This window comes from Williamsia sp. 1138 (assembly GCF_002095435.2).
Lineage (GTDB): Bacteria > Actinomycetota > Actinomycetes > Mycobacteriales > Mycobacteriaceae > Williamsia.
This window is the reverse complement of record NZ_MJEJ02000030.1, coordinates 1-57,030: the sequence shown is the minus strand read 5'-3', so window position 1 is coordinate 57,030 and position 57,030 is coordinate 1. Positions and strand designations below refer to the sequence as shown.

The 57,030-nt window shown below is 65.0% G+C and carries 57 protein-coding genes (1 of these 57 only partly in view); 35 read left to right on the top strand and 22 right to left on the bottom strand.

Features of this window, described 5'->3' with window-relative positions:
* From BH683_RS05245 to BH683_RS05235, 3 genes are all read left to right on the top strand, one after another.
* Positions 1-32 carry the end of a GNAT family N-acetyltransferase gene (locus BH683_RS05245; protein WP_084835216.1) on the top strand. 472 nt of this gene lie to the left of the window's left edge, so only the last 32 of its 504 coding nucleotides appear in the window; its start codon lies off the left edge, out of view; its stop codon occupies positions 30-32.
* A 193-nt stretch (positions 33-225) separates the two neighbouring features.
* The gene (locus BH683_RS05240) at positions 226-513 is read left to right on the top strand and encodes a WhiB family transcriptional regulator (RefSeq protein WP_084835263.1); all 288 of its coding nucleotides are present in this window, start codon (positions 226-228) and stop codon (positions 511-513) included.
* A 45-nt stretch (positions 514-558) separates the two neighbouring features.
* Positions 559-1,440, top strand: coding sequence for an aldo/keto reductase (locus tag BH683_RS05235; RefSeq protein WP_084835215.1), 882 nt, complete (start codon positions 559-561; stop codon positions 1,438-1,440).
* 84 nt (positions 1,441-1,524) lie between these two features.
* Here BH683_RS05235 and BH683_RS05230 read toward each other — a convergent pair whose 3' ends face one another.
* Positions 1,525-1,866, bottom strand: coding sequence for a ferredoxin family protein (locus BH683_RS05230; RefSeq protein ID WP_084835214.1), 342 nt, complete (start codon positions 1,864-1,866; stop codon positions 1,525-1,527).
* Positions 1,863-3,458, bottom strand: coding sequence for an FAD-binding protein (locus tag BH683_RS05225; RefSeq protein WP_084835213.1), 1,596 nt, complete (start codon positions 3,456-3,458; stop codon positions 1,863-1,865). Before BH683_RS05225 ends, BH683_RS05230 begins: the two co-directional genes overlap by 4 nt.
* Positions 3,459-3,652: 194 nt before the next feature.
* Between BH683_RS05225 and BH683_RS05220 the strand changes: the two genes are divergently transcribed.
* Positions 3,653-4,093 (top strand): PPOX class F420-dependent oxidoreductase, encoded by a 441-nt coding sequence (locus BH683_RS05220; protein WP_210405161.1) that lies wholly within the window; start codon positions 3,653-3,655, stop codon positions 4,091-4,093.
* Positions 4,094-4,272: 179 nt separating this feature from the next.
* Positions 4,273-4,494 (top strand): DUF3263 domain-containing protein, encoded by a 222-nt coding sequence (locus tag BH683_RS05215; protein ID WP_084835211.1) that lies wholly within the window; start codon positions 4,273-4,275, stop codon positions 4,492-4,494.
* 15 nt (positions 4,495-4,509) lie between these two features.
* Here BH683_RS05215 and BH683_RS05210 read toward each other — a convergent pair whose 3' ends face one another.
* Positions 4,510-4,947, bottom strand: a complete 438-nt coding sequence (locus tag BH683_RS05210; RefSeq protein WP_084835210.1) for an SRPBCC family protein — start codon at positions 4,945-4,947, stop codon at positions 4,510-4,512.
* Positions 4,948-5,318: 371 nt separating this feature from the next.
* Here BH683_RS05210 and BH683_RS05205 point away from each other — a divergent pair, with 371 nt between their 5' ends.
* The 5 genes from BH683_RS05205 to BH683_RS05185 all read left to right on the top strand — a co-directional run bounded on the left by BH683_RS05205 (position 5,319) and on the right by BH683_RS05185 (position 10,825).
* Positions 5,319-5,861 (top strand): DUF6764 family protein, encoded by a 543-nt coding sequence (locus tag BH683_RS05205; protein WP_246833201.1) that lies wholly within the window; start codon positions 5,319-5,321, stop codon positions 5,859-5,861.
* A gap of 159 nt (positions 5,862-6,020) precedes the next feature.
* Positions 6,021-6,989, top strand: a complete 969-nt coding sequence (ppk2, locus tag BH683_RS05200; protein ID WP_084835208.1) for a polyphosphate kinase 2 — start codon at positions 6,021-6,023, stop codon at positions 6,987-6,989.
* Positions 6,990-7,032: 43 nt separating this feature from the next.
* Positions 7,033-7,854, top strand: a complete 822-nt coding sequence (locus tag BH683_RS05195) for a hypothetical protein (RefSeq protein WP_084835207.1) — start codon at positions 7,033-7,035, stop codon at positions 7,852-7,854.
* A 177-nt stretch (positions 7,855-8,031) separates the two neighbouring features.
* Positions 8,032-9,234: a DNA polymerase IV gene (gene dinB / locus BH683_RS05190; protein WP_246833200.1), complete on the top strand. Its 1,203-nt coding sequence runs from the start codon at positions 8,032-8,034 to the stop codon at positions 9,232-9,234.
* Between the two features lie 76 nt (positions 9,235-9,310).
* On the top strand, positions 9,311-10,825 hold the full coding sequence (locus tag BH683_RS05185; RefSeq protein ID WP_084835206.1) for a DUF2079 domain-containing protein: 1,515 nt from the start codon (positions 9,311-9,313) through the stop codon (positions 10,823-10,825).
* Positions 10,826-10,841: 16 nt separating this feature from the next.
* Here BH683_RS05185 and BH683_RS05180 read toward each other — a convergent pair whose 3' ends face one another.
* The 4 genes from BH683_RS05180 to BH683_RS05165 are packed head-to-tail and all read right to left on the bottom strand — an operon-like array spanning position 10,842 to position 15,023.
* The gene (locus BH683_RS05180) at positions 10,842-12,875 is read right to left on the bottom strand and encodes a prolyl oligopeptidase family serine peptidase (protein WP_084835261.1); all 2,034 of its coding nucleotides are present in this window, start codon (positions 12,873-12,875) and stop codon (positions 10,842-10,844) included.
* 37 nt (positions 12,876-12,912) lie between these two features.
* The gene (locus BH683_RS05175; protein WP_084835205.1) at positions 12,913-13,845 is read right to left on the bottom strand and encodes a M28 family metallopeptidase; all 933 of its coding nucleotides are present in this window, start codon (positions 13,843-13,845) and stop codon (positions 12,913-12,915) included.
* Complete coding sequence (locus BH683_RS28900; RefSeq protein ID WP_094647266.1) at positions 13,842-14,087, bottom strand: hypothetical protein; 246 nt, start codon at positions 14,085-14,087, stop codon at positions 13,842-13,844. Before BH683_RS28900 ends, BH683_RS05175 begins: the two co-directional genes overlap by 4 nt.
* A 6-nt stretch (positions 14,088-14,093) precedes the next feature.
* Positions 14,094-15,023, bottom strand: coding sequence for a M43 family zinc metalloprotease (locus BH683_RS05165; protein WP_094647268.1), 930 nt, complete (start codon positions 15,021-15,023; stop codon positions 14,094-14,096).
* Positions 15,024-15,207: 184 nt separating this feature from the next.
* Between BH683_RS05165 and BH683_RS05160 the strand changes: the two genes are divergently transcribed.
* Both BH683_RS05160 and BH683_RS05155 read left to right on the top strand, forming a co-directional pair.
* The gene (locus BH683_RS05160; RefSeq protein WP_084835260.1) at positions 15,208-15,603 is read left to right on the top strand and encodes a YciI family protein; all 396 of its coding nucleotides are present in this window, start codon (positions 15,208-15,210) and stop codon (positions 15,601-15,603) included.
* Between the two features lie 4 nt (positions 15,604-15,607).
* Positions 15,608-16,831: a DUF6596 domain-containing protein gene (locus BH683_RS05155; RefSeq protein WP_084835259.1), complete on the top strand. Its 1,224-nt coding sequence runs from the start codon at positions 15,608-15,610 to the stop codon at positions 16,829-16,831.
* On the opposite strand, the gene BH683_RS05150 is transcribed toward BH683_RS05155, so the two are convergent.
* Positions 16,828-18,048 (bottom strand): NADH:flavin oxidoreductase, encoded by a 1,221-nt coding sequence (locus BH683_RS05150; RefSeq protein ID WP_084835204.1) that lies wholly within the window; start codon positions 18,046-18,048, stop codon positions 16,828-16,830. The two genes, BH683_RS05155 and BH683_RS05150, sit on opposite strands and share 4 nt — an antisense overlap.
* A gap of 136 nt (positions 18,049-18,184) precedes the next feature.
* Between BH683_RS05150 and BH683_RS28585 the strand changes: the two genes are divergently transcribed.
* The 4 genes from BH683_RS28585 to BH683_RS05135 all read left to right on the top strand — a co-directional run bounded on the left by BH683_RS28585 (position 18,185) and on the right by BH683_RS05135 (position 22,996).
* Entirely contained in the window at positions 18,185-18,361 is a 177-nt protein-coding gene (locus tag BH683_RS28585) for a hypothetical protein (protein WP_168186971.1), read from the top strand.
* A 114-nt stretch (positions 18,362-18,475) separates the two neighbouring features.
* Positions 18,476-19,861, top strand: a complete 1,386-nt coding sequence (gene lpdA / locus BH683_RS05145) for a dihydrolipoyl dehydrogenase (RefSeq protein WP_084835258.1) — start codon at positions 18,476-18,478, stop codon at positions 19,859-19,861.
* A 7-nt stretch (positions 19,862-19,868) separates the two neighbouring features.
* Entirely contained in the window at positions 19,869-20,777 is a 909-nt protein-coding gene (locus BH683_RS05140) for a 3-methyladenine DNA glycosylase (RefSeq protein WP_084835203.1), read from the top strand.
* A gap of 122 nt (positions 20,778-20,899) precedes the next feature.
* The gene (locus BH683_RS05135; RefSeq protein WP_084835202.1) at positions 20,900-22,996 is read left to right on the top strand and encodes an ATP-dependent DNA helicase RecQ; all 2,097 of its coding nucleotides are present in this window, start codon (positions 20,900-20,902) and stop codon (positions 22,994-22,996) included.
* Between the two features lie 11 nt (positions 22,997-23,007).
* On the opposite strand, the gene BH683_RS05130 is transcribed toward BH683_RS05135, so the two are convergent.
* Positions 23,008-24,441: an amidase gene (locus BH683_RS05130; protein WP_084835201.1), complete on the bottom strand. Its 1,434-nt coding sequence runs from the start codon at positions 24,439-24,441 to the stop codon at positions 23,008-23,010.
* Positions 24,442-24,529: 88 nt separating this feature from the next.
* Here BH683_RS05130 and BH683_RS05125 point away from each other — a divergent pair, with 88 nt between their 5' ends.
* Together BH683_RS05125 and BH683_RS05120 are read left to right on the top strand one after the other, a co-directional pair.
* Positions 24,530-25,291 carry a GntR family transcriptional regulator gene (locus tag BH683_RS05125; RefSeq protein WP_084835200.1) on the top strand — a complete coding sequence of 254 codons (762 nt, stop codon included), beginning with the start codon at positions 24,530-24,532 and terminating at the stop codon, positions 25,289-25,291.
* Positions 25,281-25,979 carry a sterol desaturase family protein gene (locus BH683_RS05120; protein ID WP_084835199.1) on the top strand — a complete coding sequence of 233 codons (699 nt, stop codon included), beginning with the start codon at positions 25,281-25,283 and terminating at the stop codon, positions 25,977-25,979. The genes BH683_RS05125 and BH683_RS05120 overlap by 11 nt, the downstream gene beginning before the upstream one ends.
* Positions 25,980-26,008: 29 nt before the next feature.
* Here the strand turns inward: BH683_RS05120 and BH683_RS05115 are convergent, their stop codons facing one another.
* Both BH683_RS05115 and BH683_RS05110 read right to left on the bottom strand, forming a co-directional pair.
* Complete coding sequence (locus BH683_RS05115; RefSeq protein ID WP_094647264.1) at positions 26,009-26,755, bottom strand: class I SAM-dependent methyltransferase; 747 nt, start codon at positions 26,753-26,755, stop codon at positions 26,009-26,011.
* Positions 26,752-27,282, bottom strand: coding sequence for a carboxymuconolactone decarboxylase family protein (locus BH683_RS05110; protein WP_084835198.1), 531 nt, complete (start codon positions 27,280-27,282; stop codon positions 26,752-26,754). Before BH683_RS05110 ends, BH683_RS05115 begins: the two co-directional genes overlap by 4 nt.
* Before the next feature lie 138 nt (positions 27,283-27,420).
* Between BH683_RS05110 and BH683_RS05105 the strand changes: the two genes are divergently transcribed.
* Entirely contained in the window at positions 27,421-28,869 is a 1,449-nt protein-coding gene (locus tag BH683_RS05105; RefSeq protein ID WP_084835197.1) for an ABC transporter permease subunit, read from the top strand.
* Positions 28,866-29,669, top strand: a complete 804-nt coding sequence (locus BH683_RS05100) for an amino acid ABC transporter ATP-binding protein (protein WP_084835196.1) — start codon at positions 28,866-28,868, stop codon at positions 29,667-29,669. The genes BH683_RS05105 and BH683_RS05100 overlap by 4 nt, the downstream gene beginning before the upstream one ends.
* Positions 29,670-29,705: 36 nt before the next feature.
* On the opposite strand, the gene ramB is transcribed toward BH683_RS05100, so the two are convergent.
* Positions 29,706-31,115, bottom strand: a complete 1,410-nt coding sequence (gene ramB, locus BH683_RS05095; protein ID WP_084835195.1) for an acetate metabolism transcriptional regulator RamB — start codon at positions 31,113-31,115, stop codon at positions 29,706-29,708.
* A gap of 43 nt (positions 31,116-31,158) precedes the next feature.
* On the opposite strand from ramB, the gene BH683_RS05090 reads away from it, so the two are divergent.
* From BH683_RS05090 to metE, 4 genes are all read left to right on the top strand, one after another.
* Positions 31,159-31,875, top strand: coding sequence for a hypothetical protein (locus BH683_RS05090; protein WP_084835194.1), 717 nt, complete (start codon positions 31,159-31,161; stop codon positions 31,873-31,875).
* A gap of 432 nt (positions 31,876-32,307) precedes the next feature.
* Complete coding sequence (aceA, locus tag BH683_RS05085) at positions 32,308-33,603, top strand: isocitrate lyase (protein WP_084835193.1); 1,296 nt, start codon at positions 32,308-32,310, stop codon at positions 33,601-33,603.
* A gap of 212 nt (positions 33,604-33,815) precedes the next feature.
* Positions 33,816-34,709, top strand: a complete 894-nt coding sequence (locus BH683_RS05080) for a 3-hydroxybutyryl-CoA dehydrogenase (RefSeq protein ID WP_084835192.1) — start codon at positions 33,816-33,818, stop codon at positions 34,707-34,709.
* A gap of 13 nt (positions 34,710-34,722) precedes the next feature.
* Positions 34,723-37,026 (top strand): 5-methyltetrahydropteroyltriglutamate--homocysteine S-methyltransferase, encoded by a 2,304-nt coding sequence (metE, locus tag BH683_RS05075; RefSeq protein ID WP_084835191.1) that lies wholly within the window; start codon positions 34,723-34,725, stop codon positions 37,024-37,026.
* An 81-nt stretch (positions 37,027-37,107) separates the two neighbouring features.
* Here metE and BH683_RS05070 read toward each other — a convergent pair whose 3' ends face one another.
* The 4 genes from BH683_RS05070 to BH683_RS05055 all read right to left on the bottom strand — a co-directional run bounded on the left by BH683_RS05070 (position 37,108) and on the right by BH683_RS05055 (position 40,663).
* On the bottom strand, positions 37,108-37,431 hold the full coding sequence (locus BH683_RS05070) for a putative quinol monooxygenase (protein WP_084835190.1): 324 nt from the start codon (positions 37,429-37,431) through the stop codon (positions 37,108-37,110).
* Between the two features lie 190 nt (positions 37,432-37,621).
* Positions 37,622-38,332 (bottom strand): hypothetical protein, encoded by a 711-nt coding sequence (locus BH683_RS05065; RefSeq protein ID WP_084835189.1) that lies wholly within the window; start codon positions 38,330-38,332, stop codon positions 37,622-37,624.
* A gap of 565 nt (positions 38,333-38,897) precedes the next feature.
* Positions 38,898-39,737, bottom strand: coding sequence for an SDR family NAD(P)-dependent oxidoreductase (locus tag BH683_RS05060; RefSeq protein WP_084835188.1), 840 nt, complete (start codon positions 39,735-39,737; stop codon positions 38,898-38,900).
* A 74-nt stretch (positions 39,738-39,811) separates the two neighbouring features.
* A complete protein-coding gene (locus tag BH683_RS05055; protein ID WP_246833199.1) occupies positions 39,812-40,663 on the bottom strand; it encodes a TetR/AcrR family transcriptional regulator in 852 nt (283 codons plus the stop codon).
* Positions 40,664-40,755: 92 nt separating this feature from the next.
* Here BH683_RS05055 and BH683_RS05050 point away from each other — a divergent pair, with 92 nt between their 5' ends.
* The 7 genes from BH683_RS05050 (at position 40,756) to BH683_RS05020 (ending at position 46,730) form a co-directional block, all read left to right on the top strand.
* Positions 40,756-42,144 carry a DUF445 family protein gene (locus BH683_RS05050; protein WP_084835186.1) on the top strand — a complete coding sequence of 463 codons (1,389 nt, stop codon included), beginning with the start codon at positions 40,756-40,758 and terminating at the stop codon, positions 42,142-42,144.
* A 106-nt stretch (positions 42,145-42,250) separates the two neighbouring features.
* On the top strand, positions 42,251-42,754 hold the full coding sequence (locus BH683_RS05045; RefSeq protein WP_084835185.1) for a helix-turn-helix domain-containing protein: 504 nt from the start codon (positions 42,251-42,253) through the stop codon (positions 42,752-42,754).
* Complete coding sequence (locus BH683_RS05040; protein ID WP_084835184.1) at positions 42,741-43,475, top strand: heparin-binding hemagglutinin; 735 nt, start codon at positions 42,741-42,743, stop codon at positions 43,473-43,475. The genes BH683_RS05045 and BH683_RS05040 overlap by 14 nt, the downstream gene beginning before the upstream one ends.
* A gap of 85 nt (positions 43,476-43,560) precedes the next feature.
* Positions 43,561-43,872 (top strand): DUF2516 family protein, encoded by a 312-nt coding sequence (locus BH683_RS05035; RefSeq protein ID WP_084835183.1) that lies wholly within the window; start codon positions 43,561-43,563, stop codon positions 43,870-43,872.
* A gap of 94 nt (positions 43,873-43,966) precedes the next feature.
* Positions 43,967-44,731, top strand: coding sequence for a MerR family transcriptional regulator (locus BH683_RS05030; protein WP_084835182.1), 765 nt, complete (start codon positions 43,967-43,969; stop codon positions 44,729-44,731).
* Between the two features lie 23 nt (positions 44,732-44,754).
* Positions 44,755-45,804 carry an alpha/beta hydrolase gene (locus BH683_RS05025; protein ID WP_084835181.1) on the top strand — a complete coding sequence of 350 codons (1,050 nt, stop codon included), beginning with the start codon at positions 44,755-44,757 and terminating at the stop codon, positions 45,802-45,804.
* Positions 45,804-46,730, top strand: a complete 927-nt coding sequence (locus tag BH683_RS05020) for an alpha/beta hydrolase (RefSeq protein WP_084835180.1) — start codon at positions 45,804-45,806, stop codon at positions 46,728-46,730. Before BH683_RS05025 ends, BH683_RS05020 begins: the two co-directional genes overlap by 1 nt.
* A gap of 7 nt (positions 46,731-46,737) precedes the next feature.
* Here BH683_RS05020 and deoC read toward each other — a convergent pair whose 3' ends face one another.
* Positions 46,738-47,439: a deoxyribose-phosphate aldolase gene (deoC, locus tag BH683_RS05015; RefSeq protein ID WP_084835179.1), complete on the bottom strand. Its 702-nt coding sequence runs from the start codon at positions 47,437-47,439 to the stop codon at positions 46,738-46,740.
* Between the two features lie 27 nt (positions 47,440-47,466).
* Here deoC and purU point away from each other — a divergent pair, with 27 nt between their 5' ends.
* Positions 47,467-48,354, top strand: a complete 888-nt coding sequence (gene purU, locus BH683_RS05010) for a formyltetrahydrofolate deformylase (RefSeq protein WP_084835178.1) — start codon at positions 47,467-47,469, stop codon at positions 48,352-48,354.
* Positions 48,355-48,464: 110 nt separating this feature from the next.
* On the opposite strand, the gene BH683_RS05005 is transcribed toward purU, so the two are convergent.
* The 5 genes from BH683_RS05005 to BH683_RS04985 form a co-directional block, all read right to left on the bottom strand.
* Positions 48,465-49,649 (bottom strand): LmeA family phospholipid-binding protein, encoded by a 1,185-nt coding sequence (locus BH683_RS05005; RefSeq protein WP_084835177.1) that lies wholly within the window; start codon positions 49,647-49,649, stop codon positions 48,465-48,467.
* Between the two features lie 46 nt (positions 49,650-49,695).
* A complete protein-coding gene (locus tag BH683_RS05000) occupies positions 49,696-50,526 on the bottom strand; it encodes a carbon-nitrogen hydrolase family protein (protein ID WP_084835176.1) in 831 nt (276 codons plus the stop codon).
* A 250-nt stretch (positions 50,527-50,776) separates the two neighbouring features.
* On the bottom strand, positions 50,777-51,529 hold the full coding sequence (locus BH683_RS04995; protein ID WP_084835256.1) for a class I SAM-dependent methyltransferase: 753 nt from the start codon (positions 51,527-51,529) through the stop codon (positions 50,777-50,779).
* Positions 51,530-51,572: 43 nt separating this feature from the next.
* Positions 51,573-52,082 carry a DUF2505 domain-containing protein gene (locus tag BH683_RS04990; RefSeq protein WP_084835175.1) on the bottom strand — a complete coding sequence of 170 codons (510 nt, stop codon included), beginning with the start codon at positions 52,080-52,082 and terminating at the stop codon, positions 51,573-51,575.
* A gap of 54 nt (positions 52,083-52,136) precedes the next feature.
* On the bottom strand, positions 52,137-52,637 hold the full coding sequence (locus BH683_RS04985; protein WP_084835174.1) for a DUF2505 domain-containing protein: 501 nt from the start codon (positions 52,635-52,637) through the stop codon (positions 52,137-52,139).
* Here BH683_RS04985 and BH683_RS04980 point away from each other — a divergent pair.
* From BH683_RS04980 to BH683_RS04970, 3 genes are all read left to right on the top strand, one after another.
* On the top strand, positions 52,636-53,715 hold the full coding sequence (locus BH683_RS04980; RefSeq protein WP_094647262.1) for a UDP-N-acetylmuramate dehydrogenase: 1,080 nt from the start codon (positions 52,636-52,638) through the stop codon (positions 53,713-53,715). The two genes, BH683_RS04985 and BH683_RS04980, sit on opposite strands and share 2 nt — an antisense overlap.
* A 78-nt stretch (positions 53,716-53,793) precedes the next feature.
* Positions 53,794-55,107, top strand: a complete 1,314-nt coding sequence (locus BH683_RS04975; protein ID WP_084835173.1) for an Ig-like domain-containing protein — start codon at positions 53,794-53,796, stop codon at positions 55,105-55,107.
* 132 nt (positions 55,108-55,239) lie between these two features.
* Positions 55,240-56,955: a transposase gene (locus BH683_RS04970; RefSeq protein ID WP_210405139.1), complete on the top strand. Its 1,716-nt coding sequence runs from the start codon at positions 55,240-55,242 to the stop codon at positions 56,953-56,955.
* Positions 56,956-57,030 lie beyond the last annotated feature (75 nt).

The following is a 57,030-nucleotide window of genomic DNA, read 5'->3' as shown; positions in this document are numbered from 1 at the left end:
CCGCCGGATGCTCGCTGGCGGCCTCCGCCTGAAGTGGCTCGTGCGATCGGAGCGAAAACCTCTGTGACGCACAGTTGTTGAGGAGTGTTCAGGGCGGGTGTCCGGGATTGACGGTTCGTGTTTGTCAAGCATTCGATTCTGTCCGACACCAAAGCTACGCCCGGACGCTGCGATGAGAGAAGCTCTGGTGGCAGGCATGGTCGAATACAGGAGTGGGTGATCGCGATGGCGGCCTTCGGTCCGGAAACCGGTGCGGTGGGATGGGATTGGCGAGTGCACGGAACCTGTCGCGACGCCGGCATCGATTGGGATGTGTTCTTCACCCCGTCCGGACGTGAGTCCGCGACCGCGCGTCGACGTCGTGAAGCGGAGGCGAAATCGCTGTGCGCAACGTGCCCGGTCGTCAGGCAATGCCGAGAACACGCGGAGACCTTCGGCGAGAAACACGGGATCTGGGGAGGTTTGACGGTCGACGAACTCGCCGATCTGAGCTCGCGGATCCGCTCCGCCTGAGCTGTTCCGGCAACCCGCCGACATCGCGGCCCGTACGCTGAAGTCATGACCACAGACGTACCTGCAGTCGAACTGAACTCCGGCACCTCCATTCCGCAACTGGGACTCGGGGTTTGGCAAGCCACCAACGACGAGACCGAGCGTGCGGTGCTCTCGGCGATCGACGACGCGGGCTACCGGCACATCGATACCGCGGCAGCGTACGGCAACGAGGAGGGTGTCGGCCGAGCTCTGGCAGCCACCTCGGTCGCCAGGGAAGATCTCTACGTCACCACCAAGCTCTGGAACGCCGACCAGGGCTTCGAGCCCGCCCAGGCGGCGTTCGACAAGAGCCTGTCGCTCCTCGGCCTCGACTATGTCGACCTGTATCTGATCCATTGGCCGCTACAGAACGACGAACGATTGCTCCGGACGTGGGACGCCCTGGAGGCGATCGCCGAGTCGGGCCGGGCCAAGGCCATCGGTGTCTGCAATTTCGAGCCCCACCACCTGCAGCTTCTGGTCGACCGCGGTGGCACACTGCCCGCCGTCGACCAGGTCGAGCTGCATCCGCACCTGACCCAGCATGCGATCCGGGAAGTCGCGGGAAAGCACGGCATCGCGGTGGAATCATGGAGTCCACTGGGCGGCACCAGCAACTCGGGATGGGGCAAGGCGTCCAAGCCGAACACCCTGTTGTCCGATCCGGTGATTGCCGGTATCGCAGAGCGCCATGGCAAGTCACCCGCCCAGGTGCTCATCCGCTGGCACCTCTCGAACGGTCTGATCGTCATCCCGAAGTCGGTGAACCCGGAGCGGATCGCCCAGAATATCGACGTCTTCGGATTCGACCTGACCGACGCCGACCTGCAGGAGATCGCCACCCTCGACGACGGGGTCCGCGTCGGCATCCATCCCGACGAGATGAACCTCGGCGCACCCGAGTAATCCCCGGTTCATGCGCCGTTGACAGCTCGCTCGCCCACCCGATTTCGCGCCGCCCACCCGAAATTCCGGGTGGGCGGCGCGAATTCAGGTGGGTGGGAGTCGTGGGGGCTGGTCGCCGTGCGGGATCGGAGGTCCCACCGCGAGAAGGCTGCCCACGGTGCGGCCCTTACCCCAGCCGAGCTTTTCCCGGTAGGACCCCACGGCGGCGTCGGCGAGCACCGATCGATCACGCAGCGGCGCGGATTCCGGTGACACATAGAGCGCATCGGTGGGGCAGTAGGCCTCGCACATGAAGCACGTCTGGCAGTCGCTCTGCCGGGCGATCTCCGGAACGCCGTCCTGCCCGCGGTCGAAGACATCCGTGGGGCAGGCCTCGATGCATTTGTCGCATCCGATGCAGGCCTGCGCCAAGACCAGTTCGATCATGAGGCGTGTGCCAGCAGGACTGTCTCGGCGGGGCTGGTCGCGGTCCAGACGTGGTCGAGGCCGCCGGTGAGGATGTGATGATGCTGGCGCGGATCCAGGTCGGGATGATCGTCGCGCTTGCTCATGCCACGAGATTCGGTGCGCAACAATGCCGATCGGTACATCCAGCGACCGACTGCGGTCATGGCGGCGGCCTGCCGGGAACGGATCCGATCGATACCGCCCGTGGGAGCCAGCCCGGCGGACAGGTCGATCCACAGGTGGTCGAGTTCGTCGGCCGCCGCGGTCAACCGGTCTCCGCTGCGGAGGTAGTTCTTCTCGAAGGGGAGCAGTTGGGCCTGGGCAGCGGCGACCACGTCCTGGGCGGACACGGCCTGCCTGCCCTCGGGTCGCAGACCGGCGCGGCCGGCTCCGATGACATCGATCGCCGTCACTTTTTTCACCTGCCGGGCATGACGGGCCGCACCGGCACCGGCCCAGGTGCCCGACGACATCGCCCATGCCGAATTGTGGCTGCCCCCGCCGGTGAATCCGCCGCAGATGCGCTCCCGGGTGGCGACGTCGCCGGCCGCGAACAGGCCGGGCACCGTCGCCCGGCAGCTGTCGTCGACGATGTTGATGCCGCCGGTCCCGCGGACTGTGCCCTCGGCCAGCAGGTCGACCTCGAACCTGTCGGTGAACGGATTGATACCACGGCGGTCGAACTGCAAGAAGAAGTTGGGCTGTCCCATCCGCATCTGCCGCTGCACGTCCGGGGTCGCCCGGTCCAGCTGGGCAAAGACTTTCTCCTGCAACAGCGTCCTGGCGATCACCGACCGGCCCTTGGTGGAACCGGTACCCTCCACAATCCGGCCGTCACCGTGGAAGAACGTGGCGTAGCCGTAATAGGCGGTCTTGGTCACGGTGGATCCGGCCGGAACGATGCCGTAGGCGTTGGAGAACTCCATCCCGGAGAACTCCGCACCGACCTCGGCGGCCATCAGTGCACCGTCACCGGTGTTCACGTTGGTGCCAAGCGCCCGGGACAGGAATGCGCACCCGCCGCTGGCGAGCACCACCGCGCCGGCGAGGATCGTGTAGTCCCGATTCTCGTGCCGCTGGTATCCGGCAGCGCCGCGGACAGATCCGTCGGTCTCGACGAGCAGTTCGAGGGCGGGTGAATGGTCGAGGATCCGTACGCCGGCCCGCTGGATCCACGCCCGCATCCGGCGCATGTATTCGGGGCCCTGCACGCCCGTACGGTCCTGCGCACCGGTGGCCGGGTCGATCGGGAACGGGTAGCGCCCTTCGGTACCGAGGCGTTCCATGTTCGTGAACGTCTGCGCGAGAACCCGATCCATCCAATGGTGGTCCGCGAGATGGCCACCGAGTGTTTCCCTGCTCGCTTTGGCCGCGCTTCGCTTCTCCGGATCGGGCGCCACGTACCAAACCCCGGTGCCCGATGGCGCCGTTGCGCCGCTGGTCCCGCAGTAGCCTTTGTCGACCAGGACCACGTCCGCGCCACTCTCGCGGGCATGTAGGGCTGCCCAGGTGGCGGCAGGTCCACCGCCGATCACGAGTACATCGGTGGACAACTCCAGAGGTGCGGACACGGTGAACTCCTGACGGGGTGGCGGTCCACCGTTCGGCGCTCGAGACCTGGCGGGGCTCGGCCGGTCCGGTGGGACATCTGCCGGTCAGAGTAGGACGGGCGTACCGGGTCCGAGAATGGTTGCGGTCAGGTTGATTCTGGCCGCGGGGTCGTCGGCGACTTGCCAGGATGGGCCGGCACCGCGATAGTCGGATCATGTCCACCGAAGATGCTGCTCTCATCGAGTTCGTCACCGAACACACCCGCGGCACCCTGGCCACCATCCGGCACAGCGGGGTGCCGCAGCTGTCGACGATCAGTTATGCCTTCGACCCACGGGCGCGGTTGTTCCGAATCTCGGTCACCGCGAGCCGTGCGAAGGTGGCGAACCTCCGTCGCGACCCCCGGGCCAGCATCCACGTCAGTAGTGCCGACGGCTGGTCGTACGTGGTCGCCGAGGGACGCGTGGAGCTCAGCCCGGTCGCAGCGCAGACGCGGGACGACGACACGGTGTCGGAGCTCATCGACGTCTACCGAGACATCCTCGGTGAGCATCCGGATTGGGACGAATACGCCCGGGCCCTGGTCTCCGATCAACGGCTCGTGATCCGCCTCCACGCCGACCACGTCTACGGGCAGGTGTCGGACCCGGTCTGATCGTGCAGCGCGGCCTGTCCGCATGCGCTCGGTCGGTGTCGGCTGCCCGGTGGCACTTGACACTTGGCCAAATCGGACGAATCGACCCACTCTAGAATTGCCGTGATTCCTAGTGGCGGCAGCGTTGCCCCGGCGCGCTACGCTGGGTGACATCAGTCACTTGCCCGAAGGGGGTTGCCATGTCACCGGAAGCACAAGAACTACTGGATTTCGAGGTCCGCTGGTACCCGCTGGGTGGTGGGCCCTCGCAGCAGATCCACGAGCGGTTCGGCATGTCCGATCGTGATTACTTCATCAAGATCAACGATCTGCTCGACACCGAACCGCCCGAGACTCTGTCAGCTGTCGCGGTCGACAAGATGCGCGGCGTCGTCCGGCGGCGACTCTGGATGGCGAAGTAGTCGCCGGAGTCGGACCTAAGCGAGCCGGCGTTTTGCTTCTTCCTTCAGGCCTTTTTGCGCGGTGTTGAGCGCGGTCTTCTGGGCCTGCTTGACGATGAGGCCCGGGAGCTTGATCTTGAGGTCGACCTCGAGTTCGAAGGCGATGTGCGATCCCTCGCCTTTCGGGGTCACGGTGTACTGGCCGTGCTGGTGTGAGAGCTGATCGGCTTCGATGAGGTCCCAGGTGCAGGTGTTCTCGGTCCAGGTGTAGTTGAGCAACTGGTGGTCGGTCATGCCGACCGCCTGGAGTTCGAGCTTCACCGTCTTGGGTGAACCATCTTCGTGCTCGTCGACGATCTCGGCCTTCTTGTGGGGTCCGGACCAGTCGGGGAGTGCTTCAATATCCATGAGGATTTCCATGATGACCGCGGGGGGTGCATCGATATCGAACTCGGTCTTCGCATTGACAGGCATGGAACAAAAAGTACACCGAGAAGGACCGATTCTGAGACGGGTTCGAAAGGTGTGGACACCGGTGTCGCAGACGCTAGAAATTCGGACGAAGCGGTCGGGGGACCACGGCGCCGCAATTGACCCTTCCGGCAACGGCTTTGACCGATGAGGACGGAGCGTTCGGTCGGGGTTGATTTCGTGACCGGACCGATGCAATCGAACGACGGCGCGGAGGACATGCGCGGGAGTACGCTCAGCCCTGAGCGGCGTCCGGGCCAACCCGGGTGGCGTGGGTGCTCGAGGAAGTCGCGGCCGGATCCGGTCCGTTTCGCCGAGCGCGGGGGACAGTGCACATTTCTATCTCGATGGGACCAAGGTTGTTCATTCGCAAGGTGTTTCGTACGCGTCAGCGGACCGCGGTCCGGGTCGCGGTGGTGGGTCTCGTCGGAGCGGGAGCGCTTGCGCTGGCCGGTCTCGCCGGCGGTGGCGCAGCTTCGGCAGATCCGTTGACCTGCACGGCAGCGAACGGACACAACGTGATCCGGACAGACGGCCAAGGCGGCTGCGGGGCGAAGGCCGGTCCGGGTAGTACGGCCCGCGCCGAAGATCACAGCCGTGGTGGCACTGCGGTCGCGTCGTCGAACACCGGCGGCAACGCCACGGCCATCAACCTGCAACCGGGTACGACAGCGTTGTCGGGGGCGGTGTCCGGCGGCACGGGATACTCGGTGACCACCGGTCCGGGTGGCCTCGCGATCACGCAGGCCAGGCAGGGCGGCACCTCGCTCGCAGTTGCCGGCTGGGGTGGCACTGCCTACTCCGGCGAATACGGAGCCCAGTGCACGGGCAGCTTCGCCGCTGCGATCGATTCCAACACCGGCCAGGCCTGCATCGGCTCGGGCGGCATCTGGCTCTCGACACCGAGACCTCAATAAACCCAGGGCGGGGGCGCACACGAAAAACCCCCGCACTTCCATACGAAGGGCGGCGCCGCTGACGGTGTCGCCCTTCGTGGTGTCCTGAAGGTGGGCGCGCCAGTCGCGAGTTCACCTACAGTCCATGTGCGGTCTGCTCGTAGCGTTTAGGTTTGATCGGTGAACGAGATCCTGCGCCTTTCAGATTTTGGTCCCGACCATCCCGACATCGGTCCGGACTTCAGCGTTGTCGCCGGGCGCGAGGCCCTGCAGCACATCGTCGACCTCGCCGATACGACCCAATTCCTGGTCGACGATCGCGACGACGACGATCCGCGGCTGCTGACCCTCCCGGGCCGCAACGTCATCGACACCTGGCGTGAGGACTACCCATACGACGAACGGCTCAGCCGTGATGAGTACGAACTCGACAAGCGGTTGTTGCAGATCGAACTGCTGAAGTTGCAGCAATGGATCAAGGCAACGAAGCGGCGGCACATCATGGTGTTCGAAGGCCGCGACGCCGCCGGCAAGGGTGGCACGATCAAACGTTTCATGGAGCACCTCAATCCCCGCGGTGCGCGCGTGGTGGCGCTCGAGAAGCCCAGCGAACGTGAGTCCACCGAGTGGTACTTCCAGCGCTACGTGCAGCACTTTCCGGCTGCCGGCGAGATCGTCATGTTCGACCGCTCCTGGTACAACCGCACCGGCGTCGAGCGGGTCATGGGATTCGCCACCGAGGAGCAGCACGCGACATTCGTCCGTCAGGCCCCGTTGTTCGAGCAGATGCTGGTCGATGACGGCATCAGCCTGACCAAGTTCTGGTTCTCGGTCAGCCCCCTGGAACAGCGCACCCGGTTCGCGATCCGGCAGGTCGATCCGGTCCGGCAGTGGAAACTGTCGCCGATGGACCTCGCTTCCCTGGACAAATGGGATCGCTACACGGCGGCCAAGGAAGAGATGTTCACGTTCACCGATACCGACCACGCGCCCTGGACCGTGGTCAAGAGCAACGACAAGAAGCGCGCTCGGCTCAACGCGATGCGCCATGTCCTGAACCTCTTCGACTATGACAACAAGGACGAGAGCATCGTCGGTGAGCCGGATCCGCTCATCGTCGGGCGGGCACGTGACCTCGCCGGTGAATAGCCACCTGCGCCATCTGTGGGTCACGGATCGGTAGCCTGGGCCGGTGCGTTCATTCCTGACTGCTCTGTTGTGCCTCGTCGCCATCGTCGGGGCCGCCATCGCCGTGCCCGCGTTCTGGGTGAACGAGCGCGTGGTCGACCGAGAAGGTTTCTCTGAAACCGTTGCGCCCCTCGCAGACAACGCGAAGGTGCAGCAGCTGATCGCGGATGAGATCACCACACAAGTCAAGATGGCCGCGCCGTTGGTGCCCTCGGCGCTGGTGCAGCCGCTGGCCGACGCTTACACCAAGGGCAGCGAGTTCCCGAAGGACTTCGCCGAGGTGATGAACCAGCAGCATGACTGGTTGTTCTCCGAGGCCACCCCTGAAGACGAGGGGCGGGTCATGTCACTCGACCTGACCCCGATGGTGAACCGGGTGCTGTCTGAGCAGGGACTCGGCGCGATCCAGGTGGAGGGGCCCATCGAGGTGCCGCTGGCCGACTCTGCGCAGGCAGGGCTCGAGGCGGGCCGCTACCACCAGCTCGGCGACCAGATCGGATACATCGCCTTCGGTGCCGCAATAGCGGCGATCGTCGCCACCCTCGGCGCACTGATCTTCGCCCGCCGTCGTGGCCTGGTTCTGCTGGCAGTCGGTTTCGGCATCGTCATCGGCGGAATCCTGACCTGGTTGCTGGGTGAGTTCGCTCGTCGCCGGGCGCAAGACGAAATCGGTGGCGCCGAGGGATCGGCGCGCGAGGTCGCAGATCTGATGGTCGACAAGGTGGTCGACAACATGCAGAACGTCGGCCTGATCGCCGTCGGCGCAGGGGTCGCCCTGGCCGCGATCGGTCTGCTGATCTCGGCCCTGCTCGAGCGCCGCAGATAGCGGAGCGTCGCCGGCCTCCTGGCTGACTTCTGGCCCGACGTCGGCTCGTCCGTTCCAGTGCTGGGGATCTGCTCCAGTTCTGGGGATCTGCTCCGGTTCCAGGGTGCTGGAAGTGGAGCATGTCACTGAAAGTGGAGCAGATCGCCGGTTGTCGGACCTCCATGCGAACATGTGTTCGTGTCCGACGAGCCGAGAGTGCAGGCGAGCATCCTGCATGCCGATCTCGACTCCTTCTATGCCTCCGTCGAGCAGCGCGACCACCCGCAGTTGCGCGGGCGGCCCGTGATCGTCGGCGGTGGGGTGGTCCTCGCCGCAAGCTATGAGGCCAAGGCCTGCGGAATCCGGACTCCGATGAACGGTCGCGACGCTCGCAAGCTGTGCCCTGAGGCGGTGGTCATGCCGCCTCGTTTCGAGGCGTACACCGAGGCGAGCCGCGCGGTCTTCGAGATCTTCCACGACACCACGCCACTGGTCGAGGGCATCTCGATCGATGAGGCATTCCTCGACGTCGGCGGCTTGTATCGGGTCAGCGGTACGCCGCGCGGGATCGGCGCGAGGTTGCGTGAGCAGGTCCGCGTCGAGGTCGGGTTGCCGATCACCGTGGGAATTGCGCGCACGAAGTTCCTCGCCAAGGTGGCCAGCGCGGTAGGTAAACCAGACGGGTTGCTCGAGGTGCCACCCGATGAGGAGTTGTCCTTTCTGCACCCGCTGCCCGTGGAGCGATTGTGGGGCGTCGGCGTCGTCACCTCTCGCAAGTTGCGGGACGCCGGGCTGAACACCGTGGGGGATCTGGCCGCGGTCGGCGAGGTCTCGCTCGGTTCATTGCTGGGGCGTGGTGCCGGACGGCACCTGTACGCGCTGGCTCTGGCACGTGATCCCCGCCCGGTCGAAGGGGGCAAACGAAGACGTTCGATCGGGTCGCAGCGCGCCCTGGGACGCAAACCGAAGTCGCAGGAAGACCTGGAGGCGACGATGGTGGCGATCGTCGACCGACTCGGCAAGCGTCTGCGGAAAGCTGAGAGAGTCTGCCGCACCGTGGTATTGCGGCTCCGATTCGACGACTTCACCAGGGCCACCCGTTCACGGACCCTGTACGAACCGACCGATGGCACCCAGGTGCTGATGACCGCGGCCCGTGGACTCCTCGCGGAGGCGATGCCGATCATCCGCGACAAGGGCTGCACGTTGGTCGGGTTGTCGCTGACCAATCTCGACAACAACGGCTCCATCCAGATGGCGCTACCGTTCGAGGAGCATCACCAGGAGAAGCTCGACATCACCATCGACGGCCTACGTGATCGCTTCGGCACGGGATCGGTCACCCGGGCGGTATTGCTGGGCCGCGACGCGGGAATGTCGGTGCCGATGCTGCCTGACTGAGATTTCGACCGGCGCCCGCACAATTGTTCGAAAACTGCTGGTAGAGGGGCCGCGAACTCTTCGCTACGGTGTCTAGATGGCTTCACCCACCGTCTCGGACTCGGACGACCTGACTCCAGGCGTCGTCGACGACACGGCACCGGCGCCGGTTGACACTCGCGCCGGTGACAATCTCCGCGTGGATCGACGCATTGCGGCGCGCCTGCAGCTGTCGTCGTGGCAGGCACCCTGGGTGGTGGCGCTCGCGACCTTTGTGATCACCGCAGCCCTCTACATCGTCTATGCCGTGAGGCGGTATGAACGGCTCGGGTTCACCGGCTGGGACCTCGGGATCTTCACCCAGGCGGTCAAGGCGTACAGCCGCTTCGAGGCACCGATGGTGCCCCTCGAGGGCACCGACATCAATCTGATGGGCGACCACTTCCAGCCATGGATCGCGCTCATCGGCCCGCTGTACCGACTCTTCCCGTCCCCGATCACGTTGCTGGTCGTGCAAGCCCTTCTGTTCGCCGTTGCGGCGGTCCCGATCGTCCGGCTCGCCACCAAGCAACTGGGCGCCGTGATCGGGGTTCTGGTCGCGATCGCCTACGGCCTGGCCTGGGGTGTGGCGCACGCGTTGGCGTTCGACTTTCACGAAATCGCGCTCGCGGTCCCTCTCATGGCCTTCTCGCTGGTGGCCCTGGTCGAACAGCGCTGGCGAGCGGCGTTGCTCTACGCACTGCCGCTGGTCTTCTGCAAAGAGGACCTCGGGCTGACGGTCGTCGTGCTGGCGGGCGTCGTCGCGCTGCGCTGCGGGCCGCGGACGTACCGGTGGGCGGCAGGGACCGCGGTCTGGGGTCTGGTCTGGACCGCGCTGGCCGCCAAGGTGATCGTGCCTGCCTTCAGCAGCGCCGACTACTCATACGGATCGAAGTTCGCGGAGTCGCCCGCCGAGGGTGTTCGCGAGTTGGTGCTCGGCTTCGCCGCCGGAGACGCCCGCGCCTCCACCGCGTTCATGCTTCTCGTCATCACGGTGTTCCTCGCGGTTCGCTCGCCGATCGCACTCGTCGCGATCCCGACCATCGCGTGGCGGTTCTGGAGCACCAATCACCTCTACTGGTCGGACGACTACCACTACGACGCCATCCTGATGCCGGTCATGTTCGTCGCGATGATCGACGCGCTGATGACCCTGCGCAGGCGTGGCAGCTCGCGCCGGGTGCTGACCGGGTTCGCGGCGGGCGCCGCGGTGATCGCAGTGGTGCTGACCGCAGGTGGCCCGTTGCACCGGTTGGCCGAACGCGACTTCTACACGCCGGCCACGGCCGCACAAGCAGTGGCGGCGCTCGAAGAGCAGATACCGGCCGGAGAGTCGGTGGCCGCCACCAACAACATCGCACCGCAGTTGGTGGCCGACCACGAGGTGACACTCTTCCCGCGGCTCGACCGGGATCGGTCCATACCGCAGTGGATCATGGTCGACACCAACACCTACGGCATGTTCCCGACGAGCCAGCAAGGAGTGCGGGACGCCCTCTCGAAGATCGAAAACGGCCGCGAGTATCGCGAAGTCGGCGAACGGGACGGGGTTGTGTTGCTCGAGCGACGTTGATTGTGAACGCCCGGCCTCAGCGGCTCAATTTCTCCCACAGGAACTCGTAGGCCAGAGCAGACTTGAACGCCGCCTGCTTGTTGTCCGCAGCACCGCCGTGCCCACCTTCGATGTTCTCGTAGTAGCTCACCGTGTGGCCGTACTCCTCGAGCCGGGCGACGAACTTTCGTGCGTGTCCCGGGTGAACCCGGTCGTCGCGCGTCGAGGTCGTCATCAGGAGCTCGGGGTAGGTCGCGTCTTCACGAAGCAGTTGGTAAGGAGAATATTCGGAGATGAACGCCCACTGCTCCGGGTCGTCCGGATCGCCGTATTCCGCCACCCACGAGGCCCCGGCGAGCAGCAGGTGATAACGCTTCATGTCCAGCAGCGGGACCTGGCACACCAGTGCTCCGAAGAGTTCGGGATAACTCGTGAGCATCACTCCCATGAGCAGGCCGCCGTTCGATCCGCCCTGTGCAGCGAGCTGCTTCGGAGTCGTCAATCCGCGATCGACGAGATTCTTTGCGACACTGGCGAAATCCTCGTAGACGAGATGCCTCCCGGCGAGCTGCGCCTGGGTGTGCCAGGTCGGTCCGTACTCTCCGCCGCCCCGGATGTTGGCGATCACGTAGATTCCGCCGCGTTCGATCCAGCTTCGTCCTGAGATCGCGCCGTAGGCGGGGGTCATCGAGTTCTCGAAACCGCCGTAGCCATAGAGCAGGGTCGGTCCGGTGTCGACATCGTTCCGCTTGACGACGAAGTACGGTACCTGGGTGCCGTCATCGGACGTTGCGAAATACTGTGACGCAGTCACATTCGCAGTGTCGAACAGGGCGGGCGACTGCTTGATGGGGGCAACCCCGTCCGTGCTCGAGCCGTGTAGCAGGCTCGGAGGCGTGGTGAAGCTGCTCGCCGACAAGAACAGTTCGTCACTGTGATCGGGATCGGTGTCGAGCACGCCGATGGTCGCCAGTTCCGGTAGACCTGCGAGCTCGGAAACACTCCAGTCGTCGACGCTCAGCAGGCGGAGTTCGGTCTGCACGTCGCGCAGCGTCACCAGCACCAGGTGCGCAGACGTGAACGAGAAGTTCTGCAGGCTCGTGTGCGCATCGGGCGAGAACAGTACCGTCGCATCGCGCACGCCGCTCTTGTAGGCGTCGAAGTCGAAGACCAGCAGGGTGCCGGTCGGGTAGGTGGTCTGTTCGTCGAGCTGCCATGGCGACCGGGTGAAGACCAGAAGCCAATTCCGGTGGACGCTCGTGTGCGCGTCGCTGGGGACATCGATGAGAGTGGTCGCGTCGCCGTCGAGTTCGTAGAATTCCTGGTTGAAGAAGTCTGTCGACCGGATCAGGAAGTGACGCTCGAATCCGATCGTGTCGTCGTACATCGCTTGCACGGCTACGTCTTCGACGGCGCCGGTGTACACGACGGGAGCCTGTTCCAGGGGCGTACCGCGGGTCCAGCGTTTGACCACGCGCGGGTAACCAGAATTGGTCAGTGCTGAGCCACCATCGGGTTGGTCGCCGAAGTCGGTGCCGACGTAGACGGTGTCCTCGTCGATCCAGCCGATGTCGGACTTGTTCTCGGGCAACGTGAATCCGCCCTCGTCGGCGGTGATCCAGGTGCGCGAGACCATGTCGAACTCGCGGACGATCGAGGCGTCGGCTCCTCCCCGCGACAACAGGATGAGAGCACGGCGGTGATCGGGGCGCAGCACCAGCGCGCCTTTCCACACCCAGTTCTCGTCCTCGTCGGACGCGACGGCGTCGAGATCGATCAGCACGTCCCATTCCGGGGTTTCGGTGCGGTACTGCTCGAGTGTGGTGCGACGCCACAGGCCGCGCGGGTTGGCCGCGTCGCGCCAGTAGTTGTACAGATGTTCGCCGCGGCGGCGGACGTACGCGATCCGGTCGTCGGTGTCGAGGACCTCCAGGGCGCCCGACTGCAGGTCGGCAAACCTCGTCGAGGTGGTCAGCGCGTCGATGGTCGGCTGATTGTGCTCGCGGACCCAGGTCAGGGCCTTGTCGCCGGTCACATCTTCGAGCCAGAGGTAGGGATCGGAATCACTCACGCCGACCAGTCTGCCGCAACGGTTCACCACCGGTCAGTCAGGGAGTCGAGGGACGATTCTCCAGGTGCTCCGCCAGGACGGCCAGGTTCATCGTGAGTATCTCGAGGGCCAGGGATGCATCGACGGTGTCGAGGACGTCGCCCGCTGTGTGCACATCGGTATTCGCGCGGTCGTCGGCTTCGATGGTGAGAACCGCCGGGAGCCCGGCATCGATGAACGGGACGTGGTCGCTCGCGAACGGGTTCATCGACGTGGTCACCGACAGCTCGGTCCAGGTGCCTGCGGCAGCGACGAGTTCGGCCATCAAATCCGTCGATGTCGGTCCACCCTCGATCATGACGCCGGGCCGCGCGGTGTTCTTCCTACCGATCATGTCCATGTTGATGATCGCGCTCAGGCGCGCTCGGGTCTCGGTATCGAGGCTTTCGACGTAGTCGATGCTGCCCAAGAGCCCCTGTTCCTCGCCGCCGAACAGGACCAGCAGCACGTCGTTCGACCAGGCCCGGCCGGCGAGGACGCGGCCGAGTTCGAGGACGCCGGCCGATCCGCTGGCGTTGTCGTCGGCACCCGGCGCGGGGAGTGACCGGCCTTCCTGATTCACCGAGTCGAGGTGCGCGGTGACCGCGACGAGCCCTCGCGGGGCTGCGCCGGTTCCGGTGCGGTGGGCGAACAGGTTCTCACTCTGCCCGTCTCCGACAGCGATGGGGCTGCGAGTCACGGTGTAGCCCAGACCGTCGAGTTCGGCTGCGGCAAAAGCCATCGCCGTGGCGAACCCAGGGCTCAGGGAGTGCCGGGTGATCGGTGCGGCGATCGTCGTCAGATACCGCTCGTAGTGGTCAGGGGAGAGAGTCTCGACCAGGGTGGCCAGGCCCGGATGCCGGGCGCCCTGCACCGTGGGCGGATGCTCGAGCGACGACAGGTCGATCCGCCCCCTGCTAGAGCGACGACATGTTCTCTCGTGCTCGATCACAGTCGGCGTATCTCGAGTCGGTCATCGGCCTGGTGGACGACCTCCAGCGATGCGCCCGACCCGGGCGCCGGGCGGCTCGGGGTGTCATCGCGACCGAGTCCGAGCTCGACCACAGTTCCATCGGGGTCTACCTCGAGTCCCCGGCGACCCCGGGCAGGCGGGAAGCCGAAGCCGTCCGGCCGATACACGGCGACATCGTCGTGGTCTTCTTCGAACGAATGCCACCAGGTCTGGGCGGGCATGGTCAGTTACCCCGTTGCAGTCGGCACGGGTGCCCGCAGGGATGACCGGGCGGTCTCGAGGCAGGTCCGCATTCGATTGACCTGCCCGACGGTGAACATGACCATCGTGTCGTCGTCGACATAGTCCATATAGTCCATGAACAGATCGCCCGAGGGGCCGTTGTTGCAGCTGATCTTCGGAAATGTCGGCTTGCCGGTGTTCTCCGAACCCTGATTGGGGGTGTCGGAGACCTCGTCGGTACCGCCGCAGCCACTGCCGTCGTCGCCCCAGATGTGGAACAGGTTGAGGTAGTGGCCGACCTCGTGGGTGGCGGTGCGGCCGAGGTTGAACGGCTCGGTGGCCGTCCCGGTGGTCCCGAACGCGGTGTGTGTGATCACCACGCCGTCGGTGTCCACCGGCCCGCCGGGGAACTGGGCGTAACCGAGGAGTCCACCACGGAGCAGGCCCACCCACATGTTCAGGTAGCGGTCGGCAGGCCAGGCGTCGGCGCCGCCGCGGTCGGAGAACTTGATCGCGTTGTCGGTGCCGAATGACACCTGGGTGGTGGACGTGCGCGTGATCCCTGATGTGGGGTTGCCGTCGGGGTCGACGGTCGCCAGGACGAACTCGATCTTGGCGTCGCCGACGAGCTCGGCGAACACTTCGGGGACGGCCGCCAGGTCCTTGTTGATCGCGCGATAATCCCGGTTCAGGACCTCGATCTGGCTGGTCACCTGATCGTCCGAGATGTTCTCGGAGTCGACGCGGGCCACGACGTGCACGACCACCGGGATCTGGACCACTTCTTCGGTGGTCCGCTCCAACCGTTGGAAGTCCCTGGTGGTGTTCTCCAGGTCTGCCCGGGCGCGGCGGTACTGCGACGAGTCGGTCAGCAACCGGCGGTGCTCGGCCATGGCCCCACACGTGCGGCGGACCGGGGGTTCGATGTTCGTCATGTGCATCAGACGCCCCGGGAGCGATCTCGGTTCCCCACCGACCCGATCTTGGTGGGTTCTGGCGGAGCCGAGCTGGGGTTTTGATCACCAGAACCCACCAATTCGGGAATCACGTCGATTCGAGCACACGTCGATCGTCATCACTGTGCAAGCGACAATGAACAAGAACCAGAAGGAGCACATCATGCGTTACTCACTTTTGTTGAACAATGCCGAGCCGGCGGACGGCGACATCCCTGCGGAGGCGATCGCGCAGATGCAGGAGGCGTTCGGCGTCTACGGACAGGCCCTCGCCGCGGCGGGGGTGCTGGTGGCAGGCGAGATTCTGCAGCCGGTGGTCGCGAGCACCACGGTGACGTTGCGGAACGGCAGCGTGCAGGTGCAGGACGGACCGTTCGCCGACACCAAGGAAGCGTTGGCCGGGGTGTTCGTGATCGACGTCCCCGACCTCGACGCGGCGCTGGCGTGGGCCGAGAAGTGCCCGGGCGCGCAATACGGTGTCATCGAGGTGCGCCCGGTGGCCATCTCCTTGATCGATGGGGCCTGGACCTCTGCCTCCTCGTGCACAGGTGACAACTGAACCGATGAGTGACGCCACGACGACGGTGCTGGCCGACCAGGCGGCCCGCACCTCGTACGGCCGGTTGCTGGCCTTGCTCGCCGCGGCCGACGGTGACGTACCCGCCGCCGAGGACGCGCTCTCGGATGCTTTCGAGCGGGCGCTGACCCGATGGCCGGTCGACGGGATACCGGACAATCCCGACGGCTGGATCCTGACCGTCGCGCGCAACCGCCAGCGCGATCGCTGGAAGTCGTCTGCGCACCGGACGTCAGTCGAGATCGACCCCGACCGCGACTGCGGCGCGCACCTCGACGACATCGACCCCGACGCGGTACCGGACAGGCGGCTCGCGTTGATGCTCGTGTGCGCACATCCCGCGATCAACCCGGCAGTGCACACCCCACTGATGCTCAACACCGTGCTCGGTTTCACCGCCCACCAGACAGGGCGTGCATGTGCAATTCCGTCGAAAACCCTTGCTGCCCGCCTGGTCCGGGCAAAACGAAGGATCCGTGATGCTCGGATCCCGTTCCGGGTACCCGACCGCGACGACCTGCCCGACCGGATGCCCGCAGTGCTCGAGGCCGTCTACGGTGCCCATGCCATCGACTGGCACAGCAGTGGCACCCAGGTTCGCCAGTCGCTGACCACGGAGGCCATGTACCTGGCGCAGACACTGGTCGAGGTGGCACCGGAGGACGCCGAGGCGCTGGGGCTGGCCGCGCTGATCTGTCTGTCGACTGCGCGTCTGCCCGCCAGATTCGACACCGCCGGCGATCTCGTTCCGCTGCCGGAGCAGGATGTCGCGCTGTGGGACGACGTCCTGATCGACCGCGGTGTCGGGTTCCTCCGCAGGGCTCATCCGCTCGGCACCCTCGGCAGATTTCAGCTCGAGGCCGCGATGCAGGCCGTGCACGTCGCGCGCCGGGACACGGGCACCACCGATTGGTCGACGCTGCGCGAGCTGCACCAGACGCTCGACGCAGTGGCGCCGAGCCTGGGCGGAACGGTTGCGTTCGCCGTGGTGACCGCCGAGATCGACGGGCCGGCAGCCGGGCTCGAACTGCTCGACGCCGGCGCCGACCGGATGGGGCACTTTCAGCCCGCATGGAGTGCCCGGGCACACCTGCTCGACCGCCTCGGCAGGCGCAAGGACGCGGTGAAGGCGTACGACAGAGCAATCTCCCTGACCACCGATCCCACCGAACGCGCGCATCTTGCGAGGCGTCGCAAGGGTTCGGACTAGGCCACCACCTCGCCGGTCCTGACCGGGCAACGGGTGTGCGTGTAGATCGTGGGCATACAGAGGTTGCAGTGCGTGCACTTCGACACGGTGGTCGGATCGGCCTCGATGCGCAGCGGCAGGTCGGGTTCGCGGAGGAGTGCCCGGCCCATCGCCATGAAATCGAAGCCCTCGGCCAGCGCAAGGTCCATCGAGGCGCGATCGGTGATGCCGCCGAGCAGGATCAACGGCATCGACACCGCCGCCCGGAGTTGTCGGGAGAGGGGGAGCAGATAGGCGGGGTGGTAGTCGTACTCCTTGAGAAAGAAGGGCGCGACGGCCTTGAGTCCCCACTTCATGGCACCACGGAACGCGTCGGCGAACTCCTTTCGCGGTGCGTCGCCGTGGAACAGGTACATCGGGTTCAGCAGTGAACTGCCCGCGGTCGGCTCGATGGCGTCGAGGAAACCGTCCGACTCGAACAGCCTCCCGACCTCGCAGGCCTCGTCGACGCCGAAGCTCCCCGGGAACCCGTCGTACATGCTCAGTTTTGCCCAGACGACGACGTCGGGCCCGACCTCGTCGCGGACCGCCTGGGTGATCTCGCGGCAGAAGCGTGCACGGTTGATCAGCGAACCGCCGTACGCGTCATGGCGGCGGTTGAGCAGTGGGCTCAAGAAGCAGCTCGCGAGATAGTTGTGGCCGAAATGGATCTCCAGCCCGTCGAACCCGCTGTCGACGGCGATCCGGGCGGCCCGCCGAAACTTTGCGAGGATCACGGCGATGTCGTCGGCGTCGACCTTCTTGCACAGCGCCATACCCATGGGGGCGGGGATACGCGACGGGGCGAGCGCCCTGGCCTGGTTGGAGATCGAGTTGGCGACCGGCCCGGCATGGCCGAGTTGTGCCGCCGCGAGTGCGCCTTCGGAGTGGATGGCGTCGGTGAGTTCGATCAGACCGGGCATCGCCTCGGGTCGCATCCAGATCTGATGGCGGTCGGTGCGTCCTTCTGGGGAGATCGCGCAGTAGGCGACGGTGCACATCGCGACGCCACCGGCGGCGACCTCCCGGTGGAACTCGATGAGTTGTGGGGTCACCAGCGCATCGGGCGTGGCCCCTTCGAACGTCGCGCACTTGATGAGTCGATTGCGCAGACGCAATGGACCGAGGTCGGCCGGAGCAAAGGGTGTGGGCTGCACCCTCGCGACGGTATCGCTGATCGGCACGCCAAACAAGAACATGTTCTAGTTGGTTCCCGGTCAGGATTCAATCCGGGCGCGGTTGGGTAACGAATACCAGTGGATTGCACATTCAGGAATTGGATGTGCGCCACGAAGACACGGAGCGGTCGGGGACTGCGACGTAAGGGGCGTTCAGATGAATGCACACACCCACCCGGGCACTCGACATCTACGCCTGTGCGAACCAGAGGGCAGTTCCGCCTTCGAGGGACTTCCGGCTGATCCCGGCACCTCCGAGTTCTGGAACGAGGGACCGGAAACCATGGTGTCGATGGCGCGGCCCGACCGCTGGCTGTGGATTCCTGCGGGCTGAGACGCCGCCTGCTCAGACCGGTTTTTCGGCCGGCGTGTTCGCCTGCAGCGATCTGGGCCCCTACAAGGGGGTATCCGTCAGCGCATCGAACTGCTGAGACGTAGGGTGGACGTCGTGGCTGAACACTTTGACACAGTTGTCCTTGGCGGAGGTCCGGGAGGTTACGTCGCCGCGATCCGGTCGGCGCAACTCGGAGCTAAAACCGCAGTAATCGAAGAGAAGTACTGGGGTGGTGTGTGCCTGAACGTGGGCTGCATCCCGTCCAAGGCGTTGTTGCGCAACGCCGAACTCGCGCACATCTTCAATCATCAGGCGAAGACCTTCGGCATCTCGGGGGACGTGAGCTTTGATTTCGGCGCGGCGTTCGACCGCAGCCGGAAGGTCTCGGACCAGATCGTCAAAGGTGTGCACTTCCTGATGCGCAAGAACAAGATCACCGAAATCGACGGGTACGGCGTGTTCAAGGACGCCAAGACCATCGAGGTCGGCGACCGGGAGATCACGTTCGACAACGTCATCATCGACACCGGCTCCACCGTGAAGTCGCTGCCGGGCGTGAAGCTGTCGGAGAACGTCGTCGACTACGAAACGCAGATCCTCACCCGTGAACTCCCCGGCTCGATCGTCATCGTCGGCGCCGGCGCCATCGGCATGGAGTTCGGCTACGTGCTGGCCAACTACGGGGTCGATGTCACGATCGTCGAGTTCCTCGACCGCGTGCTGCCCAACGAGGACAAAGATTCCTCGAAGGAGCTGGCCAAGCAGTACAAGAAGCTCGGGATCAAACTGCTCACCTCCACCAAGGTTCAGTCGGTCGACGACCAGGGCTCGCAGGTCGTCGTCAAGTACAAGGACGCCAAAGACCAAGAGGGTGAGCTCACCGTCGACAAAGTGCTGATGTCGGTCGGATTCGCTCCCCGCGTCGAGGGCTTCGGCCTGGACAAGACCGGCGTCGAACTCACCGACCGCGGTGCCATCGCCATCGACGAGTACATGCGCACGAACGTCGAGGGCGTCTACGCGATCGGCGATGTCACCGCGAAGCTGCAGCTCGCGCACGTCGCCGAGGCACAGGGCGTCGTCGCGGCGGAAACGATCGCCGGTGTCGAGACCATGCCGCTCGGCGACTACCGGATGATGCCGCGCGCGACGTTCTGTCAGCCGCAGGTCGCGTCGTTCGGCCTCACCGAGGATCAGGCCAAGGACGAGGGCTACGACGTGAAGGTCACCACCTTCCCGTTCACCGCCAACGGCAAGGCCCAGGGTCTCGGCGAGCCCGCCGGCTTCGTCAAGCTCATCACCGACAAGAAGCACGATGAGCTGATCGGCGGACATCTGGTGGGCGACAACGTCTCCGAGATGCTGCCCGAGCTGACATTGGCCCAGAAGTGGGATCTGACGGCCAACGAACTGGCCCGCAACGTCCACACCCATCCGACCCTGTCCGAGGCGATGCAGGAGACCTTCCACGGCGCCATCGGTCACATGATCAATCTCTAGAGTTCCTGTGACAGGCGTGGGGCCCGGCGATGTTTCGCCGGGCCCCACGCCCGTCTCCAGGTTGTGGACCCCGCCGTGGCCATTGGACATTCGGGCGACGATGGGTCTGCACCGCCGTGGCAGCGGCGACCCCGCGATGAAATATGCCCCGAACGGCTCGATCTGGCGTGCGATTCATACTCCGGACGGCCCCGGGACGTTGGCGGTGTCGCGGTCGGGGGACGCGGTACTCGGGCGGGCCTGGGGTCCGGGCAGGCAGTGGCTGCTCGATCAGCTGCCACTGATGCTGGGCAGTGAGGACAATCCCGAAGACTTCGTCGCGCATGACGAGGTCGTCGGCAAACTCGCGCATCTGGGTCAGGGCTTGCGGATCGGCCGCACCGATCGGGTGTGGGAGGCGCTGGCTGCCGCCGTGCTGGAACAGAAGGTCACCGGCCGGGAGGCCTGGCGGGCCTGGCGCTACATCGTCAACAAGTACGGCGAACCCGCGCCGGGGTCGCCGAGTATGAAAGTCCCTCCGCCACGGGAGGTCTGGCGTGAGATACCCCAGTGGGAATGGCATGCCAGCGGTGCTGAACCGCCACGGCGTCGCACCATCGTCCACGCTGCGGGTTACGACGTCGAACGCAAGGTCGACCGGCTCGAGCTGTTGCGAGGTATCGGACCATGGACGGTCGCGGAGGTTCGATGTCGCGCCGTCGGCGACGCGGACGCCGTCCCCGTAGGGGACTTCCACATCCCTTCTATGGTCGGGCGGGCGCTGATCGGTCAGCGCATCGACGATGACCAGATGCTCGAGTTGCTCGAACCCTATGCCGGACATCGTTTTCGAGTCATCCGGCTGATCATGCTGTACATGAAGATGCCTGCCCGCCGGGCGCCCAAGATGCCGACGCGCGACTACCGCAACATCTGACCGCCCGATCCTGGTGGGTTTTGGCGAGGATTTCCCCAGGTCGGGCTGGCCAGAACCCACCATCATCGGGGCACTTGCTCCTGGATTCGGGGACTGTCGGCGGTACAGGGCACCATGGGGTCATGACATCCACCGCAACGCGTGAGAAGGCTCAGACGATCCTCGAGCAGCTGGCCGGGCCCGAGGCCGAGTTGCGCGATGACCAGTGGACCGCGATCGAGGCGCTGGTCGTGCAGCGTCGCCGGGCGTTGGTCGTCCAGCGCACGGGCTGGGGCAAGTCGGCGGTGTACTTCATCGCCGCCAAACTGCTGCGGGCCGAGGGTCGCGGCGCGACGGTCATCGTCTCGCCGCTGCTCGCACTCATGCGTAACCAGGTCGCCTCGGCCGAACGGGCAGGGGTCAAGGCTGCGACGATCAACTCCGGGAACGTCACCGAATGGGACGACATCCACCGGCGCGTGGCCGACGGCGACCTCGACGTGTTGCTGGTCAGCCCCGAGCGCCTCAACAACCCCGACTTCCGCGACAACGTCCTGCCGGCGTTGGCCGCCGATGCCGGATTGGTTGTCGTCGACGAAGCGCATTGTGTTTCGGACTGGGGCCACGACTTCCGTCCTGACTACCGCCGGATCCGCACCTTGGTTGCCGAACTGGGCACCGACGTACCGGTTCTCGCGACCACCGCAACCGCGAACGACCGGGTGGTCGACGATGTCGCGGCCCAGCTCGGAGTGGGTGGGGGCGACACGCTGGTGCTGCGCGGCGGACTCGACCGCGAATCGCTGCATCTGTCGGTCGTGAAGGTCGCCACGTCGGCAGAACGGGTGGCATGGCTTGCTGCACACATCGATTCGATCGAGGGATCAGGGATCATCTACACCCTCACGGTGGCCGCGGCGCGGGACGTCGCGACGCTGCTCACCGATCTGGGCCACAAAGTGGCCGCCTACACCGGTGCGACCGATTCCGCCGAACGGGAACAGCTCGAATCCGATCTGCTCGCCAACGACGTCAAGGCACTGGTCGCGACGTCGGCCCTGGGCATGGGATTCGACAAACCAGACCTGGGTTTCGTCATCCATCTCGGTGCCCCGTCGTCGCCGATCGCCTACTACCAGCAGGTCGGACGCGCCGGCCGCTCCACCGCGAGTGCCGAGGTGATCCTCCTCCCGGGCAGCGAGGACCAAGAGATCTGGCGGTACTTCGCCTCGGTGGCGTTCCCCTCGGAAACGTTGGTGCGCAGGGTGATCGACGTTCTCGATACCGAACGCCCGCAGTCCACGCCGGCCCTCGAGCCCCTCGTCGACCTGGGTCGTTCGCGTCTGGAGATGGTGCTCAAGGTCCTCGACGTCGACGGCGCGGTCCGGCGCGTGAAGGGCGGCTGGCTGGGTACCGGTCAGCCATGGGAGTACGACGAGGCGCGCTACGAGAAGCTGGAGCAGGCCCGCCGCCGCGAGCAGCAGGCGATGCTCGACTACCAATCGACCACCGACTGTCGAATGTCGTTTCTGCGGGCTCAACTCGACGACCCCGACCTGGAGCCGAACAGCAGGTGCGGCCGCTGCGACAACTGTGCAGGCCAACGTTATTTGGCTGATGTCGACGGCCGCTCGCTCGATGCCGCGCGTGACCAACTGCAGCGACCCGGTGTCGAATTGGCACCCCGCAAGCAGTGGCCGACCGGTATGAAGAAGCTCGGCGTCGAGCTGTCCGGAAAGATCAGCGACGGTCCGTCGATGGGCCGCGTGATCGGACGACTCAGTGATCTGGGCTGGGGCACCCGCCTACGACGGCTGCTCGACGAACCCGATGCCCCGGCGTCCGACGAAGTGATCAAAGCGGCCGTCGCGGTCCTGGCGGCCTGGCCCTGGCAGACGCGGCCCACGGCGATCATGGGTCTGGACTCCGACACGCACCCGATTCTCATCGGATCCGTGGTCGACAGGCTGTCGGAGCTCGGACGCCTGACCAACCTAGGGGTCCTGGGCTACGCGCCCGATCGCCGGCCGGTGACCGCTGCCAACTCGGCCTACCGGGTCGCTGCGCTGGAGGGCTCATGGGTCGATCCGGATCCGTCGATCATTGCTGACCTCACCGGCCCGATCCTGCTGATCGACGATCTCTCCGACACCGGCTGGACGCTGACGATGGCGGCGCGGCATCTGCGTCGCGCCGGTGTCGACGAGGTGCTCCCGTTCGCGCTCGCGAGCACCAACTAGCCGTCTGGAGATCAGGCGGGTCCGGTCGCGTGCTGGTCCTGTATCCGGGCAAAAGGTTGCGCGGCTTCGAGTTCGAACGCCAGCTCCAGCAGGGTCCGCTCATCACCGTGGGCCGCGGAGAAGTGGACGCCGATCGGCAGCCCATTGGTGGTGCGGCCGAGAGGTAGGGAAATGGCCGGTCCGCCGGCGGCGTTGTTCAGCGGGGTGAAGCTGACGTAGTTGACCAGGCGGGGGAACATCACGTCGAATCCGGCGGCCGGTGAGAGGAAGCCCAGCTCCGGGGTGGTGTGACCCAACACAGGGGACAAGACGACGTCGAGGTTCTCGAACGCTTCGCGGTAACGGATCTCGCTGCGTTTGAGCCCGCGGATGGACAGCGGCGTGAGCCATGGTTTCCGGATGAAGTTGCGGGCCAACCCCTTCGTCAGGGCATCGGTCTTCGATCGGTCGAACGGATCCCCGGTGACCACCTTCCCGAAGTACTGGGTGCTGAACGCCATCAGTGCCCAGTAGTGGACGAAGTCGCGCACGAAGGTGTGGTCGGTCGGGACGGCGAAATCGACGACGTCGTGGCCCAACGACGTCAGCAGTTCGGCGGTGTGCAAGACCGCGGCGGCGGTGTCGGCGTCGGTGGGATCGCCGGCGATCGAGTCGGTGATCAGCCCGATCTTCAGGCGTCGGCTCGACGGTCCGGCAACCTCGCCAACCGGCTTCAGCTTCGGGGCCGGTCGGAACTTCTCGAGTGCAGCGACGAACGCCGCAGTGTCCCGGACGGTGCGGGTGACTGCACCGTTGGAGATGATGTCGACCGGCATCTGCTTGCCCTGCAGTGATTGAACCTCGCGACCGCGCGTCAGTTTCAACCCGACCAGACCGCATGCGGCGGCGGGGATCCGGATCGATCCGCCGCCATCGTTGGCGTGCGCGATGGGTACGACACCCGCGGCCACGAAAGCCGCGGAACCGCCCGACGACGCGCCACTCGAGAAGCCGGTGTTCCACGGGTTCCGGGTCGGCGGCAGGGACTGGTATTCGGTCGTCGCGTTGAAGCCGAACTCGGGCAGTGTCGTCTTGCCGAGCATCGTCATCCCGGTGGACAGGTACTGCTCGGCAAATGGTTCGGTCTTTCTCTTCGCCGTCGGCTGCACTGCCTGTGATCCGTGGCCGGTCGGAAGGCCATAGAGGTCGGTGTTGTCCTTGATGAAGGTCGGTACGCCGGAGAAGGCGCCTGCCGCAGGCGTATCCGCGGCCTCGAGCGCCCGGTCGAAGTCCCGCAGTGCGAGCGCGTTGAGCGCCGGATTGACCAGCTCCGCCCGAGCGATGGCGGCCTGTGCCGCCTCCCTGGCGCTGATGTCGCCGGACGCGATCGCGGCGGCGACACCGGTGGCGTCGAGGTCTCCCAAAGCATCGTCGCCGAAGGCGTGAACATGCGTGCGCTCAGTCATGGCTGACACGGTAACCCAGACTCACAGCAATAGCCCGCAATTGGTAAGACCACTTGACCTATGACCACTGGACTTCTACGGTGAGGCCATGGCGTTCCAACCGATCGAGCACCGCAGCGTGCCTGGGGATGTCTTCGAGCAGATCGTCGAAGGCGTGCTGAGTGGCGAGCTTCCTGCAGGTCAGAACCTTCCGAGCGAGCGGGAGCTCGCCAAGGTGCTCGGTGTGTCCCGGCCGGCGGTGCGTGAAGCGATGAAGCGGGTCGCCGCGGCCGGGCTGGTCACCATCCGGCAGGGCGGTGGCACCACAGTTCGAGACGTCCGACGCTTCGGTGGCCTCGACCTACTCCCGAAGCTGCTCATCCGTGGCGGTGAACTCGACGTCGCTGTTGCGCGGTCAGTGGTGGAGGCTCGGGCCCATATCGGGCCCAAGGTCGCCGAACTGGCAGCGCTGCGCGCCGACGAGGACCAGATTGCCGTCGCCCGGGCAGCGGCGGCGCAACTGGTCGAGCTGTCGGACCCCGTCGCGCAACAGCGTGCTGCGCTGGACTTCTGGGACGCCATCGTCGACGGCGCCGACTCGATCGCCTTCCGCCTGATGTACAACACGATGCGTTCGGCGTACGAGCCCGCGTTACCCGCCTTGGCCTCCGCGTTGTCCGGCGAGGTCGGGAATGCCGCTGGTTATCGCAGGATCGTCGACGCCATCGCCGACCGCAATGCGGGTGCAGCCGCACGCGCCGCGGCGGTCTTGCTCGAACCGGGCACCACGGCGTTGCTGTCGGCATTCGGGGAGATGGAGAAGCTTCTGCAGGAAGCGCTGTCGCCAGAAGGAGAAGACGATGACGACTGATCGAGATGCTCGTACGCACCTGCGGGCCGACGAGCGCACGCTGCGGAAGCAGCGGCGGACGGTGACGCTCGGGTCTGCCTTTCGGGAGTTCGTGCGGCACCCCACGCCGTGGATGATCGCGGCATTTCTTACCGCGTCGGCGGCCGCGAAGGTGACCGTCGGAGACTGGGTGTGGACCGATGCCCTCGTTCCGGTGGTGATGATCCTGTCGTTCCCTCTAACAGAGTGGCTGATACACGTGTTCATCCTGCACTGGCGTCCAAAGGTTCTCGGCCGGATCACCGTTGATTCGCTGCTCTCGCGCAAGCATCGCGAACACCACGCCGATCCGCGCAGCATCCCGCTGATCTTCATTCCCTGGCAGGTGCTCTGCGGCGTCTTACCCCTCGCGCTGATCCTGGGTTTGTTCGCGTTCGGCCGGGTGGGTCTCGGACTGACCTTCATGGTGACGCTCGGTGTGCTGGGCCTGATCTACGAGTGGACCCACTTTCTGATCCACACCGACTACAAGCCGAAAAGCGGTCTGTACAAGGCGACCTGGCGCCACCACAGGTTCCATCACTACAAGAACGAGCACTACTGGTTCACGGTCACCACCTCGGGTACCGCGGACCGGGTGCTGCGCACGAACCCCGACCCCGAGAGCGTCGAGAAATCACCGACCGCGAAGAACTTGCACGCCCTGTGACCCGTATCGCCGTGGAGCGGACGAAGAGATCAAGGCTTGCGCGCCGTCACGTACTGAGCTTGACCGGTGATGGTCTGCTCCACGTCGACCAGGCCGGCCGCGCGAAGCCGGTCTGTCACCTCATCGCGACCGAACAGCCGGTAGCCGCTGCGGGCGGCGATCTTGTTCACCACACGTGCGGATGTCAGCCGGGTTCGAAGTGACGTGAAGATGGCGACCTCACCCCCAGGCGCGACCACCCGTGCGAGTTCATCGATGACTTCGTGCGGATCGGAGATGAGGTACAACGCCGCCAGGCAGCAGACGGTGTCGATCGATCCGTCCGGAAATGGCAACCGGTGGGCGTCACCCCGTACGTAAGCCACCCGGTGGCCGCTGTTGTCGGCGACCGCCCTGGTGACCATCGGCACCGAGAAGTCGAGGCCGATGCAGACACCGTCTCCGATCAGTCGTTCGGACAGACGTCGGGTGTAATTGCCCGGACCGCATGCCACGTCGAGGATCGTGCGGTCCCCGGGGCGGCCGAGGTGGGTGACCAACCGACGGTCGAACTTCGCCGCCGAGGTGCCCCCGAGGCTGTACAACCGGGTGAAAATCGGTCGCCAGGCGCGTTCGTACACGGCGGCGAACACCGCGTTCTGCATCACCCACAGCGTGCTGCTCTCCGCGGTCTCCGGCGGACCGAGGAGGTCGAGGTAGCCGTGGCGGTCGTCGACGGGTCCGGTCAGGCGCGCCGAATCGAGCAACCCTCGTGCCCGCTCGAGTGCGGTGCTCAAAAGTCCCGTTCGATCCGAAGGGTCCCGATGGTGGTGGCCAGCGAATCATATTGTCCGACAAGCAGGACGAACTCGATCAACTCGCGTTCATCGAGGTGGTCGGCCAGCTCTTTCCACGCCAGGTCACTGAGATCCTTGGTGCCGACCAGCTCGTCGACGGCGCGCAGCAGAACCTCGTCGAGCCCGGTCCACCCTGCCTCGGGCCCCTGCAGGATCCGCGAGAACTCTGCCTCGTCGATACCGGCCCGTCGGCCCAGTCGTTTGTGGTGATCGAGCTCGTACTCGCAGGCGCGTAGATGGGCGGTCCGAATGATGACCAACTCGGTGGAATGCCGAGACAGCTTGCCGAAGGGCATCATTCGGCTCGAGTAGTGCAACCAGCCCTGAAACAGACCCTTCGCCCGGCCGAGGGTGGAAAAGATGTGCGCGTCGGATACCCCGATCACACGCGCCGCCCCCTTGCTGAACACCCAGTTGAAGGGCCCTAGTTGGCGGAACGTACCCGGGGCAATTCGTGGTGAACTCACGTCTGCCAACCTAGCGGACACGACGCCCCGCGACGACTGATCGCAAACCTTTTGCGTGCCCTGTCCCGGTGTTAGTGTTCGGCCAGTCAGAACGACCGACTGATCCCTGGAGTGGAGTAGCCCGTGCGGCGGATACTGATGGTGTTGGTGGCCGGGCTTTTTGCTCTGCTGACCCTGGCTGCCTGCGGCGGCGGTGGCGACGTCACCGGATACGAGAAGGTGGAGAAGTCGGGGGTCCTGCGCGTCGGCACCGAAGGCACCTACGCCCCGTTCAGCTATCACGACTCGGCAACAGGCGAACTGGTCGGTTACGACATCGACGTGGCCAAGGCGGTCGCCGACGAACTGAATCTGAAGGTCGAGTTCGTCGAGACGCCCTTCGACTCCATCTTCGCCGCGCTCGAGGCAGATCGATTCGACGTAGTGGCCAACCAGGTCACGATCACCGACGAGCGGAAGGCAAAGTACGACCTGTCCCAGCCGTACGCCATCGGTGAGGGCGTCATCGTCACCAGGGCCGACGACAACTCGATCACCTCGCTGGCCGATCTCAAAGGTAAGACGACGGCGCAGTCCTCGACCAGCAACTGGGCGCAGGTCGCAGCAGATGCCGGGGCGAACGTCGAGGCCGTCGAGGGCTTCACGCAGGCGATCAAACTGCTCAACCAGGGCCGGGTCCAAGCGACCGTGAACGACAGTCTGTCCGTGCTGGCGTATCAGGCCACCACGGGCGACACGAGCATCAAGATCGCCGCGAACATCGGGGAGCGCAGCGAGCAGGCCTTTGCCGCCCGTAAAGACAGCGGCTTGATGGACAAGATCAACGGCGCGCTGGACGTCCTGAAGGCCGACGGAACGCTGGAGAGGATCTCGCAGCAGTACCTGAACGCCAATGCGGCGGGCACGTCCGAGCCGAAGACGGCACCGAGCACGTGGGACCTCATCCTCGACAACCTCTGGCCGATGCTGAAGGCGACGCTGACGGTCACACTTCCGCTGACGGCTGTCAGTTTCTTCTTCGGACTGATCATCGCCCTGGGTGTGGCGTTGGCGCGGATGTCGAAGAACCGAGCTCTGTCTGCGGTGGCGCGGTTCTACATCTCGGTCATCCGCGGCACGCCGCTGCTGGTGCAACTGTTCATCATCTTCTACGCGTTGCCTGAGCTGAACATTCTCATCAACCCGTTCCCCGCCGCAGCAATCGCTTTCAGTCTCAACGTAGGTGGCTACGCCGCCGAGATCATTCGATCGGCCATCAGCAGCGTGCCCAAGGGCCAGTGGGAGGCTGCGGAGACCATCGGGATGAACTACGCGACGGCGCTGCGTCGCATCATTCTCCCGCAGGCCCTGCGCACCGCGGTTCCGCCGCTCTCCAACACCTTGATCTCGCTGGTGAAGGACACCTCGTTGGCATCGACGATCCTGGTGACCGAATTGCTGCGCACCGCCCAGATAGCAGCGGCGCCCACGTTCGAGTTCTTCGCGCTCTACGGCACCGCCGCGGTGTACTACTGGATTGTGTGCCTGATTCTGTCCTCGTTCCAGGGCCGTCTCGAAGTCCGACTGGATAGGTATGTTGCGAAATGACCGATACACCCGCATCCCTGAGCAAATCCACACCCGCACCGCCGGCCCCTGACCTGGTCACTGTCGCAGGACTGCAGAAGTCGTTCGGCGCCAACCACGTCCTGCGCGGCATCGATTTCACCGTGCCGTCGGGTTCGGTCACCACCATCATCGGCCCGTCCGGTTCGGGCAAGACGACGATCCTGCGTTCGCTCAACGCGCTCGATGTGCCGGACGGCGGAGAGATCACGATCGGCAACGTCTCGGTCGACTTCTCCCAGCGCCCGATCCCCAGGGCCTTGCTCAAGCGCTACCAGGCGCAGAGCGGCATGGTCTTCCAGGGGCACAACCTGTTTCCACACAAGACGGTGATCGAGAACGTGCTAGAGGGACCGCTTGTCGTACAAAAACGTGACCGGGACGAACTCGTGGCCGAGGCCGAAGTGCTACTTCGTCAGGTGGGCCTGGAGGAGAAACGGGATCAGTACCCACACCAACTGTCCGGTGGCCAGCAGCAGCGGGTGGGGATTGCGAGGGCGCTCGCGCTCAAGCCGTTGCTGATGTTGTTCGACGAACCGACGTCTGCCCTCGACCCCGAGCTGGTCGGTGAGGTGCTCGAGGTGATGAAAGACCTTGCCACGCAGGGTTGGACGATGGTCGTGGTAACCCACGAGATCCGGTTCGCGCAGAAGGTGGCGAACCAGGTGCTCTTCGCTGACGGGGGCACCGTACTCGAGAAGGGGACGCCGGCAGAGGTCATCGCCAATCCGCGACATGCTCGGACGAAGCAGTTCCTGCGGCGCCTTCTCGATCCGGTCTGAGCCCCTTCCACACACGCGCGTATGAGAAGTGGAAGGTCATTGCACCAGGTACGGCGAGACGGTGCTGCGGTGCTCGTCGATGTCGAGTTTGGCGCCGAGCGCGGGAAAAGCACGCTGAGGGCAGTTGACCCGCTCGCAGACCCGGCAGCCGGCACCGATCAGCGTGACGTTCGCCTGCGGACCGATCTCCAGCCCGTCCGAGTAGACAAGGCGGGCCGCATGCCGCTGCTCGCAACCGAGTCCGATTGCAAACGTCTTGCCCGGCTGGCCGTATCGCGCAGCGCGGCGCTCAACGGTCCGCGCCACCCATAGGTAGTTCCGTCCGTCGGGCATCTGCGCGATCTGGGTTTGGATCTTGCCCGGGGACCCGAAGGTCTCGTAGACATTCCACAGCGGGCAGGTGCCGCCGCTGTTGGAGAAGTGAAAACCGGTCGCGGACTGGCGCTTCGACATGTTTCCCGCCCGGTCGACCCGGACGAAGGTGAAGGGAACGCCGCGTAGATTGGGTCGCTGGAGCGTTGACAACCGGTGGCACACCGTCTCATACGAGACCGCGTAGAAGGCGGACAAGCGTTCGATGTCGTAACGATAATCCTCAGCAGCGCCGTGGAATTGGGCGTAGGGGAGGACGGCGGCGGCAGCGTAGTAGTTGGCCATACCGAGTAACGCCAGTGCTCGCGCCTCGTCGGTGGTGAAGTTGCCTTCGTCGGCCATCTGTTTCATCAAGTCGCCGCATTCGAGGTACCCCAATTCGGCGGCGAGTTTGAACACCCGCTGTCCTGGGGAGAGGTGACCGGAGATCTCCAGGCGCCGGGTCTCCGGGTCGAAGCGGTGCAGCACCGTGTCGCCGAGGTCGACCCGTCGCACGATCTGGACACCGTGCACGGTCTGAAGCCGGTCGGCGATCTCGCTGCGGACGTCACCGGAGTGCATACGCATCCGGGTGGTGAGCTCTTCGGCCGCGGTGTCGAGTTCGTGCAAGTAGTTGTGGCGCTGGTAGAAGTAGTCGCGGACTTCCTCGTGGGGGGCCGAGATGGATCCGCGCATGCTGCCGTCGCCGCGGTCGTCGGTCGCGGCCGCCAACTGATCGGTGGCGATCCGATACCGGCGGTGCAGGTTGACCATCGCCTTCGCGAGCTCGGGGTGGCTGGCGACGAGATCGCTGATCTCCTGCGCGTCAGCGGTGGCATCGACGTCCTCGTCCATCACCACCTCACGCATCTCGGCGATCAGGCGCGCGTTGTCCTGAGAGTCGAAGAACGTCGTGTCGACACCGAACACCTCGCTGATCTTGAGCAGCACCGGTACGGACAGCGGGCGGGCGTCGTGCTCGATCTGGTTCAGATACGAGGGCGAGATCTCCAGTGACTGGGCCAGCGCCACCTGCGACATACCGCGCTCGGAGCGCAGCTGGCGGAGGCGGCCGCCGACGTAGGTCTTGGACATTCCTCCAGGGTAGGCCGGATCGGGTGGTGTCTACGCTGTGGGGATGCTGCGCGAGCGGGTGGGTGTCCCGGTGATCATCTTGGCGACAATTGGCCTGTTGACCAGCGCATGCGGAGGCAGCACCAACCCGGCGCCACCGTCTGCGTCGCAGCCCGGACCGTTCACTCCCGCGAGTGCCCTGCTGCCTGCCCGGGAGTTTCCCGCGGGCTATCAGCGTGCCGAACTCGGGGTCGTCGACATGCGGGACCAGAATGCGGCCGCACTGACGGCGGCGTCGACGGCACAGTTCGATCCGCCGCAGTGCCGGCCGACCGCCGACGCCACGCTGAACGAGCAGCTCGATCCCTCGAACGCCGCAGTGACGGCATGGCAGTCGTCGACGGGCAACAGCATCATCGAGCTGGTCACGACCGTGCCGCGGGACATCGACGCCGATATTCGCGCGAATACGGGTGAGTGCGCGCGGGTGACGATCACCGTCACGTCCGGCAGTACCGCCGGCGCCGCAGTGGTCACCGAGAACCAGCGCCTCACCCCTCCACCCCTGCCCACGTCCCTGTCGTTGCTGGTCAAATCGGTTGCCACGACCACCTACCCCGGCGGCAAGACCGCGGTGGCCCAGACGCTCGCCGGATACGCCGTGGTCGACGGGGTCACCGTCCAGCTGGTCGCTGTCTCGACACAGGACGGTATGACGGACGCGAAGTTCGCCGAGTTGTTCAGCCGCGCCGTGACCCAGGTCGCCGGAGCCGTCGGGTAGCGACACCGAAGTTCGTTCGGGCGGCGGAAGGTTCGCCCGTAGCGCCATGCTGATGTGATCGTGGACACATGCCACGTCGACACCGGAGAGTCTGCCGCCGAGGGGCATTGCCGTTCGGCGCTCGCATCGCCTTTACGGGCCGCTCGGCAAACATGCAGTACGCGCGTACTTTTTGCGTACTCGCGAGTAAGAAAATCCCTGTCGTTTACAGACGGAACTTTGCAAACTTCGCAGACGAGTCGCGAAAACTAGCCCGAATTCACAGTGGCGACGTGTGGACCTGCGGGTTTACGTGTGGCACCCTCGGTACAGGCACCGCCTAGCCGGAGTGAAGAAATTGCTAATTCGCACCGTTATGGCTCGGCCCCGCTCCAGCACCTCGGGAGTAGGGCGGCCACACAGCACAGGCTCAACGAATATGGAGCGCGAGATATGAGCACCGTCGGAAAACCACGTACCGCAGCCGAGATCCAGCAGGACTGGGACACCAACCCCCGCTGGAAGGGCATCACCCGCGACTACAGCGCAGAGTCGGTCGCCAACCTGCAGGGCAGCGTTGTCGAGGAGCAGACCCTCGCCCGCCGCGGCGCCGAGATCCTCTGGGAGGGCGTCAACGCCGGAGACGGCAGCTACATCAACGCACTCGGCGCACTCACCGGTAACCAGGCCGTGCAGCAGGTCCGCGCCGGACTGAAGGCCGTGTACCTCTCCGGCTGGCAGGTCGCCGGCGATGCGAACCTCTCGGGTCACACCTACCCGGACCAGTCGCTGTACCCCGCGAACTCGGTTCCGTCGGTCGTTCGCCGCATCAACAACGCGCTGCTTCGCGCCGACGAGATCGCCCGCGTCGAGGGTGACGACACCGTCGACAACTGGGTTGTGCCGATCGTGGCCGACGGCGAAGCCGGCTTCGGTGGCGCCCTCAACGTCTACGAACTGCAGAAGGCCATGATCGCAGCCGGTGCCGCAGGCACCCACTGGGAAGATCAGCTCGCCTCGGAGAAGAAGTGCGGCCACCTCGGTGGCAAGGTGCTCATCCCCACCCAGCAGCACATCCGCACCCTGAGCTCGGCTCGCCTGGCTGCCGACGTCGCAAACGTGCCGACCGTCGTCATCGCCCGTACCGATGCCGAGGCCGCCACCCTGATCACCTCCGACGTCGACGACCGTGACAAGCAGTTCGTCACCGGCGAGCGCACCGCAGAGGGCTACTACCACGTGAAGAACGGCATCGAGCCCTGCATCGCTCGCGCCAAGTCCTACGCGCCCTACGCCGACATGATCTGGATGGAGACCGGCACCCCCGATCTCGAGCTGGCCCGCAAGTTCGCCGAGGCCGTCAAGAGCGAGTTCCCCGACCAGCTGCTCTCGTACAACTGCAGCCCGTCGTTCAACTGGAGCAAGCACCTCGACGATTCCACCATCGCCAAGTTCCAGAACGAGCTCGGCGCAATGGGATTCACGTTCCAGTTCATCACCCTGGCCGGCTTCCACTCGCTCAACTACGGCATGTTCGATCTCGCCTGGGGCTACGCCCGCGAGCAGATGACGGCATTCGTCGACCTGCAGAACCGCGAGTTCAAGGCAGCCGACGAGCGCGGCTTCACCGCCGTCAAGCACCAGCGTGAGGTCGGCGCAGGCTACTTCGACAACATCGCCACCACCGTTGACCCGACCAGCAGCACCACGTCGCTGGCCGGAAGCACCGAAGAGGGCCAATTCCACTAAACTGAGCCGCCTCTCCGGGACTTAAGCGAACAAGTCAGGCGGTCCGCAGCCACCGCTGCGGGCCGTCTGCTTGTTTCAGGTGAGTTCTGGGCGTACCCCACAAGGGTTACCCTCTTCATCACCTTTTTGTGTTGGTTGTTTTCGGTTCAAAGATCTCGGTTCTTGGCTTCTTTGTTCAAAGATGTTGTGCTCGTTGTTTTTAGGAGCTTGTTGTGAGCGAGAAGATTTCGCGGGTCGGCATAATCGGTGCCGGTCAGATGGGCGCAGGCATTGCCGAAGTCTGTGCCCGGGCGCACGCCGACGTGTTGGTGTACGAGACGACCCGTGAATTGGCAGCCGCTGGACGGTCCCGCATCCTGCGCTCCCTCGATCGCGGTGTGAGCAGCGGAAAACTCACCGAACGTGAGCGGGAACAGGCATCGTGGCGGCTGCGCTTCACCTCCGATCTGGGCGATTTCGCTGACCGGCAGATGGTGTGTGAGGCGGTGGTCGAAGACGAGGCCGTCAAGACCGAGATCTTCAAACAGCTCGACAAGGTGGTCACGGACCCCAATGCCGTGCTTGCTTCCAACACGTCTTCGATTCCCATCATGAAGTTGGGCATGGCAACTGCCAACGCTCATCGTGTGGTCGGAATGCACTTCTTCAACCCCGTACCGGTGTTGCCGCTTGTCGAGTTGGTCACCACGCTGATGACCTCGGACGACGTCACCGCGCGCGCCGAGGCCTTCGCCCACGACATCCTCGGCAAGCAGGTCGTCCGATCCTCGGACCGCTCCGGATTCGTCGTCAACGCCTTGCTGGTGCCTTACCTCCTCTCGGCGATCCGCATGGTGGAGAGCGGTTTTGCCACCGTCGAAGACATCGACAAGGCGATGGTGCTCGGCTGCGCACACCCGATGGGTCCGCTCAAGCTCAGCGACCTCGTCGGCCTCGACACCGTGAAGGCGATCGCCGACAAGATGTACGAAGAATTCAAAGAGCCGCTGTATTCTCCGCCGCCGCTACTACTACGTATGGTCGAGGCCGGTCGGTTGGGCAAGAAAGCCGGCCACGGCTTCTACGTGTACGCGGACAGCCCGGCGAAGACCGGCGCAGGCAGATAAGCCGGGCGAGGTCATGACCGGCCCGGAGGAGAAGATCGAATACGGGTCCTCGATCCTGGGGTATCCGCGCATCGGCGCCAGGCGCGAACTCAAGCGCGCGCTCGAAAAGTACTGGCATCTCGGCGGTTCGGTGGAAGAGCTGATCGCCATCGGGCGGCATCTGCAAGACGACACCTGGCAGGAACTCGCCGCGACCGGACTCGAACAGGTGCCGGGCAACACTTTCTCGTTCTACGATCACGTACTCGACAACGCGCTGATGTTCGGCGCCGTGCCGAGGCGATTTGCGGCGCTCGAGCCCGAACTCCACCCGCTGGACTTCTACTTCGCGTTGGCTCGCGGCAAACCGGACTTTCCGCCGCTGGAGTTGGTGAAGTTATTCGGCACCAACTATCACTACCGGCAGCCAGAGATCGACCCGGACACCACCTTCTCGCTGCATGCCGAATCGTTGCTGGCCGAGCACGCCAGGGCCAAGAAGCAGGGCATCGAGTTGCGTCCGGTGGTGATCGGCCCGATCTCACTTCTGCTGCTCTCCGCGGCCGCGCCCGATGCACCCGAAGGCTTTTCGCCGATAGACAAGATCGACGAACTGATCCCCGCGTATCTGCACCTGTTCAAAAAACTCGCTGCCCAGGGCGCCAAGTGCGTCCAACTCGACGAACCGGCTTTCACCAGCGACCGGACCGACGACGAACTGGCGCTGCTGGGGACCGTCTATGACTCGCTGGCCGCCGTCAGTCAGCGCCCGCGTCTGCTCGTCACCGGCCAGTACGGCGATCTCGTTGCGGCGCTGCCGATCCTGGCCGGAACGAAGATCGACGCAATCGGTCTGGATCTGGTATCCGAGCCGATCAGCGCGGCCGGTCTCGAGAAGATCCCAGGACTCGCGCGCAAGCGTCTGTACGCGGGTGTCATCAACGGGCGCAATGTCTGGAAGGCCGACAAGGCGCGCACGCTCGACTACCTGCTCGCCATCAAGGCCGTCATCCCGGATGTGGTGGTGTCCACGTCCTGCAGCCTGCTCCACGTACCGGTGGACCTACTCGTCGAGTACGACATTCCGGGCGAAGTCGCGGACAGGCTCGCGTTCGCCAAGCAAAAGGTCGGCGAGGTCGTAGCGCTCGCGAAGGCCGTCACCCACGGCGCCCCCGAACACTGGTCGGATCGCCCCAAGTCGGTGCACTTCAAGATGAAGCACGATGTGCGTCAACGTGTCTCCGCGATCCGCGCGGACCAGCGAGAGCGGGCACCGTACGACGTCCGACGCGAGGCGCAACAGCAGGCTCTCGGACTACCACTGGTACCGACCTCGACGCTGGGCTCGTTCCCGCAAACCGCGGAGATCCGCCAGGCGCGGTACGAGTACGGCCAGGGCCGGCTGACTGCAGACGAGTACCGGCAACTGCTGCTCGACGAGATCAAACGCGTGATCGACCTGCAAGAAGACATCGGGCTCGACGTACTGGTGCACGGTGAGGTCGAGCGCAACGACATGATCGAGTACTTCGCCGAGCTGATGGACGGATACGTCACAACGCATTTCGGTTGGGTACAGGTCTACGGATCGCGGTGTGTGCGGCCTCCTATCCTGTATGGCGACATCAAGCGCACGGGTCCGATGACCGTCGAGTGGATCACGTACGCGCAGTCGTTGACCGACAAACCGGTGAAGGGCATCCTGACCGGACCGGTGACCATGTTGGCGAGATCCTATGTGCGTCAAGATCAGCCACTGTATGAGACTGCTGAACAACTGGCGCTGGCGGTTCGCGATGAAGTCGTCGATCTCGAGAAGGCGGGCATCCGGATCATCCAGGTCGACGAGCCGTCCATCCGGGAATTACTGCCACTACGCGAACGTGGCCGGGCCGGGTATCTCGACTGGGCGGTCAACGCGTTCAAGCTTGCCGTCGGTGGAGCCAAGGCCCAGACGCAGATTCATACACACATCGGATACTCGAGCATCGCGTCGGTGGTCGAGGCGTTCGACGCCCTCGACGCCGACGTGACGTCGATCGTGGCGACCCGCTCCATCGGCTGGGTCCTCGATCAGATCACGAGTTCGGGAACAGCGATCGAACGTGAGGTGGGGCCGGGGGTATACGAGAGTCGTAGTGCGGCAATTCCTGACATCGACGAGATCGACGAACGTATCAAGCGCGCCGCAGCCGCGATCGATCCGGAGCGGCTGTGGGTCAATCCGGACGGTGGCCTCAAGACCAGGCATTACTGGCAACTCGAGCCGTCACTACGCAACATGGTCGCTGCCGCGCGACGGCAGCGACGTCGCATCGAGGCTCGCCCGCCCACCTGAAATTCGCGCCACCTACGCGCGTACGCGCCAGGTGCAACAGGCGCGTACGCACGCAAGTGGCGCGAACTCGTGGGTTACCCGTCAATCGATGGTGATCTCGCCCATCGCCGACCAGTCGTCTGCGTCGATGGTGTGGCTGATGATCCGTGGCGTCGACACCAGGGCTTGCGGCATCTCCTCCTGCGTCGCCTTCTTGAAGTGGTCGCTGTTGACGTGTGGCCCCGCCGCATCGTCTTCGAAGGCCTCGACGAGGACGAACTCGTTGGGGTCATCGACGCTGCGCGACCAGTCGAACCACTTGTTGCCCGGCTCGGCGCGGGTTGCCTGCGTGAAGGGATCGACGAGGTCCAACCAGCGGTCGGTCCACTCGGGCTTCACCTGGAACTTGACCACGATGAAAATCACTTCGCTTCTCCATTCTTCTCGTCCACCACTGCCTGCTCACCTGAAATCGTAGTTGCGCAGCAGCACGACTCTCCAGGCATTGAGGTCAGGATGGAGTGGAGTCGCAAGATGAGACGGAAATCGACATGTCGACAGACGAATGCCCCCACCGTGATCGGCAGGGGCATCCGAGGGAGAGGGTCGACCAGCGTCAGCTGGGCAGACCCGGGATCAGGCTGGCCAGTCCGAAGCCGCCGAGTGAGCCGGTCGAGCCGGTGTCCTCGCCCGACGGGCCGCTTGCCTTGAAGTTCGTGGTGCAGCCGTTGAACTTGACGTTGTCAACGTTGGCAGTTGTGCCAGGCACACCTTCGGTGGAAACGCCGTAGTACTCGACCACTGCGGTGGGGCCAGCGGCCACCTTCAGTGCATCTAGTGTGGAGGGCGTGCCCTTGGGCAGCGTTCCGAGATTCCTGGTCGCGAACCACTGGCCTTCTGTTGCGGTTCCGCCGTCGGCGGATACGAGCGTTGCGAACCCGTTTTCGCCGTCGACGCCTGTGTTGGCGCCGCGCAGGCGAATCTGCCAGAAGGCAGGTCCATTTTCATGATCGAACGACAGCTCGCCAGCGAGTGTCGCGAGCGGCAGATTCTCCGCAGAGTGGTAGAGCACCGCACGGGTCTTGCCATCAGCGACCTTCAGTTCGAGAGAGCCGTCCGCGTCGTTGACGTTGGTCGCAGAATGAGTTCCGGCCTGCCCAGCCTCGTCGTTGAACGGAACGCCCCAGCCATTCGCGTCGGTGCCGGTCGACACCTCGGCGCAGTTCGCAGTAGACACCGGCGCCGCCGATGCGACCGCGGGGAAGAACAGAACTGCTGCGCTGACTGCGGCTACGGCGGTGGTGGTACGGAGAATGGTGCGGTTCATGCGAAGATCGACCTCCAGTAAATAGACATGCTGTGGTGCTGAAGAAGTCAACGTAGCAAACGTCAGTCGGTTGAATGCAAATTGTCGGCAATATCCAGGAAATATACGTCTGAACGATGGACCAAGAACGTAACTTCACTTTTATTGCCAGTGTGAACCAACTGATAATTCACCTTCGCAAACTTGTCCCGTGAGACGATTTTTGGAATTGCTATTTCACCTAAGAAGGTTGTGCAAGAGCAGCTTTGGACGATGTCAGAATTCTTGAGAGGTGTCGGGTGGCAACTTCGAAACTCAAAAATCCTAGACACCTGTATTCGTGATATTCGAATTCAGATGGAGGCTGCCCGGTTGCATGGGCCGCCACAAGTAAACCAAACGAACTATTGAGTTGCGGCGCAAAATCTGATCTCGGACCCGTGCATTGCCACGACACAACGTGCTGGCGGATGTACTGATCTGCGGAAAGTCTGCTCCACTTTCAGTAATCCGCTCCGGTTCCAGGGCTCTGGAACCGGAGCGGATTGCTAGAAGTGGAGCAGATTGTGGGATCGGCGGATCTCGCTCAGGCCGGGGGGAACAGCGGGCCGCCGCCGAAGGGCTCTCGATGGGATTTCGGTAGTCCGCCGTCATTGTTGGTCAGCCCATAGGAAGCGCCGAGTTCGGCAGTGATGAGACTGTGCCCGTTGTTCTCGAGCAGCGACGGATCGCGCCACAGACGATCGATGACGCGGCCGACGAATTGAGGGTGCTCGGCCTCGTCGAGACGGAATCCGGCGAACTCCTCGATACCGAGTGAGAGCAGCAGCTCCGTCTGAATGAGTCCGAGCCACAACGAGATCGCGGCCACCCCGGTGCCTTCGAGTTCGTGCGCCATGTCGAAGGCCATCTTGTCGAGTGCCGCTTTGCTCATGCCGTACAGCACCGAATGGAGGTGTCCGCGGGTTCCGAACGACGAGATGTTGACCATCAACCCGGAGCCCTGGGGCACCATGATCTTCGCGGCTTCGACGCACGCGACATAGTGCGCGCGGACGCCGACCGTGATGAGGGTGTCCCAGTCGGAAACGGGTCGCTCCCAGAACTTGTCGCTGAACCCGCCGAAGCCCTTGGGGGAGGTCCACACGTTGTTGACCAGGAGGTCGAGACGACCCTGCTCCGCGCGAATCTGACCGAACAGCTTCGCCACGGCGTCGTCGTCGGAATGATCAAGACTCACCCCGACCGCAGCGCCGCCGGCATTCTCGATCTCCGAGATGGTCTGCCCCAGTGGGTCATCGGGTTCGGTGCCACCGCGGGCCGTGACGTACACCGTCCATCCTGCCCCACCCAGAGCGGTGGCCACGCCTTTGCCGACACCGCGGCTCGCCCCGGTCACCAGTGCCACTGACCCCGTATCGCTCACTCTTGTCCGCCACTTCTACCCATGGCCGCCAATCTATCGGCTGGGCATCCTGCCGTGATGAGGATTCGGGCCTCTCAGTCGGTCTGTCTGGTCGACTCGGGTGGTTGCGGCATCGGATGATCTTGCGCGTTGAAGTACGCCGCGGACCCGCCGGCGGCGGCGATGCCCGAGATCGACGACCAGACCATCATCGTGAGGTAGTCGATCAACTCGTCCTTGCCGAGGCGCTGTTCGACCATCCACCAATGCACTGCGAGCTGGATCGCGCCGACGAGGCTGTACGCCCAGGTCTCGACCCCGGCGGTCTGTGAACCCTGATCGACCATCCGGTTGATCATCACGAACGTGAGCATCTGAGCGACGAGCTTCTGCGAGTCCGCGAGGACCTGTGTGCCCGATCCGCCGGCCATGACAAAGGAGTAGATGTGTGGTTCGTCGGCCACAGTCTGGACGTACACCGAGATCACCATGCGTGTTAGTTCGAACTCGCCGACGTCTTCGTTGATCGCGCTCCCCAGTCGCGGCACGAGCACGGTCTCGAGGAAGCGCATCATCGCGGCAGTGGTGAGGTCGCTCTTGTCGCTGAAGTAGCGGTAGAGAACGGTCTTCGACACGCCGATCTCGGACGCGATCTCGTCCATGCCCGCATCGGCGCCGAGTGACCGCACAGCTGCGAGCGTGCCGTCGACGAGTTCGGTGCGCCGGGCCTCCTTGTGGCCTTCCCACCGCCGCTTACGTCCGTCGGTCTTGACGTCGTCGACACCGACCTGGTTACGGATGGCCTGGGGGAGTGACACCCCCTTGCTCGCGGCAGTGGCGGCGGCGGCCACCGCAGCGCGGGCGGCGGCGGCCGGATTGGGGCGAGGGGACATCGTGGGGGAGTCATTTCTGCTCGTAGCGCCGGTCGTGGTCGAACTGACTTCCACCTTATGTTCCCTCGCACTCGGACAGGGCATCGAGAGGCGGGTCACCACTGAGCCCACGGTTCTCCCGGCCGGGTTTGGGTAACACTGGATGGATGCAACCGACACAAGCTCCGCGGCCGACGGCCGGGCTGGACGCGGACCCATCGGCCAGGGAGTTGCCCGCCGGCCGACACGCGGCACCGGATTCACGGGCGGCCGCACCCAAGCGCAACATCGCCGGGCTCAGCGACGCGGACAGCGAACGAAAGGCCGCGCTGCGCCGGATGAAGCTCGTCGCCACCGGGCTCTTGTTGTTGGCGGCGGTCATCTACCTCTTCTGCCGCTGGCTCGAAGACCGCGACGGCGAGAACGTCGCGGCCTGGGTCGGCTATGTGCGCGCGGCGTCGGAGGCCGGCATGGTCGGCGCGCTCGCGGACTGGTTTGCCGTCACAGCCCTCTTCAAGCACCCGATGGGCATCCCGATCCCACACACGGCCCTGATCCGTAAGAAGAAGGATCAGATCGGCGATCAGCTCGGCGGTTTCATTGAAGAGAACTTCATGACGCCGGACGTCATCGAAGAGAAGGTCGCGCAGCTGGCCTTGCCCACTCGGGTCTCCAGCTGGCTCGCCGACCCCAAGAACGCGCCTCGGGTGGGTGAGGAAGCCGCGCGCGGTATCGCTTTCGCGGCAGAGATGCTCGACGACGAAGACATCGAGAAGCTGATCACCTCGGCAATGCGCTGGGCTGCCGAACCCGAGTGGGGTCCGCCGGCGGGTCGGGTCCTGGAACAGCTCATCTCCGAGAACCGTCTGGAACCGGTCATCCAGCTACTGTGCGACAGGGCGCACGACTTCGCCCTGGGTAGCCAGGACCTGATCGATCGGGTGATCGACAAGGACGGACCGGCGTGGGCGCCGAAGTTCGTGAACAGTTTGGTGGGAGACCGGCTCTACCGCGAACTCGTGGAGTTCTCGTTCAAGGTCAAGACCGATCCCGATCACCAGGTCCGCCAGGCGATGACCGGCGTGATGGTGCAACTGGCCCATGACCTGCAGAACGACCCGGACACCATCGCCCGTCTCGAGGCGATCAAGTCCGAATTGCTCGAACGCGATGAGGTCACCGGTGCCGCGTCGACCGCCTGGAATGCGGGCAAGGCATTGATCGAGCAGCTCCTCGCCGACCCGAACGGGACACTTCGGGCCACGCTGACGGACTCGATCATCCAGATTGCCGAGCGGATTCGCGACGACGAGGTGCTGAAGAACAAGATGAACATCTGGATGGTCCGGGTGGCCAGGCACGTGTCGGAGAACTACTCGCAGGAGATCATCTCGGTGATCACCGAGACCGTGCGTGGTTGGGACGCGGAGGACACCAGCAACAAGATCGAGTTGCAGGTCGGCCGCGATCTGCAGTTCATCCGCATCAACGGCACGGTGGTCGGATCGCTGGCCGGGTTGGCCATCTACACCGCCTCTGTGCTGCTCTTTCACTAAAAGGACACCCCGATGTTTGTGTCCTTGATCACGAATTAGCTCAAGTGCTTGCAATTGCTAGCACGGGTCGGCACTATGGCATTCGAGGCTTGAAGGAGTTACCGAGATGGTTCCAACGCCAGCTGATCCCGATGACGAGCCGGTGACGGCTGTGGTCGCGAACGCGGCTCAGGACATCGCCCAGGACATCAGTGCCAACGTCGCCACTGCTGCCCAGGACATAGGTAGCTTCATCAGATCGCAACGGATCGGCGCCGAGGTGTCGCTACGCCAGCTTGCTGAGCGTGCAGGCGTCAGTAATCCGTACCTCAGCCAAATTGAACGAGGGTTGCGCAAGCCTTCAGCCGATGTGTTGGCCCAGATCGCCAAGGGTCTGCGGGTGTCGGCCGAGGTGCTGTACGTACGGGCCGGGATTCTCGAAGAGAGGCCCGCGAGTCCGGTGCGCGACGCGCTGATGGCAGACACCGTCATCAGTGAACGCCAGAAACAAGTGTTGCTCGAGATCTACGAGTCCTTCTGCAAAGAAAACCGGGCCGTGATCGAAAGTCACATGGACACAACACAATCGAACCCACGTGAATTCCTGGAGGAAACCAATGACCAAGTCTGACCGCAATCTCGCCAACCCCATCTACGCCGCCGTCGGCGCCGGCGACCTCGCTTTCAAGCAGGTCAACGAAGTGATCGCTCAGCTGCGTGAGCGCACCGAGACCGCCACCGAGCAGGCCCAGGCCCGCTTTGAAGAGACCCGCACCACGGCGCAGACCCGGATCGAAGAGACTCGCGAGCGCATTTCTGCTCTGCCCGAAGAGGTTCCGTCGAACATCGACGAGCTGCGTGCGAAGTTCACCTCCGAGGAGCTGCGCAAGGTTGCCGAGGCCTACATCGAGGTCGCGACCAACATCTACAACTCGCTCGCCGAGCGCGGCGAAGAGACCGTTGAGCGTCTGCGCACCACTCCGGCCGTGGGCGAACAGCTCAGCCGCGCGGAGAAGGCCTACAACGACGCCGTCGATCTGACCGAGGACACCCTCGGCAGCATCTCGTCGCAGACCCGGGCGGTCGGCCAGCGCGCTGCCAAGCTCGCGGGCATCGCCCAGGACAAGATCGAAGACGCGACCGAAGAGGCCACCGACTCGATCAACGGTGCTGCAGGCAAGGTCGAGAGCAAGGCGCGTTCGTCGAAGGATTCGCCTGCCAAGAAGATCGCCGAGGCCACGGCTCCGGCCAAGAAGGCACCGGCGAAGGCCACCCCGACGACCGCCGCCGCCAAGGCTCCGGCCAAGAAGGCTCCCGCCAAGAAGGCTCCGGCCAAGAAGGCCACCAGCTGATCGGTCAACTCGAGCTACTGGCTCCGCCGCTGCGAACCCAACACGCGCCTGTCGCCACACGCGAACCGGACAGTAGGCTGCACCCGTGAATGTTCTCTCATTCTTGGGGTACGCCCAGAGTCTTGTTCTGCTGCTGCTGACAGTTGTCGCCGGGGTCGCGGCGGCGGTGTCGTTGGTGCATGCCGCACTGCAACGGCCGGACGCCTTCCCGGCGGTCGATCGCCAATCGAAGGTGATCTGGGTGTCCATCCTCGCGGCTGCGACCCTGTTCATCTGGTTGTTCGGCGCCATCGGCATCCTGGGCATCGTCGGTGTCGTGGCCACGATCGTCTACATCGTCGACGTACGGCCGCGGGTGGACTCGATCCAGAACAAGACCTGGTTTCGGAAGCGCTGAAGTCCACCCTCCAGGGGCGGTGAATAGCGCATTCACGCAGGCTCCACTCCCTTCCGCCGATCAAACGCTCGGCGAGCAGACCTAGAATGAGCGCATGGCTGAATACCGGATCAACGAACTCGCGGATGTTTCCGGCGTCAGCGTCCGCAACATCAGGGTCTACCAGGACCGCGGTCTGCTTCCGCCACCCAAGATCAAAGGCCGTACCGGCTGGTACTCCGCGGAACACCTGAGCCGACTCAAGATGATCTCGCAGATGCTCGAGCGGGGTTACACCTTCGCGACGATCAGCGAATTGCTGATGGCAGCGCGGTACGGCCTCAAGGTCGAACACGTGCTGGAGGCCGAGCCGAAACGCGGCAGCCGGTGGAAGAACCTCAGGCGGATGGCAACCATCACCATCTCGGAGCTGCGCAAGGGTCTCGGTGCCACTGACAACAACATCGCCCTCGGGCAACGGCTGGGACTGCTGGTCAAAGAGGGCGCGGGTTACGCCGTCACGAACCCGGAGGTGCTCGCCGGGGCCGAGGTCCTGGTGAAGGCCGGTATCGACCTCGACGTTCTGCTCAACCGCTGGGAACGGGTCCAGGACGACCTCCAGGACATCGCGGCCAGCTTCGTCTCTATCGTCACCGACAAGTACCTCGTCGAGGGTGCTCCGTTCGAGATGGAGGAGAGCGAGGTGATCCGGCTCGCCGAGCTCGTGCAGACCGTGCGGCCGATGGCTCATGACATCGTCGAGGTCGCCTTCAGCAAGGCGATGGATACGGAGATCTCGCGTGCGCTGGATCGCGGCGCGGAGCTGATGATGGCTGCTGAAGACGAAAAATCGAGCAAGGCAACGGGTTCCGGTCCGTAGATCCAGGTGGGGAAGTGTTATCGATGAACAAGAAGAAGGTCGCGGTCGGTGGGGCAGCGGTAGGTGCAGGCGTGGTCGCCGCGGGTGCGGCCATCACCGGAACGTTCCTGGGCTCGATTCTGCGGGCGGCTCTGCTGGCCCCAGATCCTGTTGCCGATCAGCCTGATCCGCTGCTGGAGACGCCCCGACAGGCGCCGGAACACCTCGATGTACGAGCCGCTGACGGCACCGCCCTGAACGTGGTGGCCTATGGGCCGCCGGACGGCGAGCTGATGGTGCTGGTGCACGGGTGGACCTGCAGCACGCACTACTGGTATCCGCAGATCAACGCGTTCGGCCATCGGTATCGCGTGATCGCCTACGACCAGCGCGGCCACGGCGACTCCCCACGTGGAAAGACCAAGTTGAGTGTCGAACTCCTCGGTCAAGACCTCCAAGCGGTGTTGACCGCAGTGGTACCGAAGGGGCGTCGAGCACTCGTCGCCGGGCACAGCATGGGTGGGATGACGATCTTGTCCTGGGCCAAGCAATTCCCGCAGGCGGTGCCCGAGGTCGCCCGCGCGGTGGTGCTGACGTCCACCTGTTCTGACCACCTGTTGCCGAACCTCGGTCTGATTCCTCTCGATCTACCCACGGTGCTCTCTCCGATGGAGTACTTCACGGGGCGACTCGTCGCTGGGGCGACGGTACATCTGCCGCGAACCAAGATGTCGAGCAAGGTGACCCAGTACATCGCCCTCAACACCACCTCACGTCGCTCGCACGTCGACTTCGTCGACGAGATGGTGGCCGCGTGCCCGGGGCGCTCCCGGGGCAAGTGGGGTAACGCGATGGTCGACCTCGAGGTCACCGAGGGCCTCGACGCACTGGTGGTCCCGACCGTGGTGGTGGTCGGTGCCGACGACAAACTCACCCCGAAGGTCCACGCCGACGCGATGGCAGCGGTACTCCGCGGGCGCGGGCACCTCGAGGATCTCGTGGTGTGGCCCGGTATCGGCCATATGAGCAGCATCGAGAACGCGGAGGGTTACAACACTCTGCTCACCGACTTGCTGGACCGAACCGCCGGCTGATGACAGGCGGTCGGGCGCTGCTGCGGGACCCGGATGCACCAGTTGACCGACTGTACGTCGACCGCTCCGACGGTGCCTCCATCGCGGTCTGCAGTTATGGACCGGCGGGCGCCGACGCGGTGGTGCTCGTCCACGGGTTCGCCGTCAACGCCAAGTACTGGTTCCCCCAGATCAACGGCCTGGCCGGCGATCATCGCGTCATCGTCTACGACCAGCGGGGACACGGGCGCTCGACCCTGGGCACCGGCCCGACGACCAACGAACATCTCGGTCAGGATCTCGAAGCCGTCCTTGCCGCGACCCTTGCCGAGGGCGAAAGGGCAGTGATCGTCGGCCACAGCATGGGCGGCATGACAGTGATGAGCTGGGCCACCCAGTATCCGGACAGCGCAGCGCGGTACGCCGCGGCGATCATGCTCGCCGGTACCGCGGCCACCGCGCCGGTGTCGAAGGCCCCGATCCGACTGGCCCAACCCGCCACGATTGTGCGCAGAGTCGAGTACGAGACGGCATGGTTGGGCTTCAACGCCATTCACCGACCCGGTGGCGACCTCATGATGCGGACCGGTCTGCCGTTGGCACGCACCATCTTTCCGGGTATCAGCCGCCAACAGCTCAAGATGCTCGATTCCATCCTGCGGGAGACCGGTTGGCGGACAAGAGAAAAGCTCGGACGAGCGCTCGAGGACCTCGACGTGGGCGCGGGTCTGCGGAACATGCCGGTTCCCGTTGCGGTCGTGGTGGGAGACCGAGACCGTCTCACCCCGCCGCGGCTCGCCGAACCCGTCGCCGCTGGGCTGCGTGCTGCAGGATCACTCGAACGGTACGAAATCTGGCGTGGCGCAACTCATCTACTCAACTGGGAGCAACCCTATCGCTTCAACAACATCGTCAGGTCGTTGCGAACTGCGCGCCTCCCTCATTGAACGGCGTTCAGGCCTGCGGAAAGCCCTCCAGTACAGCGCGCGACCCGGAGAGCCCGAGTCGCGTCGCGCCTGCTGCGATCAGCTCCGCCGCGAATTCCGCGGTACGGATCCCGCCGCTGGCCTTCACCCCGACCGTGGCGGGCACCGCCGCGGCCATCAGTGTGACGGCCTCGACACTGGCACCACCTGCTGGATGAAAGCCTGTGGAGGTCTTGACAAACGAGGCGCCTGCCCTGACCGCGACCTTGCAGACATCGGTGACGGTCTGCGGCCCCGCGAGCGCCAGCAGGGCCGCCGATTCGATGATGACCTTGAGGGTGACGTCGCTGCCGATCGCCTGGCGAACGGTGAGGACGTCAGCGAAGACCTCGTCGAACTTGCCGGCCACCGCGGCGCCGACATCGATGACCATGTCGATCTCCTGCGCCCCGGAATCGACCGCGAGTTTGGCCTCCGACGCTTTGATCAAGGAGTGGTGCTTCCCTGACGGGAAGCCGGCCACCACGCAAGTGAGCTGAGCGCCGGTGTCGATCGGCAGCATCGACGGCGACAGGCAGACCGCGAGTACGCCGAGGTCGGCGGCTTCTGCGGCGGTCGCCTCGGCGTCGGCGCGGGTCGCCTCGGGTTTGAGCAGCGTGTGATCGACCAGGGCGGCGACCACTGAACGGGTCAGGTGCGGGCCGCTGCGGCCGGGCGCGGTGTCGGACATGATCCGAGCTTGGCACACTGTCTGGTTGTGACCACACTCTCGCCGGCAAATGGTGCCGACCACCGGTACGTGCTGACCCTCGGCTGCCCTGACACGACAGGCATCGTCGCAAGGATTTCGAGCTTTCTCGCCGACATCGGGGGCTGGATCGTAGAGGCCGCTTACCACTCGGACCCCGACACCGGCTGGTTCTTCACGCGCCAGGCGGTGCGTGCGGACTCGGTGTCCGTCACGGTCGAGCAATTGCGGGAGCGCTTCGCCGCAGAGGTGGTGGCCGGATTGGGGCCGGAAACCGAGTGGCGCGTGAGTGATTCGGCGGTTCCGAAGAAGACCGTCCTGCTCGTGAGCAAGGAAGGGCACTGTCTCGGTGACCTGCTGGGCCGCTCGTACCGCGGGGAGCTACCCGCAGAGATCAACGCCGTGATCGGCAATCACCGCGACCTCGAAGACTTCAGCACGCGGATGGGCGTCCCGTTCCATCACATCCCGTTCGGCACCGACAAGGCCGGTGCATTCGAGGAACTGCGCGAACTGGTGGACAGCCACAACCCGGACGCGGTGGTGCTGGCCCGGTTCATGCAGATCGTTCCCGAGGACCTGTGTGAGCACTGGGCAGGCAAGGCCATCAACATCCACCACAGCTTCTTGCCGTCATTCATCGGGGCGAGGCCCTACCACCAGGCGTTTCAGCGGGGCGTGAAGCTCATCGGAGCCACCTGCCACTACGTCACCGGTGAGCTCGACGCTGGACCGATCATCGAGCAGGACGTCATCCGCGTCGATCACTCGGACACGGTTGCAGACATGGTGCGTCAGGGCCGGGACATCGAGAAGCTCGTGCTGGCCCGGGGCCTGCGTTGGCACCTCGAAGACCGGGTGTTGGTGCACGGCCGCAAGACCGTCGTCTTCAGCTGAGCCGGCCACCGCTGAGCCTGGGTGCTCTCGAGAATCACCCGCCCACCCGAATTCGCACCGCCCACCCGCAATAGCGGGTGGGCGGTGCAAAAACGGGTGGAGCAGTGCGGTCAGACGACGCTGCAGGTCTCGGCGTTCGAATCCGAGGCGCCGACATTCTCCTGGGTCAACGCAATGTCGTTGCCGGAGAACGCGAACTCGACACCCTTGTCGGAGACGCTCAGCCTGTCGAAGCTGACGTCGTCGAACAGCGGCGGGAACATCCCGGCGCTGACCTGGTCGACCAGGGTCTGGGCCCACGAGTTGGGGATTCCGAGCGTCAGTGCGCTGGCTTTGACCACCTCGAACGTCAGCTTGCCGTTCTGCGTGACCGGCTTGAGTTCGGTCTCGGCCGGGATGGGGATACCGAGCAACGAGAAGCTGGCCTTGAGGGTGACCGTGCCGGCCGCGGCATTCCCGGTGACCGACTCGACGGTCATCCCGCCACCCATCGAACCGAGGAGTCCGGTGAGTCCGCCACCCTGATCCGGAGTGGGTGTGGTCGGCTGTGCGGTGGTGTCCTGCTGGCTCAGCTCCATGATCCGGCCGAACGGGACGTAGCCCTCGCCTTTGAGCCCACCGATGGTCGTGGTGTTGTCGCCGGTGGTGATGTCGTCACCCCTGGCGTGCAGCTTCATGTCCGAATCACCCTCGTCGCTGGTGTCGACCTGGACATAGGGGATCTTGCCGGACACCCACTGGAACAGCATGGGCTGTTTGCTGAGCGACACCGAGGTCGAGGCACCGGTGAGCTCGCCGAACGACTGCTCCATGCAGTCCTTCGCCTTGCTGCGCAGATACAACTCGCTGCCGACGCCCGAGATCACCAGCAGCAGCACGATGCTGAGCGCGACCACTCCGGCGATCAAGCCCTTCCGCCGTTTCGGGCGCTGCGGCGAGACTCCGCCGCCGTCAGGGCCGCCACCGCCGGGCGGTGGCCCGTCAGACGGGGGACCCGAGTAGGGCGCAAAGCCATCCCTGTGGACCTCGTCAGGGGGCACGTCGAGTTGCGCGGTGTCGTGGCGCTCCTGCGTGTAGGCCTGAGGCACCGAGCCGGGTGGGACCGGTGCGAACTGGTCCGTGGCTGGACTGGGGTCATTCGCCTGATTCTCGGGTATCCCGGGAACCGGCGCATCCGGAGGGGGTGGGTCGGCAGGAGCTGCCGGCTTGGTCAGATCGGAGCCCTCGGCGGGACCGGCAGTTGGTTCAGGCGGCCCCCCGGCCGGGTTGGATTCGGCATCTTCGCGGTTATTCATCACCGTCGATGATGCCCGGTAGGACGTCGCAGATGGTAAGAGTTGGCTAAGTATCGGAGTCGGCGCAGGTCATGGCCGCGGAATTCACGTCCCGCCTGTTGGACAACACCGCGATAGAGGCCCGGGCGCGCTCGACCTCACCGAAGTCGAGGTCGAGAACCGCGAGCTCTGGGTGGTCGCCCAACTCTGTGTGCACCGTGCCGAACGGGCCGGCCAGGATGGAATGTCCGATACCGGTGGGCGCGGCAGACCCCGCGACCTCGGGGTCGCCCGGGACGGCTTGCCCGACCGCTGCGACAAAGCACCCGCTGTCGAGGGCCCGTGCGGCCGCGAGCGTCCGCCACTGCTCGAGCTTGCCCGGACCGCTGCCCCACGATGCCGGGACCACGACGAGGGTGGCACCGCCATCGGCAAGCGCCGTGAACAGCATCGGAAATCGGATGTCGTAGCAGGTGGCGGCACCGACCGTGACGTCACCGACCCGGAAGGAGTGCGCCCGGTCGCCCGCCTGCACGGTGCGAGACTCCTCGAACCCGAACGCGTCGTAGAGGTGGATCTTGTCGTAACCGGAGATCGCCCCGTGGGGGCCTGCGATCACGAGGGTGTTCCGCACCCGTCCGCCGTCGCCGGGGGTGAACATCCCCGCGACCACGGACACCGCGTTGTCGGCGGCGATCTGACCGACCGCCTGTGCCCACGCTCCATCGAGCGGCTGTGCGATCGGCCCGAGCTTCACCCCGAAGCGGCACATGGTCGCCTCGGGAAAAATCACCAGTTCGGCACCCAATGCGGCCGCAGCAGAGGTCTGTTCGGCAACCAGCGCACTGTTCTCGTCGGGGTCGGTGCCGCTGGAGATCTGGGCCAAGGCGATGCGCATGCCACCACCCTACGACCGTTCATCGTGCCTTTCCCGACGCCGATCGTGCCCTTACCGACGCCGAGCGGGCTCTTACCGACGCCGATCGTGCCTTTAACGACGCCGATCGTGCCTTTAACGACGCCGACTGGGCCGTCGTCAACGTGGCCGGCCCGGTCGATGTCTAAAAGGGCCCGCTCGATGTCTGGAACGGCCCGCTCGATGTCTGGAACGGCACGGTCGATGTCTAAAAGGGCCCGCTCGGCGGGGGTCACGAGGTCGGGGCGACCTGTTCCCACGGGACGGTCAGGACATTGTCGCGGTGTCGGCGCCTGTCGGGTATCGGGTAGATGCCGTTGTCGGGCAACAACTCCAGCGTGCGGAGCCATCGCTGGCGCGGACCGAAGGGCGCCAACGGGGCCGCGACGTCCCAGCAGCGGTCCAGGGTGCGGATCAACTGGTGGACGGGCTCGCCGGGGACATTGCGATGGATCAGCGCTTTCGGCAGGCGTTCGGCCAGATCCGACGGCCGCCGGCTGTGCAGCGGATCCCAGGCGAGCGTGAACGTCAGCGGACGGTGTTCGTCGAGCAGGATCCAGCAGCAGCGACGGCCGAGTTCGTCGCAGGTGCCCTCGACGATGAAGCCGCCGGGCGCCAGGTGCCGTTGCATCCGCGACCAGGCGGCCGGCACCTGGGATTCGTCGTACTGCCGCAACACGTTGAACGCCCGGACGAGGTGGGGTCGCAGTCCCGCCAGCTCGAAGCCCCCCACCGCGAACCGGACTCCTGCCTGCGCAGGCACCACACGCGCAGGGTCGATCTCGAGGCCGACCAACTGGACGGCGGGCACCTTGGCCCGCAACCGGGCTGCCAATTCGATGGCGGTGTCGGGACGGGCGCCGTATCCGAGGTCGACGGCCAGCGGCGTCGCGGCGGCGGACAGCACCGCCACGATCTCGCTGTGGTGGGTGATCCAGCGGTCTATCCGCCGAAGTCGGTTGATACCCGTGGTGCCGCGCGTGATCGTGCCGTCGGGACGGCCGGCCGCGCGCGAGCGGACAGGCCCGTCAGAGGTTGGCGTCGATCCACCCTGAGGTGAACTCCGCCTCACCGCGGAACAGGTCGACCAGGTTCACCAGCATCATCTGCTCGAGCTTGCCGTTGATGAACGGGATGAAGACCTTGACCTCGGTGGTGCGCCGGATGGTGCAACCCGTGTCGGTGGGGAAGAGTTCCTGCGTCCCGGTCAGACTGCCGGGACCCGCCGGGATCGACGCGGTGTACGTGCCCTTGGTGTTCTCCGGATCGAACGGGCCCAGCGCTTCGTTGCGGGTGATGATCATGTCCTTCGACATCACCGTCTGCGCGATCGCCGGCAGCTCGGTGCGTGGCAGCACCTGCTTGAGGACCACGTCGATGCCGTTGGCGTCCACCGTGTAGGTCTCGATCTCGGATTGCGGCGTCAGCTTCCGGAACTCTTCCATCTGCGCGTCCCAGAACTCCCGCATCGAGAGTGCTCGATAGACCTTCTCGGCGGGATGGTGGTAACGGGCTGAGTAGGACAGACGGCGTGCCATGGGGCAAAGCCTAACGTGCCAGGAACGCTCACTCCGGAGGCACCTGGTGTCTGCTCACTGCTGTCCGATCCAGGTGATCGTGTAGTCGCGCTCGGCGTCGATCAGCGCCTGCACCTCTTTCGCGATCTGCTTCTCGATCTTTCCGCCGACGAAGGGAATCGACACCTCGACCGATCCGTCGAAGATCACCTGCGCCCCGGTGGCGGTGGCAACGAGGGTCTGAATGCCGTTGACCTTGGCGGGGGCGCCGGTGACGACCGCGGAAAAGGTGCCGTTGCTGACCTCGCCTCCGGTCACAGACCACACCACCGTGCGCGCGATCTCGAGGTCACCCTTGCGAATCTTGGTGACGACCGATGGGAGATTCTTCTCGGGGACGCGCTGCTGCAGGACGATCCGGACCTCGTCGTCGGTCGCGGTGAACGACTCGAGTTCGGATACATCGGCCGCGACATTGGCGACCAGATCGTGCCAATACTGCTCCGAGGTGATCGCCGCGGTGAACTGAGCCGGGGGACAGGAAAAGTCGAGGGAATGCCGAAGCTTGGTCGCCATGAATGCAGGCTACCGTTGCGGGGTGGTCATACATGACAACTCGCTGCCGCTGTCGCAGATCACCACCTTGCGGGTCGGTGGTCCCGCGAAGAACTTCATCCGCTGCACCGACGCCGACTCGCTGATCGAGACCGTGGCTGATCTGGACGCGGCAGGGACCCCGGTGCTGCTGGTCGGTGGGGGATCGAACCTGGTGATCAGCGACGACGGGTTCGACGGCACCGTAGTGCAGATCGCGAACACCGAGACCGATTGGCGATCGGACCACGTGACCGCCGGGGCCGGCGTGAACTGGGACGATCTGGTCGCCGAGAGCATCGAGCGGGGATTCGGTGGCCTCGAGTGCCTGTCCGGGATCCCGGGCGCGGCGGGCGCGACCCCGGTGCAGAATGTCGGGGCGTACGGCGTCGAGGTCGGGTCGTTGTTGCGGTCGGTGCAGATCCTCGATCGCCGTTCGGGTGGCCTGAACTGGGTGGACGCCGGCGACCTCGAACTCGGTTATCGCACGAGCCGGCTCAAACGTCGCAACGACGAACTGGTGGTACGGGTGTCGTTCCGGCTGCACGAGGACGGTCTGAGCGAACCGATCAGATACCGCGAACTGGCCGGGGCGCTGGACGTGGCCGAGGGGGAGCGGGCGCCGGCGGCAGACGTCCGCGCGGCGGTGCTCGCGCTGCGTTCGGGCAAGGGCATGGTGCTGGACGCCGACGACCACGACACGTGGAGCGTCGGCTCCTTCTTCACCAATCCGATTGTGCCCCAAGAGCATCTCCCGACCGTGTTGACCAGGATCGTCGAGGAGCTCGGAGCAGAGGCGACGGTCCCACAGTTCCCGGCCGATCTGGGCGTCAAATTGTCGGCAGGCTGGCTGATCGAGCGCGCCGGTTTCGCCAGGGGATTTCCGGACTCCGGTGCACCGGCGCGCCTGTCGACCAAGCATTCGCTGGCGATCACGAACAGGGGCGAGGCTCGTGCGGAGGACATCGTCGAGCTCGCGAAGCGGGTTCGTGACGGAGTTCACGAACGGTTCGGGTTGTGGCTGGAACCCGAACCTGTGCTGGTGGGATGCACCCTCTGACGCTGCTGCGCTGGTGGTGGGCCCTGTGGCGGGCTTCGTGGAGGATTGGACCCCCGAGCTACAGGTAATGTTTCGTGCATGAGTGAATACCGTGACCGCCTTGTGCTGTCCAGGCGATCGGCCCTCACGGCTCTCGCCGTCGGCGCGGCCGGAGTGACCGCAGCGGCCTGCAGCAGCGACAACAAGTCCGGTGACGCGGCCGACGCGAGCAAGGCACCGTCGGATCCTGATGCCACCGTGACCTACAGCCCGCCGCTCGACACCACCGATGCCTCGCCGATAGTCGAGGTGTCGGTCAAGGTCACCGACGGCGTGCTGAATCCGGACGTGCAATTGACGAATGCCAACGGCCGCGTCGTGACGGGCGCGATGTCGGAGGACCGCAAGACCTTCACCGTCACCGAGCCGCTCGGCTACGGCGGTCAGTACACCTGGTCGGGTTCTGCGATGGGAAACGATCGTCGTGCGGTCCCGCTCGCGGGCACCTTCGCCACCGTGACCCCGGAGAACCAGATCGGGCTCGTGGTCAATCTCGCCGATGGCCAGGAAGTCGGTGTCGCGACGCCGCTCATCCTGACGTTCGACGAAGTCGTCAATGACAAGAAGGCCGTGGAGCAGGCCCTCAAGGTCACCACGACGCCCGAGACCGAGGGCAGCTGGGCATGGCTCGGGGAAGACGGCGGATCGCGCGTCCACTGGCGAACCAAGGAGTACTACCAGCCGGGCACCAAGGTCTCGATGGTCGCGAAGCTGTACGGCCTCGACCACGGCGACGGATACTACGGAGAGGCCGACGTCACCAGCGACTTCGTGATCGGCCGCAATCAGGTCGTGCTCGCGGACGCCGACTCCCACCAGATCGTGGTGCAGAACGACGGCAACACGCTGATGACCCTGCCGTGCAGCTACGGCGAGGGCGACCTCGACCGCAACGTCACGCGGTCGGGCATCCATGTCGTCAGCGAGAAGCACGAAGATTTCTACATGAGCAATCCCGCGGCCGGCTACTTCAACGTCCGCGAGCGCTACGCCGTGCGTATCTCCAACAACGGCGAGTTCATCCACGCCAACCCGGACACCGTTGGCGTCCAGGGCTCGTCGAACGTCACCAACGGCTGCATCAACCTCTCCCTGGAGAATGCCGAGCAGTACTTCGGGACCGCGATGTACGGCGATCCGGTGGAGGTCACCAACACTCGCATCCCGCTGTCGGAGGCCGACGGCGACATCTATGACTGGATCTACGACTGGGAGACCTGGAAGTCGATGTCGGCGCTTGCCGGCGAGCCTGAGGTGAAGTCGGCTCCGGCGACACCGAAGGACGCTCCGGATGTCTCGGGTATCCCGACGACACCGCAGAACTCGGGTTCTCGGCAGACTCCGGTCGGCTGACCGACCCGCTTCACCACATTCGGCCCCGTATCGAGTGTCCGAGGGATATCTCGGGCTGTTGCAATTTGAACGTAGTTTGCCGGTTCGGCGTCGGCTTGTCTAGCCGGTTTGTGGTGGTTTATGGGCGATAATATGTTGGTGGCCAAGGGTTATCGTCCAGTGGATCGTGATCAGTACTTTCTGTTGCCGCCGAGTATGCGGGACTGGTTGCCCGATTCGGATCCGGTGTGGTTGGTGATCGAGACCGTCGCCTCGCTCGATACCAGCGTGTTGCACGCCCAACGCAAGACCGGCGGGGTGGGGCGGGCCGGGTATGACCCGGACATGTTGCTGACCCTGCTGATCTGGGGCTGGGCCCACGGGCAACGTTCTTCACGCCAGCTCGAGCGGCTGTGCCACCGCGATATCGCTTATCGCATCATCTGTGCTGGTGATGCACCTGATCATGTGACGATCTCGAGGTTCCGCGCCGACTGCGCCACTGCAGTTGAAGACCTGTTTGCGCAGGTCCTGGTGTTGTGCGCACGGCTGGGGATGGTCAATATCGGGGTCGTTGCTCTCGACGGGGTCAAGATCGCCTCGAATGCCTCGATGAGCGCCAACCGCACCGAAGACGGTCTGCGGGCGGCGATGGCCGCGCAAGCGGCCCGCGCCGCATCCGAGCATGCCGATGTCGATGCCGCCGAAGACGAGATGTTCGGCGCCGATGATCGCGGTGATGAGGTGCCCGGCGATCTGGTCGATCCCCGGTCGAGGTCTGCGCGGATCGCCGCAGCGCTGGCTGATCTGCAGGACCACAACACCAAGCAGGCCGCCGAGAACAACGCCGCCGATGAGCGTGCTCAGGCGCGGGAGGCGGCGGCCGAGCAGGCCCGCCAGGCCCGCGCCGAGAAGGTCGCGCGGTGGCGTGAACAGCACCCACCGGGCTCTCGTTCAGCCCGGGTGCCCACTGAAATCCGGGTCGAGGTCCACACCGCGAATCTGGAGCGCATACGCGCTGCCCAACAGGCCAAGATCGACCGGTGGCGGCCTGGGCAGCCCGGCCCGCGACCGGTGCCGGTCGACGACCACTACGACGTCGTGCGCGCGCGAAACACGCTGGAGCGGGCCACTGCCGAGCGGGTCGCCCGCCAGGCCGCCGAGGGCACCCGAACCCGTGACGCCGCTGCACGTAAGGAGGCTGATCGGCGGGCCGCAGCCACGCACCCGCGCACGTTGACCGATCCCAAACGCAACATCACCGACCCCGAGTCGAGGCTGATGATGCTGCGCGGCGGGGGCTGGATTCAAGGGTTCAACTGCCAGGCCGTGACCAGCTCCGATGGACTGTTCTTGGCGACCGGCGTCGGCAACAACCCCGCCGATGTCGTCGCGTTCGCCGCGATGCTCGACAAAGCAGTGGCCGCCGCCGACGACATCGCCAACCACCGACCCACCTCAGCACCAGAGGGCGATGCCGCGGGAATTGGAGTGTTCCTCGCCGACGCCGGCTACCTCTCCAACGAGAACCTGACCAGTCAAGGGCCGGACCGGTTGATCGCCATCGGTAAAGCGCGGCGTATCAACAAAACCGCCCGCGAGCAGCCCACCACAGGACCTCCACCGCCTGGGGCCACCCCCATCGAGGCCATGAGACACCGCTTGGCCACACCCGAAGGCCACGCCCTCTATGCCCAACGCGGTCACATCGCTGAAACCCCGTTCGGACACGCCAAACACAACCTCGGGTTCCGGCGGTTCACCAGCCGTGGATTAGACAGAGCCACAGCCGAGTTCGCGTTTCACGCCCTCGTACACAACCTCTTCAAAGCCATCAGAGGCGGACACCTCACCCCAGGAACGGCCTGAAAGGCCGGGGCCAAAAGCCCCAGCCCGCCAACTCACCACCAACGGCAGCCCATCGCCACAGACCCACACCCAGAA

Coding starts and splice junctions, on each gene's coding strand:
- BH683_RS05240 (WP_084835263.1), top strand. CDS start 226: ATGGCGGCCTTCGGTCCGGAAACCGGTGCGGTGGGATGGGATTGGCGA.
- BH683_RS05235 (WP_084835215.1), top strand. CDS start 559: ATGACCACAGACGTACCTGCAGTCGAACTGAACTCCGGCACCTCCATT.
- BH683_RS05230 (WP_084835214.1), bottom strand. CDS start 1,866: ATGATCGAACTGGTCTTGGCGCAGGCCTGCATCGGATGCGACAAATGC.
- BH683_RS05220 (WP_210405161.1), top strand. CDS start 3,653: ATGTCCACCGAAGATGCTGCTCTCATCGAGTTCGTCACCGAACACACC.
- BH683_RS05215 (WP_084835211.1), top strand. CDS start 4,273: ATGTCACCGGAAGCACAAGAACTACTGGATTTCGAGGTCCGCTGGTAC.
- BH683_RS05210 (WP_084835210.1), bottom strand. CDS start 4,947: ATGCCTGTCAATGCGAAGACCGAGTTCGATATCGATGCACCCCCCGCG.
- BH683_RS05185 (WP_084835206.1), top strand. CDS start 9,311: ATGGCTTCACCCACCGTCTCGGACTCGGACGACCTGACTCCAGGCGTC.
- BH683_RS28900 (WP_094647266.1), bottom strand. CDS start 14,087: ATGCCCGCCCAGACCTGGTGGCATTCGTTCGAAGAAGACCACGACGAT.
- BH683_RS05165 (WP_094647268.1), bottom strand. CDS start 15,023: ATGACGAACATCGAACCCCCGGTCCGCCGCACGTGTGGGGCCATGGCC.
- BH683_RS05160 (WP_084835260.1), top strand. CDS start 15,208: ATGCGTTACTCACTTTTGTTGAACAATGCCGAGCCGGCGGACGGCGAC.
- BH683_RS05155 (WP_084835259.1), top strand. CDS start 15,608: ATGAGTGACGCCACGACGACGGTGCTGGCCGACCAGGCGGCCCGCACC.
- BH683_RS05150 (WP_084835204.1), bottom strand. CDS start 18,048: ATGTTCTTGTTTGGCGTGCCGATCAGCGATACCGTCGCGAGGGTGCAG.
- BH683_RS28585 (WP_168186971.1), top strand. CDS start 18,185: ATGAATGCACACACCCACCCGGGCACTCGACATCTACGCCTGTGCGAA.
- BH683_RS05135 (WP_084835202.1), top strand. CDS start 20,900: ATGACATCCACCGCAACGCGTGAGAAGGCTCAGACGATCCTCGAGCAG.
- BH683_RS05130 (WP_084835201.1), bottom strand. CDS start 24,441: ATGACTGAGCGCACGCATGTTCACGCCTTCGGCGACGATGCTTTGGGA.
- BH683_RS05125 (WP_084835200.1), top strand. CDS start 24,530: ATGGCGTTCCAACCGATCGAGCACCGCAGCGTGCCTGGGGATGTCTTC.
- BH683_RS05120 (WP_084835199.1), top strand. CDS start 25,281: ATGACGACTGATCGAGATGCTCGTACGCACCTGCGGGCCGACGAGCGC.
- BH683_RS05105 (WP_084835197.1), top strand. CDS start 27,421: ATGGTGTTGGTGGCCGGGCTTTTTGCTCTGCTGACCCTGGCTGCCTGC.
- BH683_RS05100 (WP_084835196.1), top strand. CDS start 28,866: ATGACCGATACACCCGCATCCCTGAGCAAATCCACACCCGCACCGCCG.
- ramB (WP_084835195.1), bottom strand. CDS start 31,115: ATGTCCAAGACCTACGTCGGCGGCCGCCTCCGCCAGCTGCGCTCCGAG.
- BH683_RS05090 (WP_084835194.1), top strand. CDS start 31,159: ATGCTGCGCGAGCGGGTGGGTGTCCCGGTGATCATCTTGGCGACAATT.
- aceA (WP_084835193.1), top strand. CDS start 32,308: ATGAGCACCGTCGGAAAACCACGTACCGCAGCCGAGATCCAGCAGGAC.
- metE (WP_084835191.1), top strand. CDS start 34,723: ATGACCGGCCCGGAGGAGAAGATCGAATACGGGTCCTCGATCCTGGGG.
- BH683_RS05065 (WP_084835189.1), bottom strand. CDS start 38,332: ATGAACCGCACCATTCTCCGTACCACCACCGCCGTAGCCGCAGTCAGC.
- BH683_RS05050 (WP_084835186.1), top strand. CDS start 40,756: ATGCAACCGACACAAGCTCCGCGGCCGACGGCCGGGCTGGACGCGGAC.
- BH683_RS05045 (WP_084835185.1), top strand. CDS start 42,251: ATGGTTCCAACGCCAGCTGATCCCGATGACGAGCCGGTGACGGCTGTG.
- BH683_RS05040 (WP_084835184.1), top strand. CDS start 42,741: ATGACCAAGTCTGACCGCAATCTCGCCAACCCCATCTACGCCGCCGTC.
- BH683_RS05030 (WP_084835182.1), top strand. CDS start 43,967: ATGGCTGAATACCGGATCAACGAACTCGCGGATGTTTCCGGCGTCAGC.
- BH683_RS05025 (WP_084835181.1), top strand. CDS start 44,755: ATGAACAAGAAGAAGGTCGCGGTCGGTGGGGCAGCGGTAGGTGCAGGC.
- BH683_RS05020 (WP_084835180.1), top strand. CDS start 45,804: ATGACAGGCGGTCGGGCGCTGCTGCGGGACCCGGATGCACCAGTTGAC.
- deoC (WP_084835179.1), bottom strand. CDS start 47,439: ATGTCCGACACCGCGCCCGGCCGCAGCGGCCCGCACCTGACCCGTTCA.
- BH683_RS05005 (WP_084835177.1), bottom strand. CDS start 49,649: ATGAATAACCGCGAAGATGCCGAATCCAACCCGGCCGGGGGGCCGCCT.
- BH683_RS05000 (WP_084835176.1), bottom strand. CDS start 50,526: ATGCGCATCGCCTTGGCCCAGATCTCCAGCGGCACCGACCCCGACGAG.
- BH683_RS04990 (WP_084835175.1), bottom strand. CDS start 52,082: ATGGCACGCCGTCTGTCCTACTCAGCCCGTTACCACCATCCCGCCGAG.
- BH683_RS04980 (WP_094647262.1), top strand. CDS start 52,636: ATGAATGCAGGCTACCGTTGCGGGGTGGTCATACATGACAACTCGCTG.
- BH683_RS04985 (WP_084835174.1), bottom strand. CDS start 52,637: ATGGCGACCAAGCTTCGGCATTCCCTCGACTTTTCCTGTCCCCCGGCT.
- BH683_RS04975 (WP_084835173.1), top strand. CDS start 53,794: ATGAGTGAATACCGTGACCGCCTTGTGCTGTCCAGGCGATCGGCCCTC.
- BH683_RS04970 (WP_210405139.1), top strand. CDS start 55,240: ATGTTGGTGGCCAAGGGTTATCGTCCAGTGGATCGTGATCAGTACTTT.